The following is a 48,519-nucleotide window of genomic DNA, read 5'->3' as shown; positions in this document are numbered from 1 at the left end:
CCCGTGTTTGCTTGCTAAGCTACGAAAACTTAATCCGCCCAACTCGCGGTCATGCCTTATCAATAACTCTTTTATACTGTTCATCGTTTACTTTTTTGTGTAAACCTATTTCAGGACAAGACACGCTGACAGAATTTTGTCACCATGTGTTTAGAGCTAAGGGATTGTCCAGGCGCTGGTAATAACAAATTTACCGTTTACTTTTTTTAGAGAAAAGAAATGTTGTTGTCCTTCCCAGTCTTTTGATTGTTTTATGGACACATAAGAGAAGTCATAATGGCAATGATTGTTTTCTGAAGTGACGCTCAAAATATCGAGGATGTTCTCTTTATTGACGATTTTTTGAAGTTTGGGATCCAAAAATATTTTGTATTGAGACTGATAAAAAAGCTTCTTGGTAACTTTTAAATAAAGGCCATTTGTCTTATTAACGGTCTTAATTTCACAGTAATCGCAGGTAAAAGGAAACTTGATCAATGTTGAAAGCTCCGCTTTGTTTTTTGCATTTATCGCAAGAGTGAATTTTTTCCAAAACTCATTCAATAAGAATTTATCGGAATTACTGATTTTAGTCTTATCGCAATCTACATGTTGACCGATTGTGATTTTGCAGTTTAATAACAGAATTAACGAAAGCAGGGTAAAGAGATAACGCATGTAAGCTGACAAGGTTAATTAAATCATATTGCACTTAAATGTATTCATAAATCACGCAAAGTCAAAATTAACGCAAGCCTATGATTGATGACCATCTAAGATATCGGGCATTATTTTTTAAGGTCCTAAATTCTAGTTTAGACCAAATGCGTTAGCGATAGCAGCGGATACCGGCCATGAGCCTAATGCCTGCAGGCGTATGAGCGGATAGCGCGGGCCGCAGGCAACGCCCATTTTACTCACCCCGTCCCGATAGCTATCCAGATGCGCTGTCGACCCTCTCTTCGCTACGCGGAAAGAGGGTAAGCTACACTAATGCAATATGGAAAATACCCCTCTTTGCGAAGCAGAGAGGGGTAGGGGGTGAGTAAAAAAAGTACCATTTAATGACATGCGTTTAAACACAATTTAAATTAAAGTAGTAAATTTGCGTGCTCATCCCCAATCATGAGCGATCAGATTAAACATGAATGCGGTGTGGCATTTATCCGCTTACTAAAGCCACTCTCTTATTATCAGAAAAAGTACGGCACTGCGCTGTACGGATTAAACAAGCTTTACCTCTTAATGGAAAAACAGCACAACCGCGGGCAAGACGGTGCGGGCGTTGCTACCATTAAACTGGATATAGAGCCTGGTAAACGCTATATAAGCCGACACCGATCGATGGCATCAAACGCTGTGGCCGACATCTTTGAATACATACAGAAGAAGTTTGCCGATATACAGAAGGAGATGCCTGAAAAAATGGCTGATACCGAATGGCTCAAAGAGCACGTAAGCTTTACCGGCGAAGTGTTATTGGGCCATTTGCGTTATGGTACACACGGTAAAAACAGTATTGAGAGCTGCCACCCTTTTCTGCGCCAGAACAACTGGATGACCCGTAACCTGGTTATTGCCGGTAACTTTAACATGACCAATGTTGACGAGCTGCTGCAACAACTTTACGAGCTTGGCCAGCACCCGAAAGAGAAGGCTGATACCGTTACCGTTTTGGAAAAGATAGGCCATTTTTTGGACACCGAGAACCAGGGCTTGTTCGATCAGTACAAACGCGAGGGCATGAATGATAACCGCGAGATCAGTAAAATGATAGCGAATGATCTTGACGTTGCCAAAATATTAACAAAGTCTGCCAAAAACTGGGATGGTGGTTATACCATTGTGGGTATCATGGGCCATGGGGATGCATTTGTAATGCGCGACCCGGCAGGTATCCGCCCGGCATATTATTTCCAGAATGATGAGATCGTAGTTGCGGCTTCAGAACGCCCTGCTTTACAAACTGCTTTCAATATCCCGGTTGAGGCAATTAAGGAAATCAAACCCGGCCATGCGCTGATCGTTAAAAAGAACGGTGTAGTAACCGAAGACCAGTTTAGCGAACCTAAAGAGAAAAAGTCATGTTCGTTTGAGCGTATCTATTTCTCGCGCGGCAGCGATAGTTCAATTTACCGCGAGCGTAAGCAACTGGGCCGTTTGCTATGTCCGCAGATATTGGATGTAGTGAATAATGATGTAAAAAATACGGTATTCTCATATATCCCCAACACTGCCGAAGTAGCGTTCTACGGGATGGTTGAAGGCATACACAAATACATAAAAAAATATCAGCGCGACAGGCTCCTGAATAGGGACGATAAAATTAGCGAAGAAGAGTTAACAGAGGTTTTGGCACTTGCACCACGTGTAGAAAAGATAGCCATTAAGGATGTTAAGCTTCGCACCTTTATTACCCAGGATGCCGACCGCAGCGAAATGGTTGCACACGTTTATGATACCACCTACGGTTTAATAAAACGTGATGCAGATACGCTGGTTGTACTTGACGATTCTATTGTACGGGGTACCACTTTAAAGCAAAGTATCCTGAAGATATTAGACCGCCTTGGCCCTAAAAAGGTAGTGGTGGTTTCATCTGCACCACAGATCCGTTACCCGGATTGTTATGGTATAGATATGTCGCGCATGGGCGAGTTCGTTGCCTTTGAAGCGGCTATCAGCCTGTTAAAAGAACAGGGCAAGGAAGATGTTATCATTGATGTTTACAACAAGTGTAAAGCAAGCGGTGACCTGCCTAAAGAAGACGTAGAAAATTACGTGAAGGCTATTTACGCACCCTTTGCCGATCAGGAAATATCAGACCGCATTGCCAGGATCATTACCCCGGCAAATATAAAAGCCGAAGTGCATGTGCTTTACCAAACTTTAGATAACCTGCACAAAGCCTGTCCTGATCACCTGGGCGACTGGTACTTTAGCGGCGATTACCCAACCCCTGGTGGTAACAAGGTAGTTAACCGTGCCTTTGTTAACTGGATGGAAGGTAACAACCAGAGAGCTTACATGTAATGCCTCCTATCCCCCTAAAGGGGAATAAATATACGATCCCTCTTCGCGTTTGCGGAGAGGGATTTTTTGTTTCCGTTGGTCATGGTGAACGTGTCGAACCACTCATCGCTCTGACAGATCTTAGACAAGCTCAGACTGACTCTACATTATCACAAAATCATAAAATAAACGCCAACCAACACGCCGCATTCACCATTGCTTAACTATTTTTGCTGGCTGATGACTAAGGTTGCCGATATCGCTTCGTTTAAACAGAAAGCCCTGCAATGGGCTGCGGGTTTTGATACCTGCTGCTATATGGATAGCCACCAGTTTAGTGATGCGTATGGCAAATTTGATACTTTGATCGCTGTCGGGGCTAAAGCGCACCTGAAAGCGAGTGCTGGTGATTCCTTTGCGCAGTTGGAAGCTTTTAAAGCCGCTAATCCCGGCTGGCTGATGGGCTTTTTTGGCTATGACCTTAAAAATGAAATAGAAGCGCTCAACTCAAATAATCCGGATCATCTGAACTTTCCTGACCTGTTTTTTTTCGTTCCGGAGATAATCATCTTAATTAAGGGTGACGAGGTTACGGTTGAAGGCGGAGATGTGGCTGAGCTGTTTGTGTCCGGAACGAGATTCGAACTCGTACATACCAAACATCAGCAATCCATTAATTTCAAACCACGCTTTTCCAAAAACGAATATATAGAATCGGTAGAGCAGATAAAGCAGCATATTGCGCGCGGTGATATTTACGTAACTAATTTTTGCCAGGAGTTTTACTCCCAAGAAGCTGTAATTGATCCCCTGGCTGTTTATGATAAATTGAAAGCAGTTTCGCCAACGCCATTTTCAACCTTTTTTAAATGGGGCGATAATTATGTGATGTGTGCGTCGCCGGAGCGGTTTTTAGCCAAACGCGGCAACAAACTGATATCACAACCCATCAAGGGTACTGCCCGGCGTGATGAGGATGCGCTGGTTGACCAAAGCCTGATAGAAGAACTCCGCAATCACCCCAAGGAGTTACAGGAAAACGTAATGATTGTGGATCTGGTCCGTAACGATCTTACCCGTTCGGCCAAAGAAGGAACCGTCAAGGCCGAAGAGCTTTATGGAATACAAAGCTTTGCACAGGTACATCAAATGGTATCAACCGTAATATGCGAAAAGCGGGACGATGTAAGCGATATTCAGGCTATTAAAAACACCTTCCCGATGGGCAGCATGACGGGTGCCCCTAAAGTGAGCGCCATGCAATTGATGGAACGTTATGAACGCAGCAAGCGCGGCGTTTATTCCGGCGCTATTGGTTATTTTAGTCCCGACGGGAATTTTGATTTTAACGTAGTGATACGCACGTTGCTATATAACGCTGCCGGGCAATACTTATCTTTCCATGTAGGCAGTGCAATAACCTACCACGCCGATGCTGAAAAGGAATACGACGAGTGCATGTTAAAAGCAAAAGCAATATTTGAGGTGCTTGGGAATCGTTAGATCAATCGAGTTATGTTGTTGAACCACTCGTCACTTGATAGTCTTCGACAAGCTCTGACTCACATTTCATGTTACCATCAATCTGGCAACACCGGCGCAAAAAACAACTTATCTGCTACTTTTACAGCAACCTCTGAGCCGTTGGCCCAAAAAGCGGAGAACGGCTCCGCGTTTAGATATGGCACAAATGCTTCGCCGTATAATTCTTTGATGTTAGCTTCAAAAACAAAATCGCGCACTTCTGCTACCTGCCACCGGATGTGTTCAACCTGGTACTGCATGGTTTTGGTATAGCTTAGCTTATTGTAACCCCAATAGTGCTCAAAAATAAATTCTTCCGCACTGCCGGGTAATATGGGCTTTAAACTGTTGCGCACTGTAGCACCTATTTTATTCCATTGCCCGTTTAGTTTCCACTCGTAAAGAAAGTTGGTGTGATCCGGCCCGGCCTTGGTAACTGAATGCCGCATAGGCAATGCGCGGTAATGTTCTTTATAAAGATTGTTAGCGATAATTACGATCATGTTTTTAGGAACAATTTCGCTCACGAAAACCGTCCCGCGCTTCCATTGCTTGCCATCATAATGCCGCACGTAAAAACGCAGGTTAACCTCCTCAAAGTTTACATGCCAGGGCCATTTAATGCCCAATACACGTGTTTCTTTAAACATAAAACCTACCATGCTCACCAGGCATTTGCCTTCCCAAAGGTCTATCTCGGTGTAAGCAGGTAGGTAAGGTTTTAAAATGGCAGGATCAACCTCATAATTCAGCATAATGAGGTTTCGCCATTCAGCAGTAAGAAAACGTGAATCAGATGCCATATCAGTTATTAACCTGTTTAATGGATTAGTGTTTTAAAAGCCTCTCGCTAAACTCTTATCCGAAGGAGAGCGGTTGATCGGGACTTTCTCATTAGTACAAATGAAGGTTGGGATATTAAACACAAAGGCCGCAAAGTTCATACTTCGCGGCCTTGTTATTTGATATATTAAATATTATAAATTATGGTTTGTAATATTTCATAGCTTCCGGAATTAACCGTTGTATATTGGCAATACGGGTAGCATCAGAAGGGTGGGTGCTCAAAAACTCGGGTTGTGCGCCACCTTTGCTTTGGGCTGCCATACGTTGCCAAAAAGCTACAGCTTCATTAGGGTTGTAACCCGCCATAGCCATAAAGGTAAGGCCGAGGCGATCGGCTTCAGACTCTTGTGCGCGTGAGTATTTCAATAAAGCTAATTGTCCGCCAACACCATACAAGGTATTGATGGCTGTTTGTGTGGTTGATGATTGATTACCTGTTGCTGCACCAACTACTGCACCGCCGGTTTGTAAGGCTAACTGCTGCGATAAACGCTCAGCAGAGTGGCGTGCAATGGCGTGGCCTATCTCGTGGCCCATAACTACCGCTAAACCTGCATCGGTGCGGGTTACAGGTAATATACCGCTGTAAACGGCCACTTTACCGCCGGGCATACACCAGGCATTAACTTCGGGGCTTTGTATCAGGTTAAATTCCCAAGCAAACTGGTATTTATCGGCATAACCGTTCTGCTGCAAATAGCGCTCAATGGCGTTGGCCAACCTGCCGCCTATAGCTTTTACTCTTTGGGCATCAGAGCCGGAGCTAACTACTTTGGTTTTGGGATCAGACAATAATTGCCTGTAACTGGCTGCGGCTGCAGGGTTTACCTCGCTATCGCTTACCAGGCTTAATTGTGAACGACCTGTTAACGGAACTGTTGAACAAGCGTAGAGGCCTACAGCTGTGATGGCTGCGGCGAGTGTGAGTTTTAGATTTTTCATAGGGTGTCAGGCTGTTTTTTTCTTAAATAAGTTAACTTTTGACTCTTTACCCTTTAATAAGCGCTCAATATTCTTTTGATGTGTTACTAATACCAGTATAAATATGCACATACCATATATTATGACCGATTTTACATACACCGGAAAAATAAATGTTACACCGATGGGATAGATAAAACCTGCCAATATAGATGATAACGACACATAACGTGTTATTAGCAATGTTACAATAAATACGGATACGCAGAGTAAAGCGGCCGGCAGGTTAATAGCCAATATCATTCCAAAAAGTGTTGCGATACCTTTGCCGCCTCTAAAACCGGCAAACACCGGGAACAAATGGCCCATAACTGCTGCTACGCCCAGCGCAAGCTGCAGATTGGTAAATGCAACGGAATGAAAAGCACCTGTTGTACCAACGCCAACAATGTAGGCAAGGTTAGTGGCCGTCCAGCCTTTTAGTATATCTAACAGCATTACCGGGATCCCGGCTTTTTTCCCCAGCACCCTAAAAGTATTGGTAGCACCGGCGTTACCGCTGCCATATTCCCTTACATCGATATTGTAAAAGGCCTGGCCTATCCAAACTGCTGTTGGTATAGAACCGAATAGATAAGCAAGAATAAGCGCCGAAATCGAGTAGATTGATAGCATCTGCCTACAATAATATTAATTTGCCCTTAATAACTGCAATATAGTTATTATAATGTTACTGATGTTTCTTAAAACTGCCCTTAAAAAGATTACTACAGCGAAATTTAAACAGCTTTAAGACTCAGATCTAAACTTTTTACAGAATGTGTTAACGCGCCAACCGATATGTAATCCACACCGCAATCTGCATAATCACGGATATTGTCAATAGTGATACCGCCTGATGCTTCTGTGATGTATCGCCCGTTGATCATGCTGATGGCCTGGCGAAGGGTATCAAAATCAAAGTTATCCAGCATTATTCGGTTTACATTGCCGGTTTGCAGCACTTGTTCTAATTCGTCAAGGTTACGCACCTCAATCTCAATAGCAAGCTTACGGCCGGTCTGCTGCAGGTACCTGTTGGCATTCTCTATAGCCTGGCGTATACCGCCGGAATAATCCACGTGGTTGTCTTTGATCAGGATCATATCGTACAAGCCAATGCGATGGTTTACACCGCCACCTATGCGCACAGCCCATTTCTCCAAATAACGCAAGCCAGGAGTAGTTTTGCGCGTATCCAGTACTTTGGCATTGGTGCCTTCCAAAAGCTTCACAATGTCGTGGGTACGAGTGGCAATACCGCTCATACGCTGCATGCAGTTAAGCACCAGTCGCTCGGCTTTTAAAATGCTTTGGGCATCGCCCTCAACTTCTAACGCGACGTCTTTTGGTTTTACCTCGGCACCATCTCTTAAAAAAATATTCAGTTTAAGGTTAGCGTCCACCTCGCGGAAAATCTCTTCGGCAAGTTCAACACCGGCCAGTATACCGGTATCCTTTACTAATAACTTAGCTTTACCCTGTGTACCTGCCTCAATGGTAGCAAGTGACGTATGGTCGCCATCGCCAACATCTTCGCTTAAGGCATTTACAATAAATTTGTGTATAATTTCCTTGTCCAAACTTTTTACTTTTTAGCGTTTCAAAAGTAAAAACAATCAGCAATTAATTAGGTTTTTTCGGCTTCAATACGCATCTCAATGATTTCCATCACTTTAGCGTTCTCTTTAAGCGTGTAAGCTATGCGGTATTTGCCTTTATCGGTACTAAGTATAAGCACGGCATAGTTATAATTGGCGTTTGACACAAGCTTGTGCACCAGTTTAATAGTATGGGCCTTGTTGTCTTTAAAGAACTTATCCAGCATGATCTCCGCCTGCGCCTTTGAGTAAACACCCGCTTCGTTTGCGATGGTGACATCAACACTGCCAGCAAAATAAGTGGCTATTTCATGGGCGTTACCCTGTTTAATCAATTCGGCTATTTTTTCAATGGGGCCTGCCTTCACTGCTGCGGGCAGCAGGAACAAGAGGGTAAGTAATGGCAGGTTTCGTAATTTCATTTGATCTATTTAGACATTGAAAACACTAAAAGGTTGCACCGCCAATAAAAAAGGTGATGTTTAAGTTTAATGTTTAAACGTTGCTTTTATATTTGCATTGTGGAAGATAATAAAAAAGTTGTATTAATTATACTTGATGGCTGGGGTTACGGTCGTAACGATGCCTCAAACGCCATAGTAGCCGCAAACACGCCGTTCTTTGATCAGGCGCTTGTTAAATATCCAAACTCTAAGTTAGAAGCATCGGGCCTGGCAGTAGGTTTGCCGGAAGGGCAGATGGGTAACTCTGAAGTAGGCCACATGAACCTGGGTGCAGGCCGTGTTGTTTACCAGGAGCTTGGCCGTATCAACAAAGCGGTGCTGGACAACGAGTTTGTGCAGAACGAGACCATCCTTAACGCTTTCAAATATGCGCAGGAAAATGATAAAGACCTGCACTTTATAGGCCTGGTGAGTGATGGCGGTGTACATGCGCACATCAATCACTTAAAAGGTTTGACTGATGCTACCAAAGCGTTGAACCTGGAACGGGTGTTTATCCACGCCTTTTTGGATGGCCGTGATACCGACCCTAACTCCGGATTAAAGTTTATTACCGACCTGGAGCACCATATTGCCGATTCGCCTGCACGGTTGGCATCGGCAGTTGGAAGATATTATGCAATGGACCGCGATAATCGCTGGGAGCGAGTTAAACTGGCCTATGACCTGATGGTTAAAGGCGAGGGCGCACCAACCAACGATATTTTAGCTTCGATAGAAAAATCTTACGCCGAAGGTGTTACTGACGAGTTTATCAAACCTATTGTAAAGGTTGATGAGGATGGCGAGCCTGTAGCTGTTATCAAAGACGGCGACGTGGTGATCTGCTTTAACTTCCGTACCGATAGGGGCAGGGAGATATCACAGGCACTTACACAAAGGGAGTTCCCGGAGTATGATATGAAGCCGCTGGATATCCAATACGTTACCATGACCTCGTACGATGAGACGTTTAAAAACGTACAGGTGGTTTTCCGTAAGGATGACCTAAGCAAAACATTAGGTGAGGTATTAGAAAGTGCAGGCAAAAAGCAGATCCGCATTGCCGAAACAGAGAAATATCCGCACGTAACGTTCTTCTTCTCAGGAGGGCGTGAAAAGGAATTTGAGGGTGAGAAGCGTTTATTAGTGCCATCGCCTAAAGTGGCAACTTATGATCTGCAGCCCGAGATGAGTGCAGAGGGTATACGTGATGCCATCATCCCCGAACTGGAGCAAGGCTGGCCTGATTTTGTATGCTTAAACTTCGCCAATACAGATATGGTGGGCCACACAGGTGTTTTTGAAGCCGTGGTAAAAGCTGCCGAAACAGCCGATGCCTGCGCACAGGCCGTAGTTGAAGCGGGTTTAAAAACCGGTTATTCGTTCATCATCATTGCCGACCATGGTAATGCCGATTATATGATAAACGAAGATGGTTCGCCTAACACGGCACATACCACCAACCTGGTACCATGTATAGTGATAGATAACGATGTAAAGCAGGTAAAAGATGGTAAGTTAGGCGATATAGCCCCAACCGTACTTACGCTTTTAGGCGTACCTATCCCTGCAGAAATGACCGGTAATGTATTGGTATAAAGCCGTCAGAAAAACGATATTAAATACAAGCGTGCTGCTGCTTTTGGGCAGTGGCTACGCCTGTAACAAGCCGGAAATTAAAGAGACCGGTGCCGAGCTTAAATACTTTGATATTAAAGGCTATTTTAACCAGGAAGCCACCCGGCTTGTGAAACTTGACCCCGAAGTAACTAAGTCTGTTTCGCACAATGGCACAAGCGAAAGCAAAAAAGTGCACGTTAAATCCTGGCAGCAGGAACTTAATCTTTTTGCAGAAAGCGATATCAACAAACCCGCATGGCGCAATAGCTATACAATAAAAAATGATGCTGATAGCACGGTTTATACTGCTAAAGACCCTGAATTAAAAACGCGCCAGATCGTAATAAAAAAGCAGGGCGATAAAATAACGGCGGTTACCATTGTTAACAATACGCACAATTTTCTTTACAACACCTCAGAAAGGCTCGTTTACCTGCCCGGTCAATATTATTCAATCGATAAAAAGCAGCAGGTTAAAGTAATGGGCGCTAATGATTACCGGGTAAAGGGTGATTTTTAGTGATGGCCAACGGCGGTTGCCAATTTCTCTTTAGACAGCTCTATCAGCGTAGCGATATCTGCCCGATTAGGGTTGTCATTTATCACTTTTTCCAGGTCCGCTATAGAGGCTTTTAAAGAATTGATGGCTCTCGGCTTGTCATAGCTGTGGGTATTTGGCTGCAGCTTAAATTCAGCATACTCGCGGTAAGCAATACCACGTGTTTGCAGGCATTTGCCTTTTTCGGAGGGATCTATGGCAATGGCCTTGGTAAGGTCAAAGATGGCACCTAACAAATATTTTTCACGCTCGGCCGGAGACAGGTAGGTATCCTTACCCATGTAACCTTTGGCACGTGCCCGGTAGTAATATGCCGATGCATCCGTAGGGTTAATGAAAATTACCTTGTCGTACGATGTGATAGATTTGCGGTAGTTTTGGCTGTGATAATAGGAGTAACCCAGCATCCAATAGGCATTGGCGTTGGTAGAATCTATCATACAGCCCTTTTCAAGCTGTTTTACAGCGGCTTTAAAGTTGCCATCCAAAAACGCCTGCTGCCCCATTTTAACATAGGCGTTTTGCGCCGATGACTCGATGGATGTAAATAGGATTAAAGAGATGACAGCAGTTAGCCTCATTTAGTTTACGCGTATAAGCCAATAACTAACAATAAAACATTTTAGTATGTGTGCTAATTAAATTTTGATCATTTATTTGTTCACACAATTTTCCTGAACTTAAAAGCATCTAAAAGCAAGTATAGTATTTTTAAAATAATCCCGACAAGTGTTGTTTTAAATGTTATTTCTTAGTTAATTACGTTAATATATAAGCAAGCCTGCTGCAACCAATTGGCCGATTATGGATTTTTTAAAAGCAATAGTAGACAACTTTAAGGGTTTTTGGAACCTGAGCGGATTGCTGGACATTGTAAGCTCCGGTAATTACAGCAAATTTTTAACCTATGATGGGATGCTGTCACTACTTGGTCCAGTTATCCCATTCCTGCTTTTATTCGAAATCATTCGCGCTGCTTTTTACAAGCGTTTTAAGGTTATCAATTACAAGGTATCTTTCTGGACCTATGTGCTTAATGCCTTTGTAGGCCGCGTGATATCATTTGGGTTGGTTGGCCTCTGTATTAAATGGCTTTTGCCGCTAGCTCTTTTTAAAACTACGTTTACCTGGTACTGGTTTATTTACAGCTACATTATTTGGGAGTTTGCCCATTTCTGGTATCACTTTCTTGCACATAAGATCCGTTTGTTCTGGTGCCTGCATTCCACTCACCATGCGCCAGAGGATATGAACCTGGCCGTAAGTTATGCCCACTTTTTCCTGGAAGCGCCTTATGCCGATTTTATCCGTACCTCTATTGCGATCTTATTGGGCGTAAACCCTGCGGTGTTATTCGTTATCATGTTTATAGATGGTTTCTGGGGAACGCTGATACACGTGGGCGAGAATATTGTTAAAGATGGCCGTTTAGGTTTCCTCAATAAAATCATCCTTACACCTTCGCATCACCGGGTACACCATGCCCGCAACGTGGTTTACATGGATACTAATTTTTGTAACCTGCTCAACATCTGGGACAGAGCTTTTGGCACTTATCACGAAGAGGATATCACGATCCCGATTGAATATGGCATAAGCAGGCCGATGATAAAAAACAGTTTTTTGGATGCGTATTTTGGAGAGATCATCGCGTTAGCAAAAGATGTTTACCGCGCTCCAGGCATCAAAAACAAGATGATGTATATCATTATGCCACCAGGGTGGAGCCACACCGGCGACCATAAAATGACCCATGTGGTTCGCAAGAAGTATTTCGAAGACCTGGCAAAACACAAAGCAGATCCAAAAGAAACCGCGCCTCAAAACAGCCCGATGATAAGCACCTAATGCTAAATCACTGACTTTTTTTCATTCCCAGCAATAAAACTGTAGGGCTGATCATTATCGTATGTTTATGTAAGTAGCTGTAAGTAAGCGATGTAGTATGCATGGCTCATAACTGTTATTAAAAAAAGCATACTGGCACAGCTCTTGAAACCTTATATTTGCAAGTTAAGTTCACAGTATAATTAACGTTTGTATCTTGCGCAATGGCCTTAAACTGCCATAATGACGTTAATTTATACTTATACACACGAAAGGTGATTAATGAGTTACGACCCGTTTGATTTTAAAAATACAATGCCCTCCATTAATGAAGATTCCGAATTTTTTCCGCTGATGTCATCAGAGGATGAAGAGGAAATGAATAATGAGCAGGTACCTGATATTGTTTCTATACTCCCTTTGCGTAATACGGTGCTTTTCCCGGGTGTAGTCATCCCCATAACCGTAGGCCGGGATAAATCCATCAAATTGATACGCGATGCTAACAAGGGTAATCGCTTAATTGGGGTTGTTGCACAGCAGGATGTAAATATTGAGGACCCAAATTTTGAGCAATTGCACAAAGTGGGTACCGTAGCGTTGATCATCAAGATGCTGCAAATGCCTGATGGTAACACTACCGTTATATTACAGGGTAAAAAGCGCTTTAGGCTGGGCGAAGAGATACAGAGCGAGCCCTACATAAAAGCTTCGATAGAGCCCATAAAAGAGGTAAAACCAAAAGAAGATAAAGAGTTTAAGGCCCTTGCTGCATCTATCAAGGATATGGCTATGAGCATTATACAGCTATCGCCAAACATCCCAAGCGAAGCTGGTATTGCTATCAGGAACATCGAGAGCACCTCGTTCCTGATCAACTTTATTGCCTCTAACATGAACGCCGAGGTTACTGCAAAGCAGACATTGCTTGAAACGCAGAACCTGCGCGACCGTATGAACATGGTACTGGAGCACTTAACGCTTGATCTGCAAATGCTTGAGCTGAAGAACCAGATACAGACCAAAGTACGGGTAGACCTTGATAAACAGCAGCGCGACTATTTTCTTAATCAGCAGCTGAAAACGATACAGGAGGAGCTGGGCGGATCAACACCCGATCTGGAGGTGGATAACCTGCGCAAGCGTGCGGCTAAAAAGAAGTGGAGCATAGAAGTAAAAACGCACTTCACCAAAGAACTGGAGAAACTTGGTCGTACCAACCCGGCAGCAGCCGATTATTCGGTACAGATCAATTACCTGGAATTACTGCTCGATCTGCCATGGAATGAGTTCACCAAAGACAATTTTGATCTTAAGCGCGCTCAAAAGATATTAGACAAAGACCATTTTGGTTTGGATAAGGTAAAGCGCCGTATTATCGAATACCTAGCCGTATTAAAGCTTAAGCATAATATGAAAGCGCCTATCCTTTGTTTGGTTGGCCCTCCGGGTGTTGGTAAAACTTCACTGGGAAAATCAATTGCAAAGGCATTAGGCCGTAAATATGTGCGCATGGCCCTGGGTGGCGTACGTGATGAAGCCGAGATACGTGGTCACCGCAAAACCTATATTGGTGCTATGCCCGGCCGTGTGATACAATCTCTAAAAAAAGCTGGTGCAGCCAACCCGGTTTTTATCTTAGATGAGATAGATAAAGTAAGCAACGATTTCCGTGGCGACCCTTCTTCTGCATTATTGGAGGTGTTAGATCCGGAGCAGAACAGCACTTTTTATGATAACTATGTAGAGATGGACTTTGATCTGTCTAACATCATGTTCATTGCTACGGCAAATTCGCTTAGCAGCATACAACCTGCATTGTTAGATCGTATGGAGATCATAGAGGTTAATGGTTATACCATTGAAGAAAAAACCGAGATAGCCAAACGACACCTTGTACCTAAGCAACGCGAAGCACATGGCCTTACCGCCAAAGATGTGAACATCAAAAATGATGTGCTGGAGAAGATCATAGAGGATTATACCCGCGAATCGGGCGTGCGTTCTTTAGAGAAAAAGATAGGTTCGGTAGTACGTGGCGTTGCCAAAAGCATAGCCATGGAAGAAGGTTACAATACGCAGGTGAGCAAAAAAGATGTTGAAAAGATATTAGGTGCGCCAATATTTGATAAGGATCTTTACGAGAATAACGAAGTTGCCGGTGTGGTAACGGGCCTGGCATGGACATCTGTAGGCGGCGATATTCTGTTTATTGAAGCAAGCTTAAGTCCCGGCAATGGTAAGCTAACCTTAACCGGTAGTTTGGGTGATGTGATGAAAGAATCTGTCACCATAGCACTGGGTTACCTCCGTGCCCACGCTGCAGAATTCGGTATCGAATACAAGTTATTTGAGCAGTGGGATGTACACGTGCACGTGCCTGCAGGTGCAACGCCTAAAGATGGCCCATCGGCAGGTATCACTATGCTAACGGCACTGGTTTCGGCCTTTACCCAACGCAAAGTAAAACCGCACCTTGCCATGACGGGTGAGATAACCCTGCGTGGCCGTGTATTGCCAGTAGGTGGTATTAAAGAGAAGATATTGGCAGCAAAGCGTGCTAATATTAAAGATATCATCCTTTGCAGATCAAACCAGAAAGACATCCTGGAGATAAAAGAAGATTACATCCGCGATCTGCAGTTCCATTACGTAACAGACATGGGTGATGTGATCAAACTTGCGCTGTTGAATGAAAAGGTTAAGAATGCCATAGACCTAACGGTGAAGGATAAAGCTTCAATGCCGCAGGCTACTACAATACAGTAAATAAAAGCCACCGGAAGGTGGCTTTTATATTTTCAACACTTACAATTACAGGATTTTTGTATTTTAGTACTCCTCTAATTGTATCATGAACCAAACCTTATTCAAAATAATTACAGCATTCATAGTTGTATTAATTTCACAAACTGTATACGCGCAAAGTATAAAAACCGATACATCATCAAAAGCCAAGGCTGATTCCGTTTACAAAAGCCTTTTTAACCAACGTGGTAAAACTTTGTACTTGGAACTTTTGGGTGCAGGTGTCTATTATTCTCTTAACTATGATATTCGGTTTGCCGGTAAACAAAACGGTGTAGGCGCACGTGCCGGCGTAGTATATTTTAAAAGCCAAGGAGAGGGCGAAACATTTGCAATACCACTGCTTATCAACTACCTGATAGGTAAACGTTCTCACTACTTGGAAATAGGTGCAGGTGGCTTATTTTTTTACCATAAAAACAGGTATGATAACGGATTTGACAGTAAACGATTCGCAAACGATGTCATAAAAAATCCCAATATCAATCCGGCAGATTATTATATTGAGCCAAACCCTTACGGAGTATATTTAACAGGATCAGCAGGTTACCGTTATCAGCCCCTAAAAGGTGGGGTTAGCTTTCGTTTAGGTACAAACATAATTTCAAATTTTTCTGAAAGAGCAGTGTTTTGGCCGTATTTGAGTATTGGCTACGCACTTAGAAATAAAGCGAAGCTGAATAATAAAACAAAGTGATATACTTACATTAGCGGTTATTATCCCAGTTGATTTAAATGAAGAAATTTATGCTTCTTGCTGTTGCCGGTTTGTTTGCTACGGCAGCATTGCATGCACAAACCCGCACTAAAGAGATAGGTTTTCAGTCAGATAACGACTCGTTCCTGGCACAGGGATCTGACCGGTATTACACCAATGGATTCTTCCTTTTTTATCGCAAAGCAGTTGATACAGCGCGTATCCAAAATAAAAATATTGCCAACAAGGTATTCGGTTTGGAACTTGGTCAAAAGATTTTCAACGCACAGTCAGGCCGTTTACCTTCGGCAGATTATATCGACAGGCCTGTTGCCGGTTATCTGTACCTTGGTGCATCAGCCAATATCCTGTACAAGAACGAAACCACCTTTAAGCTTACCGGTAGGGTAGGTGTTGTTGGTCCGGCTTCGGGCGGGTATGCCATTCAGAAATTCATTCATAACACATTTGGTTTTTATGAGCTAAACACCTGGCAGTACCAGATCCAGAATGATGTAGAGCTTAATTTAAATGCGGAAGCAAATAAATTACTTGCGAGAGCATCATGGGTAGATATCACCGCATCGGGATATGTAAACCTGGGTAATGGTTTTACCGGGGCAGGTGTTGGTCCGTTGCTAAGGTTAGGGAATTTTAACCAGCTTTTTCAATCAGTAAGCACCCAAAGCACGGCCAGCTATTACGGCGACAGTCGTTTATTGCATAAACACGAACTGTTTTTCTATTATAAGCCCATGGCCAACCTGGTTGCTTACGATGCAACCATCCAAGGCAGTTTGCTGAGAGACCATCCGGTTACAGGCACGCAGGAAATTACGCTTGATAAAAAGCCGTTTATCTTTAGCAACCAGTTTGGCGTTAGTTATGCCAGCAACCGCATAGTGCTTGACCTTGGCGTTGTGGTGCAAACCCGTGATACCAAACAGATGGTTCATTCAACGCATCAATGGGGCTCTATCGGGCTGATGTACAGGTTTAATTAATCACCGAACCCGCCTCGCCGATCTGCCTTCTTGGCTGATAATCTTTTTTTACTATCCACACGGGCCGCTTTAGCGGCCCTGCTCATTTTTGTAGGTTTCCTAACCTTAGGTTTATGTAAAGCCTGGCCAAGTATTGCGGCTAACCGCTCTAATGCTATCTCTTTGTTCAGGAACTGGCTGCGCTCTTCATCACAGATCACCTGTACCAAGCCATCTTTATTAAATCGGGCTTGCAGTTTTTCTGCCAGAACAGCCTTTTGCTCGTCGGTAAACAAAGCAGATTCTGCGATATTAAAAAGCAGCTCAATCTTAGTTGATACCTTATTTACGTTTTGGCCGCCTTTACCGCCGCTGCGCGATGTTTTGTATAGCACTTCGCGCTGCAGGTCTGCTTTGTTGAGGTTCATGGGGATAAATATAGCGATTGGTTGATTAGTGATTAGTTGTTTTGTGGAAAAGGAACTTTTGCAAACGCCAATTGCAAACTGCCCATCGTAAGCTATAAACTGCAAACTGAAAATCTTATCTTCGCAATTGATGAGCAAAAATATAGTTGTGGCCATTGATGGCTACTCGTCATGCGGGAAAAGTACTTTGGCTAAAGCCCTGGCTAAGAAACTTCACTACATCTATGTGGATAGCGGCGCTATGTACAGGGCGGTGGCGCTTTATTTTTTGCGAAACAACATCGATACTAAAAATTCAGAGCAGATTGAGGAAGCGTTGAAGAACATTCATCTTAATTTTCACTCACGCGATTATGAAACACATATCACGCTTAATGATGAGGAAGTATCTGAAGAGATCCGCCAGATGCCGGTATCTGAAAAGGTAAGCGAGGTGTCTGCTTTGAAGGCCGTACGCCGCGAAATGGTGAAACAACAGCAGCGCATGGGTAAATCAAAGAGCATTGTAATGGACGGGCGTGATATTGGTACAGCGGTATTTCCTAATGCTGATCTTAAAATATTCATGACCGCTGATCCTGCAGTCCGCGCCAAACGCCGTTATGACGAGATCCATCCTAAAAATCCAGATGTGACCTTGGCGGAGATCTATGAAAACATCGCTCACCGCGATTATCAGGACACTACACGTGCCGAAAGTCCCTTAGTACGTGCTCATGATGCTATCATTTTAGATAACACCGATCTTACGCCCGAGCAACAGTTAAAATTTGCACTGGATAGGGTAGAAGGCCTTCATCGTTGATTCGTCATTGAGTCATTTGCTGCGCTGTCATTGGGTCACTGAGTCCAAATGTGTCATTGCGAGCGATAGCGCGGCAATCTCAGAGAATAAGCACGCGTGGATCTGCCTATGAGGTTGCCGCGTCGCTGGCGCTCCTCGCAATGACATTGTATAAGGTGAAAACTACTCCCCTTTAAACTGCACTGCCTTTACACCAAATTTGTTAAGAAAATCAACGCCTTCATCGCTGGCGAGGCCTTTATACTGGGCGTATGATTTATCGTAGAAAACGTTTTTAATGCCTGCAGAGAATATCAGCCTTGCGCATGGTAAACATGGCGATAGGGTGGTGTATAGCGTAGCTCCTTCTAAATTAGCGCCATTTTTAACAGCATAAAGGATAGCATTTTCTTCGGCATGCAGTGCAAGAGAGCAACTGCCTTTAGAGTCGCGGGCGCAACCTTTATCGGGCCATTCCTCGTCGCAATTGTGGGTGCCTGCTGGGGGGCCGTTATACCCGATAGAAATGATCCGGGTATCCTTCGCTAAAACGGCACCGACCTGCGCCTTAACGCAATGTGAGCGTTGGGCCAGGTCGGTTGCCAGATTCATAAAAATATGTTCGAAACTGGGTTTATTCATAAGTTGATCAAAGAATGGAGATCAGAGATTAGTTAATGAAGCAAGGAAACCTAACCTCTGAGCAACTAATCTCTGATCACTAAAACTTAGTGTCCGCCGCCTGCTTCAAGGTTATCTACATCAATACCTTGCTTTTTAAGAATAGCACCTGCTTTAAAGGCAAAGAATGCTAAATAAGCAAAACCGATAACCGGGATAATGTATGATTTATGGATACCGATACCATCGGCCAAAATACCTTGTACCGGTGGGATGATAGACCCGCCAAGGATCATCATGATCAAAAATGCTGAACCCTGGCTGGTGTACTTGCCTAAGCCGGTTACCGACAAAGAGAAGATAGACGGCCACATGATTGAACAGCATAAGCCACCCGCAGTGAACGCGAATATGGCTACCATGCCCGAAGACACTAAACCTATCACCATAAAAATAGCGCCTAATATGCCAAATAAGGCAAGCGTACGTACCGGCTTTTGGTTACCGATAAGGAAGCCAATAACCAAGATAGCAACACAGATAGCGTAAGGATAAAGAATGCTTACATCAGTACCGCTTATCCTGTTTACAATTAGCACTACGCCAAAAGCAACAAAAGGAACTACTACAGTCAGGATGAACTTAGTTGTTTTAGAAAGGTTGAATGCTGCGATAGCCCCTGTCCAACGGCCGATCATTAAACTGCCCCAATATAAAGAGATGAAGGGTGCTACCTGGTCTGTTTTAAAGCTGCCAAATACTGGCGATTCTAATAACGAACCCATGTTACTTTGTATAGTTACCTCAACACCTACATAGGTGAAAATGGCAAGCATGCCGTAAACCAATTGCGGATATTGCATTGCGCCCCAACCGCCTTCTTTGCTTTTACCGGCAGCTGATGCTGAACCTACCAGCGTTGCAAGAATGATGAACAGCGCTGCATAAACAAACCATGATTTTTCTAAACCGGTTGCTTGCGCCAATGGTGTAGCAGCTAATATTAACAAGAACGCTACAAAGATTATTCCCAATGGTTTGTTAGCTTTATTGCTTGGCTCAATTTTCTCATCACTGGTTACGCTTGGTAATTTAGAGATCCAAAAGAATGCCGCTACCGCAATAAATAACCCGGCAAGTATCATGTACAGGGTATTCACAGATGATATCTTAACTTCTGAAGCCGGTATCTTTGCAGAGGCCGATCCGAATAAAACAAAACCTACAATTACCGGCCCCCATATGCTACCGAAGTTGTTTACACCACCGGCAAAGTTTAAGCGGTGTGTACCGGTCTCAGGGCTACCTAATGCTACCACAAACGGGTTTGCGGCAGTTTGCTGCAACGAGAAACCTAAGGCAATGATGAAGAAAGTAAGTAATATAAAGGCAAACGAACCTGAGTTAATGGCAGGGATCATGATCAATGCACCTACGGCTGAAATTAACAGACCATAAATGATACCGTTTTTGTAGCCTATCTTGTTCAGAATATCAACTTTTGTTGCTGCAGATGCAAAATACAATAGTAAAGAACCAATAAAATAACCACCATAAAAGGTGAAGTCGATCAATTGAGATTCAAATTGGCTTAGATTAAAATGCGCTTTACAAAATGGAATGAAAATACCGTTTGAGGCCGCTAAAAAGCCCCAGAAGAAGAACACAGTAATAATGGTATATAATGCCGAACCATTACTCTTGGAGTTGTCTTGTGCCATTGTCTATAATCAGGTTTGTTTAAAACTGGTTGAAATAAAGTCCTAAACATAAATATTTTTTCGGGGTCTGTAACCTAAAATTTTCAAAATCTAAATCCCAAAAGCTCTTTTGTTGTTAAACAGATTAATATTTGCATATTAGTGTCCTGATTTTTTTAAAAGTTCAGGGCAAATTAGGAACATAAACCTAAATAATGATAGACGCTATTATTTCGGGGATCGGTTTTGGATTAGTGCTCACGTTTCTTACAGGCCCTGTCTTTTTCGCTTTAATAAAAACCAGCATCGACAAGGGTTTCCATGCCGGTGTAGCGCTTGCCCTCGGTGTGGTATGCAGCGATATGGTTTTTGTTGGCGCCATTCTCTTCGGTTCGCAATACTTTGATGTTACGGCACACGATAAAACCTTAGCCGGTATCATCGGTAGCATCATCCTGTTTTCGATAGGTATTTACTACATCTTTAAAAAATCGGACGTTGACTACAAGAATCCCGTACCCACCAAAGTGAACAAGGCCGGTTACTTCTTCAAGGGTTTTTTGATGTGCATTTTCAACCCAACTATCCTTTTCCATTGGACGGTTGTTATCGGGGTTGCCAGTACCGCTTATCACGAGGGGGTTCATAATCGTTCATTAAAGATCGCTGTGATGTTCTTAACAGTTCTTATTGTGCAGTTTGGCCTGGATACCGTGAAGGCGTTTTATGCCAACAAGCTTCGCGAAAAGATATCACCCAAATTGGTGCACCGATTAAATGAGGTGGCCGGTGGGGCACTTATTATCGCCGCCCTGGTTCTTTTGGATAGATTGGTTACGCATATCTTCTTCTCGGCACATCCGGCGTAAAAGAGAGTCAAGAATTTAAGAGTCAAGAATCAAAACACGCGCACTGGTCGAAGTTTTCAACTTCGATGATAAAGTAGCAAGGATTCTCCTTGCCCGTTAAGCTAAAAGATTAATATATGTTAGGTCGAAGTTGGAAACTTCGACCAGTGATTGGTAGTTTAAAGTTGCTTGTCCGTTGATATTAACACGCTATCGCTCGCAATGACAAGTTTGATACATAGCCTTCAAACAAAAAGCCCCGCAAATGCGAGGCTTCCAATATTGTAGCAGAACTTAGTGCAACACCAGGGTCTGTTTCCTGTCTGGTCCTACCGAAAGGTACTTAACCGGAACTTCAAGTTCGGCTTCCAGGTAGTCGATGTAGGATTGCAATTTGGCAGGGATCTCGTTTAGCTCGGTTATACCTGTAAGATCTTCGTTCCAGCCATCAATCTCCTTTAAAACAGGCTCGGCCTCAACAGAGCAGATATCGTAAGGCATGTAATCGATGGTTTCGCCCTGGTAATTGTAGTGCGTACAAGCATATATCTTATCAAAACCGCTTAATACGTCAGCCTTGGTCATTACCAGCTGAGTAACGCCGTTTAGCATAATTGCATATTTAAGTGCGGGAAGATCTATCCAGCCGGTACGGCGTGGCCTGCCTGTAGTGGCGCCAAATTCATGACCTATCTTACGCAGCTCTTCGCCGGTTTCGTCATTCAGTTCGGTAGGGAATGGGCCTCCACCAACGCGGGTACAATACGCTTTAAAAATGCCGATAACATCGCCGATTTTATTTGGGGCGATACCCAGACCGGTACAAGCACCAGCGGTAGTTGTATTGGATGAGGTAACAAAAGGGTACGAGCCAAAGTCGATATCCAGCATAGTACCTTGAGCGCCTTCTGCCAATACTTTTTTACCTTCTTTTAGGTAGTTGTTAACCAATTGTTCAGAGTCAACCAGTTCAAATTTTTTGATCAGTTCAATAGCCTCAAAGAAAGCCGCTTCGCGCTCGCTAAAGTCGGCCACCTCGCCGTAAAGCGATTGCAGCATTGAAGTATGTTTATCAACCAGTTTCTGGTATTTCTCTTTAAAGTTTGGCAGCGTAATATCGCCGATACGTAAACCATTACGGCCGGTTTTATCCATATACGTTGGGCCAATACCTTTAAGGGTAGAGCCTATTTTGCCATCGCCCATTTTCTTTTCAGAAGCAGCATCAAGTAACTGGTGAGTCGGTAAAATCAAATGCGCCTTTTTACCTATTACCAGGTTGCCTTTGGCCAAAAGATCATGACCGGCATCTTTTAACTTATCTAATTCTTTTTTAAGGGTGATGGGGTCTATCACCACGCCGTTGCCAATAAGGTTAAGGGTGTTATCGAAAAATATGCCCGAAGGAATGGTGTTCAATACAAATTTTTTACCTTCAAACTCAAGTGTGTGGCCTGCATTTGGCCCACCCTGGAAACGGGCAATAAGGTCATAACCTTTACTTAGTACATCAACAATTTTGCCTTTACCTTCGTCGCCCCACTGGAGGCCCAATAATACGTCAACAGCCATTAATTAGTTATTAGAAAATAAGCTTTATAAGATTTTTTGAATTTAGTTACGATGCCCTGCGGTCACAAGTTCCGCCATCGCGAAGCTTGGTGCAATTGCCGTAAAGATTTAAAGAGTGGTGTTTGATATCAAACTTCAGAATGTCGCCCATCATGCTTTGTATCTGCTGGATACGAGGGTCGCAAAACTCAACCACCTTGCCACAATCGATACAAATAATATGGTCATGCTGCTTGTAGCCGTATGATTTTTCAAACTGGGCCATGTTTTTACCAAACTGATGTTTGGTAACCAGGTCGCACGATACCAGAAGTTCTAATGTATTGTAAACAGTAGCACGGCTAACGCGGTACTTCTTATTTTTCATGTGGATGTATAGCGATTCCACATCAAAATGATCGTTTCGTGAATAGATCTCTTCGAGTATGGCAAAACGCTCAGGGGTTTTCCTGAGGCTCTTGTTTTCAAGGTAAGCCTCAAAAATCTTTTTCACCAAAGCGATGGTTTCCTGTACAGGCATAATGTTAAATTAACAATGCAAAGGTATTATTATTTTTAAAAAGAGAGGCAATAATCAGGTGGTTAAAGAATTAGAATCAAGAATCAGGATAACAAGAATCAAGACGAATAGGTGATGTTTAATACCGAACTTATCTTGTTTCTTGCCTCTCGGTTTCTTTTATCTGTTTCTACGATGCTTTTTCCACTGCCGAATCAAACCTCACAACCTGGGTAATGCCTTTAACCTGGTTCAGCTTTCTGATCAGATTTTCCAGGTGGTCGGTATCGTTCACATAAACCATTATCGATCCCTCGAAGATGCCGTTATCGCTATCAACAGTAATGGAGCGGATATTCACCTTAAAATCTTGTGAGATAACTGTGGTCAATTTGTTGATCAAGCCAACATCATCAATACCGGTAATGCGCAGCCCTGTTAAAAAGGCCAGTTCTTGTTGATTGGTCCAGCGGGCTTTTACAATACGATAGCCGTAGTTAGCCATTAGTTTAGCAGCGTTAGGGCAATTGGTGCGGTGTATCTTAATGCCATCGCCAACGGTAATAAAACCAAACACATCATCGCCGGGGATAGGGTTACAACAGGCAGCCAACTTGTAATCTATCTTCTGCATGTCTTCACCAATCAGCAAAATATCGCTGTCTTTGGTTTTAATGCTCTTAACCAAGCTTTGCAGCTGATCGATCTCTATCTTATCCTGCGGCTTGTTCTCTATAACCTTTTCAGATGCCTGGTACTCACGAAGATCTTTGATATCGATAAGCCCTTTGGCAACATTGTAAAACAGGTCCTGGGTTGATTGCAGCTTAAAGTAGTAGCTTAGCTTTTGCAGGTTCTCTGAATTGTAAGTAAGCTTTATCGACTTCATCTTACGCTCCAGTATCTCCTTGCCGTCTTCGGCTATTTTGCGTTTTTCCTCCTTAAGGGCCGATTTTATCTTGGCTTTCGCCTTTGCAGTAACCACGAAGTTAAGCCAGTCTTCCTTAGGCGTTTGCTTGCCGGAGGTGATGATCTCTACCTGGTCGCCGTTCTGCAGCTTGTGGCTTAGTGGTACCAGTTTATGGTTAACCTTGGCGCCAATACAGCTTGCGCCAACATCTGTATGTATCTCAAATGCAAAATCGAGCGCGGTGGCATTTAAAGGCAACTGGATCAACGCACCCTTAGGAGTAAAGATGAATATTTCATCGCTGAACAAGTTCATCTTAAAGTCGTCCAGGAAGTCGAGCGCATTAGAGTCCGGATTTTTAAGCATATCACGCACTTTTTGCACCCAAAGGTCCAGCCCGCTATCTGTTGATGATTCTTTGTATTTCCAGTGCGCAGCAAAACCTTTTTCAGCAATCTCATTCATGCGCTTGGTACGTATCTGCACCTCAACCCATTGACCGCGAGGCCCCATCACGGTGGTATGCAGCGATTCGTAGCCATTTGCCTTCGGCGATGATATCCAGTCGCGCAACCTGTCCGGGTTAGGGCGATAAAGATCGGTTACGATAGAATAAGCCTTCCAGCACTCTGCCTTTTCATTCTCGGGGGCGCTATCCAGAATAATACGGATGGCAAAAAGGTCATACACCTCCTCGAACGGAATGGCCTTTTTCTTCATCTTATTCCAGATAGAATGGATGGACTTTGGCCTGCCGAAAACCTCTCCGTGCAGGTCCTGGCTTTCCAGCACTTTCTGAACCGGTTTAATAAAGTCTGAAATGAAACGCTCGCGTTCCGCCTTTTTCTCGTTCAGTTTATTTTTGATGAACTGGTAGGTCTCGCGCTCCATGTATTTCATGGATAGGTCTTCCAACTCAGATTTTATAGCGTACAAACCCAGGCGGTGGGCCAGCGGCGCATACAGGTAGACCGTTTCTGAGGATAGCTTTAATTGTTTATCCCTTGGCATAAACTCCATGGTACGCATGTTATGCAGGCGATCGGCAAGTTTTATCAGTATCACCCTCACATCATCGGCAAGGGTAAGCAGCATCTTGCGGAAGTTCTCGGCCTGTAAAGAGCTATTGGTATCAAAGACGCCGGATATTTTGGTAAGGCCGTCAATTATCTTGGCTACTTTTTTACCAAACTCCAGCTCTATATCTTCTAAAGTAACATCGGTGTCTTCAACAACATCATGCAACAAAGCACACACAATAGAAGTGGTACCCAGGCCTATTTCTTCAGCGGCTATTTGTGCAACCGCAATAGGATGGTATATGTAAGGCTCGCCACTTTTGCGGCGCATGTCTTTATGGCTTTCCAAAGCCATTTCAAACGCCTTTCTTATCAGTCTTTTGTCGCCTTTTTGAAGGGTAGATTTGCTGGCGCGCAGCAATGCACGGTAGCGTTTTAATATCTCCTTCTTTTCGGCTTCAAGGTCTATCACTAAATCTTTCATTCTCTGGCGTGTACTGGCTTAAAATATCATAACCCTGCAACAATTATTTTTATTGCCGGTTAACATAAAATAACAAAATAAAATGCGTTAATTTTGTATGTTAGTAAAAATATGAAATTAATATTACCGCTATTGCTCATTTGTTTGGCCTTTGGCAGTGCAAAGGCGCAGGATGATAAACCTGCTGCCCCAATACACCTGGGCAAGAATGATACCGTTAAGGTATACATGACCAAACTTGACGGCGAACTGGTGCCCTGGATTGTGGCGCAGCCGGTAAATATTGTTGATACCCGTATTTTTGCCAGCGAGGCTGACAGGTTGGCTTACCGCAGGTTAAAGTATAATGTAATGAAGGTGTTGCCTTATGCACGTTTTGCTGCACAACGCTACATTCAGCTGCAGCGCGACCTGGCCCTTACTGCTGATAAGAAAAAGCAGAAGGAGTTGATGAAAGCCTGTGAAAGTGATGTAAAGAACCTTTTTAACAAAGACATAAAAAACCTTACCATAAGCCAGGGCGAAGTGCTTATAAAATTGGTAAGCCGCGAAACGGGTACCACCAGCTTTGCGTTAGCTAAAGAGTTAAAGGGTGGTTTTAACGCATTCCTGTTTCAATCAGTTGCCCGCATATTTGGGCATAATCTTAAAGAGACTTATAACGCCTCTGAGGAGCGCGATATTGAAGCTATCCTGAACAGTGTGGGATACGTTTCTAACTACAATTAAATGGATAGTAAAAGCATCTACCAGTTTACCGTTGAGAAAATTGACGGTGACGTTGTCAATCTTTCGCACTATAAAAACAAGGTACTTCTGATCGTTAATACCGCTTCTCAGTGTGGGTTTACGCCGCAACTGCAGGATATAGTTGACCTGAAAAAAGAATTTGCCGATCAGGATTTTGAGATACTGGCATTCCCGTCAAATGATTTTGGCCAGCAGGAACCACTCGAGGGCGCTGCCATTGAAGCATTTTGCCATAATTACGGTAACAATTTCCCTTTGTTTGAAAAGATAAGGGTGCGCGGCCCGCATGCGCATCCGCTTTACCAGTTCCTTGCAGACAAAAAATCGAACGGAAAGGTAAAGGCAAAACCCCGCTGGAATTTTCATAAATATCTTGTAGATAGGGAAGGCCACGTGGTCGATTTCTTCTTTCCCTTTACCAAACCCACAGCATCTAAAATAAAAAAGAGCATCAAGCGCCTGCTGGCTGCCGATGCTGATAATACAAGTTCTTCTGCCAAATGAAATTAGACATTTTAGTTTTACCCGTACACCCTGATGATGCCGAGTTGGGATGCGCCGGAACGATCTTAAAGCACGTTAAATTAGGTTACAAAGTTGGGATAGCCGACCTTACCCGTGGCGAATTAGGCACACGTGGATCTGCTGAGATACGTGATAAAGAAGCTGCAAAAGCTGCCGAAATATTGGGCCTCGCCGTTAGAGAAAACCTGGCTTTGCCCGATGGCTTTTTTGAGAATACTAAAGAATACCAGCTTAAAGTGATCGCGATGATACGCAAGTATCAGCCGGATATCCTGATCACCAACGCTTACCATGACCGCCATCCTGATCACGGCCGCGCCAATGAACTGGTAGAAGCTTCTGCTTTTTTGGCCGGCCTGCGCCGTATTGAAACGTTTGATGATAAGGGCCAGCCCCAGGAAGCGTGGCGACCAAACCAGGTGCTCCATTTTATACAAGACAGGTATATTAAGCCGGATATCATAGTTGATGTATCGGAGTTTTGGGACAAAAAGATAGAAAGCGTTTATGCCTACAGCTCACAATTCCACAGTGAGGAGTACAGCGAGGATGAACCGCAGACCTACATATCTTCGCCCGAGTTCATCGACCAGATAAACGGCCGTGGCCGCGAGTTCGGCAAAAGCATTAATGCCAAATACGGCGAAGGCTTTACCTCGAGGAAGATATTAGGGGTGGATGATCTGTTTGACTTGTTATAGAGAGCATAGATTGGAGATCGGAGATTAGTTTTTTCTTTTTTCTGGCGCCCATGTATCAGATGTGCTTTTCCATTGAAGTTTTTTGAATATGGAAAATTATTTAGCTACGATAAAACAAATCAATTGGCTTGACAAGGAAGCTTTAGAAGCTGAGGTTTTGTTTGAGATAAGGGGAGAAGCCTTTTGGGCATTTTCTTATCCTTGTGAATTTTCTGCAGGCGAGACCACCCTCGTATCCTTAAGCTTTTTGGAGGAAGATATTTCAGAAACCACTTTTTGGCATGAGAACAACGCTCAGAAGAAGGTTGTCATTCGTTCCGAAAGAGATAATCTAAGGTATTATTGCTACGGTCGATTGGTCGGTATCAATCCTGTCACTACAGATTGCGGTGTCTTAACATTTTCTAACGGAGATTGGATAAACGATGCAAGCGTTATAGGGCAGTACGTTTACTTTGTGATATCGAGATTAGATGTTTTGAAAGCGTAAAAGCTGTTTTAATAAACCCCTTCCTACACCTTCCCGAGGGAAGGAATCGCACTTGCCTTAGCTTTTAGCTTGTTTTCAATTCCCTCCTCGGGGAGGGGTGTGAAGGATAGAGTGGTGGCAGGGAGGGGTTCTCGAGGGTGTACTATTAAAAATCAAAAATGCCGCTCATTTCAGCGGCATTTTTTAGGCAATAACGTATTCAAAACGGTTACTGTCGTGGTTGCGCTCCCGGCGCAGTTTGTTTTCCTTTGAAAGCTTTAAAAGAATTCCGGACAATTCCGACGTTTTGAAGTCAGAATTAAACTTTTCGCGGCAGTATTCTGCAATGGCTGATATAGAATGCGGTGTCCGGAAATAATCACTGCTGAGCAATTGGTTAAGAACCTTTGTTGCACCCGGTTTTTTCCGGCTGTTGGTGCCATCATTTTCGTCATGATCGGCTGCGGCACGCCTGGCGCGTTTATTGAAAACTTCAGACCCTTCCGCTTCACCTTTCTCCGCCTCTATCATTTCGTCCAAAAGCCTTTCTACCACTTTTACCTGTACCGCTTCAGAATGGAAAGAGTTGACAACTTCGGCAAGTTCCGTTAGTTGTTTTTTTAATTTTTCAATATACCTGTTCATTGTAAATCTCGCTTCAATATATTACGATGTAAAAAGATGGAAAATAACAGCAGTTATTAGATATATTATTATAACGATACGCGCTGATTATATTATCCAAACAATACAAAAAAAGCGCCTTTAGAGTACTTAAAGGCGCTTGTAGCAATATTATTACAAAATGTTTATAATGCAGGCAATATCTTTTCCATCACATCTAATCCGGCGTCAATATCTGCTTTCTCAATGATCAATGCCGGCCTAAAACGTATGGTTTTATCACCACAACCTAAGAACATGACCTGGTGCGCTAAACCATGATCCATAAAGCGGTTGCGGGTATCGCTGTCGGCAAAATCAAAGGCGGTTAGTAAGCCCTTGCCACGCACGTTGCTTATCAAGCCATGTTTGGCCCCTATCTCATGTAAACGCTGTTGCAGGTAAGCGCCTGTATCGGCAGCTTTATCGCAAAGTTTATCCTCTTCGATAATTTCCATGATCTTAGCAGCCCTAACCATATCTACCAGGTTGCCGCCCCAGGTAGAGTTAATGCGCGATGAAGTATTAAATACGTTATGTTCTACCTCGTCAACACGCCTGCCGGCTAAAATACCGCATACCTGCATCTTTTTACCAAATGCAATAATATCAGGGCGTGCCTTTTCGCCAAAGTGCTGGTGGAGCCAAAACTTACCGCTTAAACCAACGCCGGTTTGCACCTCATCATAAATTAGCAGCGCTTCGTTTTCATCAGCTAAAACACGCAATTGCTCTAAAAACTCGCGGCGTACATGTTTATCACCACCTTCAGATTGTACCGGCTCAATGATGATGGCACAGATGTCATCCTTATTATCAGCGAAGGCTTGTTTTATTTGTGCAATAGATCGCTTCTCTCTATCTATCAGATCCTGTAGATTACCATCTGTTAACGGAAAACGGATCTCTGGTACCGATACCCGGGGCCAGTTAAATTTGGCGAACCATTTGGTTTTCACCGGCTGCGTATTGGTTAAGCTCAGCGTATAACCTGAACGACCGTGGAAGGCGTGCTCAAAGTGCAAAACTTGATGGCCTTTTTCTTCGGTGTAGCCCTTGGCAAAGTTCTTTTGCACTTTCCAGTCCATAGCTGTTTTTAAGGCATTCTCAATAGCAAGCGAACCACCTGCGATAAAAAAGGCATGCGGCAGGTAATCAGGGATACCGACACGATCAAAAGTATCAACAAACTGTGCGTATTGTTCGGTGTAGATATCTGAGTTGGATGGGTTTGTTAACGCCGCCAACATTAGGTTTTTTTTAAAACCCTCGTCGTTTATCATTTTAGGGTGATTGTAACCCAATGGAACCGAAGCGAAACAGGTAAAAAAATCTAACAGCGTACGATTATTTTTTGCGTCGTAGATCTGCACGCCCTCGCTACGTTCCATATCAAACGTAAGGTCAAAACCATCGGCTAATATATGTTTGCTCAAAGTATCATGAACTGTTTGCGGAGTTACTTTCATCTGATGCATTGCAGGTATTTTGGTTTATTCCAAATATAGTGAAATGCCCTCAGAAACGGTAGTTTTGGGGTTTTTGAACCGAAACCTTAAAAAGTAACTTTAAATGAGCTAAACCTATTTTTTATACCGATGTAAAGAGTGGTATGAAAATATTTTAGAAAAAAATGTGCAAAGGTGTCTTTTCAACTTGCTATTTCGGGCAGGGTAGCTCCTACGGAGCAAAAAAGCTTCAGCAAGGTTTTCTCTAAAGCGGTAGCCCCTACGAGACAGATTATCAAGCTAAGAAAAGTAGTACCGAAAATAGAATGCTGAATTATGAGAAAATAAGTTTTCCATGTTCTGCAAAGTAGGATAAGATCGCAAGGAATTGTGATAAGCGACAATGTCCCGTAGGAACAACCGCTTTGTAGATTACAAACATAAGGTGTGACTTTGCTCCTTGGGAGCTACCCCTAAATGCATTTGCTCATCAATTGATGAATCTATATTAAATCGCTTGTGCAGTTGACTCACCCCGAAATCTCCGCCGCGGCGGATTGTCTACCGCCTCCTCAATGCGCGAAAAGAGGGTAAAGAAGTAGCTATTTTTCCTACTCTCTTTGCTGCTTGCAGCAGAGAGGGCGGTTGAGTGAGCAATGACCAGGTGAGTCGACTATTGCGTTTGATAGCTTATCGCAGGTCAACCAACTCCGCTTTTGGATAGGCTTTTTTGTCAAATGTAAAAGTGCTTTCACTCACTTTCACGTTAGGTGTAAAGCTTCGCAGTGTGTAAGTGTACTTGCTACCATTCTTATCAAATATCTGTGCGCTGTAAAGCTGGTTTTTAGCTTTATCTATCATAAGCCTTACTTTAAAATAGCTCGATTTTTCGCTGGTAGGCGTAAGGTCTACCACTTGGTAGGTTTTGCCACCGGCTTTTTGCAAACCGGTGTATATGTATTTATACCCGTTCTCATAAATGGTGAAAAGCTTACCCGGATTAAAGCCTTCTTCGCTATTATCGGCGTTGCTTAACTGTACCTCGTTAGCATCCTTTAGATAAGTCCACTGGCTTTTGCCATCGCTGATGATCTCCTGGTTGATCTTTTTTGTACCCGGCTCATAAATGGTGACCTTGTATTTATTGGTTTTGGAGCGCGAAATGAGCGTGCCAGTTTGTGTTTCTTTAATATTAGCTTGCTGATTGTCTACTAACAAAGTAAAATCAGTTTTAACAGCATCATAAGTGCGATACTGTTTGCTGAGTTTATTTAATATGGTTTTTGCCTCGGTATCTTTTTGGGCAAAAACGGTAGTAACGGTAGCTGTAAATAATATGATGTAGGCGAAAAGCTTTTTCATGTATGGTTTTAATTTATAAGCACACTGATAACCATTATGCTTTGTAATGGTTTAGAGTGTTGGCAGATAAATAAGTTTAATCCCGAGGTTTCTGAAGCTCTTCAAGGTGGCGCTCCAAGCTGTATTCGTCGGGGAATAATACATCGCGGGCCTTGCTGCCCTCAAATGGCCCAACAATGCCCGCTGCCTCCAACTGATCGATGATACGGCCTGCGCGGTTATACCCCAACTTCATTTTACGCTGAATGAGTGATGTTGAACCTTGCTGATGGAGTACGATCAAACGCGCTGCATCTTCAAACATCGAGTCGCGATCATCCGGGTCAAACTCTTTAGGGCCGCTTCCGGCTTCGCCATCGCCAACATATTCAGGCAATAACATGGCGGTAGGGTAACCACGTTGGTTGCCGATGAAGTCTGATATTTTTTCTACCTCCGGCGTATCCACAAAGGCACACTGCAAGCGTATCAGGTCGCTGCCGGTTGATAAAAGCATATCACCACGACCGATCAACTGATCTGCGCCGCCTGCATCAAGAATGGTACGTGAATCTATTTTTGATAATACCCTGAATGCCAAACGCGCCGGGAAGTTAGCCTTAATGGTACCCGTAATAACGTTAACCGAAGGCCTTTGTGTAGCAATAACCAAGTGAATACCAACAGCACGCGCCAGCTGCGCCAGGCGGGCAATAGGCTGTTCAACCTCTTTACCGGCGGTCATCATCAGGTCGGCAAACTCATCTATCACCAGTACGATGAATGGCAGGTAGCGGTGTTTTTCAGGATCGCTTATTTTACGGTTTACGTATTTGGCATTATACTCTTTAAGGTTACGCACCTGTGCATCTTTAAGCAGGTCGTAACGCTGGTCCATCTCAATACAAAGCGAGTTAAGCGTGTTCACTACCTTCTTGGTGTCGGTGATGATTGCATCACCATCATCAGGTAGTTTAGCCAGGAAATGCCTCTCAATTTTGCGGAAAAGGGTTAATTCCACCTTTTTAGGATCAACCAAAACAAACTTCAGCTCAGCAGGGTGGCGTTTGTAAAGCAGCGATACCAATATGGCATTGATACCAACCGATTTACCCTGGCCGGTAGCACCCGCAACCAGTAAGTGAGGCATTTTAGCCAGGTCGGCGATGAATACTTCATTAGAGATGGTTTTACCCAAAGCAATAGGCAGGTCCATGGTGTTACTCTGCCATTTCTCGGTAGCTAACACCGAACGCATAGAAACCATTTCAGGGTGTTGGTTAGGTACTTCAATACCAATAGTACCCTTACCAGGCATCGGCGCGATGATACGGATACCCAAGGCAGCAAGGCTAAGGGCGATATCATCCTCAAGATTTTTGATCTTGGAGATACGTACACCCGGTGCAGGGATAATTTCGTAAAGCGTAACCGTTGGGCCAATGGTAGCTTTTATCTTATCTATTTCAATGTTGTAATGGTTAAGGGTCTCAACAATTTTATTCTTGTTGGCCTCTAATTCATCAGCATCTACAGAGATCTTGGCGGTGCCGTAGTTCTCCAGCAGATCAAGCGTAGGCAGTTTGTAGGATGCAAGGTCCAGTTTGTGGTCAAATATGCCAAAAGTATCAACCAGTCCTTTTGCTTTATCATCGTCGCTTGTTTCAATGCTCATCACCGGGGTAGGGCGTTCAACATTAACCGTTAGCGGTATCTCTGTCTCCTCCTCAACTTCCTGCTCTGCTGTAGGCTCGGGCGTTAACGTAACAGGTTCATGTTTTACGTTTACCGGCGTTGGCATTACCTGTTGCTGCCTTACAGGTTCAACAACGGCACTTGCGGCAGCCTCTGCGGCGAGCATGTCCTTTACACGGTTATTGGCGCCGTTACGCGGCCACTCCACAGGGATAGAAATTTCTTCGTTCTCCAATTCAACCGGCTCAGGTGCTATTAAAGGGGCAATATCGTCGTTAAGTCGCTTTTTACGGGCGGGTAATTTGAAATCAATATTATAGGCTATTACCAGCACAGCCAGCGCCAGGAAGATAAGCAAGAAACCTGTGCCGGATTGACCTATTTGAGCTGCAAGCAAACGGTTTGTCCAGAAACCGAAGTTGCCTTCAGCAAAGTGTGGATAATCTGATACAAAAGCATGAACAAAACCAATGGCCACCGAAAGAAATACGATGCTAAATAGCGTATAAGCCAGCATTTTACTTACCGAGAATAACCTGATCTTGAATAGTAGCCGGTAACCTATAATGAAAAATATGAACACAAAAAGGAATGATGCAACTCCAAACCACTCGAAAATGAACTGGTTTGAAAGCAACGCGCCGAATTTACCCAGCCAGTTATCAACCATAGGGTTGGCAACACCGTTCTCCAAAAGTTCTTTAGTGGTCTTGAAAAGATTGCTCCAGCCGCCATTGGCTTTAGACACATAACTTTGGTCTTGCTGCCAGGTAAACAGGTATGATGTAAAAGCAATAAGAAAGAAAACCGATAAAATGAGTGAAAATAAACCCAGTATCTTGATAAGGCGGCCATCGCGCAGGTCGAACATTGGCTGACGCTCGGTTTGGGCCTGTCTTATCTGCCGTTCGCGCTGCGGTTTTCTGCCGCCGCCCTCGCGTGGTTGATTCTCCTCTTTAAAGCTGTTAGATCGAAATTGATTTCCTTTGACCGGCATCCTTCACTCGTGGTTTTTGCAAATATAAAGTTATTAGATAAAACGGATATTTTTAATTTTTTGAGCAGGCAGAACAAAGAATAACGATGGGATTTTGAAGGAAAGATAATTCACCGCTTACAGATTGATAATTCCTAAAAAGTGTAACAAAATTTTGATGTTGTTGTCCAACTGCAAAACCTGTCATGATGAGAAAACTCTTATTAGTTGTCATAATATGTGGCGCTATGGTAAAAACCAACGCACAAACCGTTAACAAGCCCCGTTTAGATAGTCTGTTAGATTTATTAGCCACCAATAACAGGAGCATGGGCAGCCTGGCTATTATGCAAAATGGCCGGTTGGTATATCAAAAAAGTATTGGCTATGCTGACATCGATAGCCCTTCAACAATCCCGGCGACTGCTGAAACTAAATATCGCATTGGATCTATCAGCAAGATGTTTACCGGTGTAATGGTAATGCAACTGGTAGAAGAAGGCAAACTGTCTGTAACCTCAACCTTAGATAAATTTTATCCCGCCATTCCGAACGCCGCTAAGATCACCATCGGGATGATGATGAACCACCACAGCGGATTGCATAATTTCACCAACGATCCGCAATATTTCAGCTACATGCTAAGCCCGCAAACGCACCAGCAAATGTTAGCCCGAATAACCGCCATGAAGCCGGATTTTGAGCCGGGCACCAAAGGCCAATACAGCAACACCAACTTTCTACTGTTAAGCTACATCATAGAGAAAATAAGCGGTAAAAGTTATCCGGAGCTGGTGAAGCAACGCATAATCAATAAGATCGGCTTGAAGGACACTTATTACGGCGATAAAATAAACACCGCTAAAAATGAGGCGTTACCATATGCCTATAGCGGTAAATGGACCAAATTCTCTGAAACAGATATGAGCATACCAACCGGTGCAGGATCAATGGTATCAACACCGGCAGATCTGGATAAATTTATTGTGGCCTTGTTTGATGGCAAGTTAATTAAGCCGGCCAGCCTGGAGTTGATGAAAACGTCTACCGATAATTACGGTTCAGCGATGTTTGCTACACAGTTTAAAGGCCGCAAAGTTTATGGGCATGGCGGCGCTATAGATGCGTACCGGTCTGAACTGGCGTATTTCCCAGAACAAAAATTTGCTGTAAGCTACATATCAAATGGTGGTAGTTTTGATCCATCACGCGTAATGCAGGCTGTTTATAACATTAGCTTTAACGAGCCGTTTGAGATGCCAAATTTTACGGCAGTCAAAGGTTTGGATGATTACATTGGCGTATACAGCAGTAAGCAAATACCGTTAAAGATCAACATCACTAAAGATGGTTCTAATTTGATTGCTCAAGCAACCGGACAATCGGCATTTCCGCTTGATGCCACGAAAACCGAAGGTGTTTTCGAATTTGATAAAGCGGGTATCGTTATGGAATTTAGGGCTGCCAAAGGAGAATTTACGCTTAAACAGGGCGGTAAAGAATATTTGTTTACCAAGGAGTAATAGATCTTAGTTTCGAATGCCTCATTGCGAGGAACGAAGCAATCTCCCGGCTTTAAAAAAGGCGGTGGACTACTTTGTACCTCACAACGGCGCGTTATCTTATTCAAACTGCAATTCCCACTTATCCTCGCCGCCATCAACAATGCGGAAAATAGTTTTTTCTACCGATGCATTTGTGTCTGATGATACGATACGCACGGTCTCGTGGTCATGAAATTCTCCTTCAGTTTTCGGGATCATGATAGCGCCAAGCGTTTCAGGATTACCGGGTATGGTTATGGTTCTCATGGTTGTAAGTATTTATGAAGGATAACAGTGAGAACTCGAAATGGTTTATATCTTTAAAGGTGTCTTTGCGAGCGTAGCGTCAAACTTATAGTACTTATTGTATTGCCATTCCTAATGAAATACAAAAACTAAAAAATCATAACTGTGATGCATTAGCCTACACATATAAGGCATCATTTTGATCAGTTTACGATCTCCATCTGCAAACTTTACTTTGATTGTTTATTATCTAAAATATGTAAAACATCAGTAACCCACACACATTTTTACGCTTTACAGGTTTACAGTAATACATTAATTAGCTATGGCATTTATTGATTACTATAAGGTACTCGGCGTAGCAAAAACTGCTACCGACAAGGAAATTAAAAGCGCCTATCGTAAAATGGCGCGTAAGTACCATCCCGACGTAAACCCTAACGACGCTGAGGCCGAAAAGCAGTTTAAACAAGTGAATGAAGCCAACGAGGTTTTGAGCGACCCGGAGAAGCGCAAAAAGTACGACAAGTACGGCGAAAACTGGCAGCATGGCGAAGCTTACGAACAAGCCCAAAAGCAGCAGCAGCAAAACCGGGGCTACACCTATGAAGGCGGCGGCGCGCAGGATTTTGGAAGCTTTGATTTTGGCGGTGGTGGCGGTGGAGATTTTTCTGATTTCTTTAGTTCGATGTTTGGCGGCGGAGGCGGCAAAAGCAGGCAATCCGCACGTTACCGCGGGCAGGACCTGAATGCTGAATTACAGCTTAGCCTGCGCGATGTGCTGGAATCAAAGAAGCAAACGCTTACGGTCAACGGCAAAAACATCCGTTTAACCATCCCTGCAGGGATAGAGAACGGACAAACCATTAAGATAGCAGGCCATGGTGGCCCCGGTTCAAATGGTTCGCCGGCGGGCGATCTTTATATAACTTTCTCAATACCCGAAGATGCAGAGTTCAAACGTACCGGTAACGATCTGCATAAAAATATAACGCTTGATCTTTACACTGCCATTTTAGGTGGCGAGATAACCGCCGATACGCTAACAGGTAAAGTTAAATTAAAAGTTGCGCCGGGAACTCAAAGCGGAACCAAAGTAAAGTTGAAAGGTAAAGGAATGCCGGTTTATAAAAAGGATGGTCAATCGGGAGATCTGTACCTTACTTACAACGTGCAGTTACCTACCAAACTAACAGCAGAACAAAAGGACTTATTTGAAAAACTGGCTAAACTATAATAACCATGAAAACAGAGCAAGTAATAAGTGTTGACGATTTTTGCGTCTACCATAACGTTGAATACACCTTTATTGATTACCTGGCTGATGCTGGTTTGGTAAAAGTTACCAGGGTAAACAAAGCCAAGTGCATCCCGCTTGATGAAATACAAAAACTTGAACGCATGGTACGCCTGCACACACAGCTTGAAATTAACGAAGCGGGCGTAGCTACCATAAATAATTTGCTACACAAGTTAGAAGATATGCGACAGGAAATGAGTGCTTTACGCAGCAGATTACGGTTGTATGAACACTGATATTCTGAAAAAGAGTATACTTTTTTAAACCATGCCCCGTTTTTAAGGTCATATCAACAAATGATAAAATAATTGTAACTAAAAACTACTGTTATGAAAACCTTAAGAATTTCAATTATAGCACTTGTATTAGCCTCCAGCGCACAATTTGCAAAAGCACAAGTGAGCATCGGTATCGGCGTTAATTTACCGGTGCGCCACGTATATTATGAACCAGCTCCGGTGTATTATGATCCGGCACCTGTTTATGCGCCAGCACCCGCGCCGGTATATTATAATCGCCCGGTTGTAGTAGGTGGTTATTACCGCCCGGCTTATTACGGCCGTCGTTACTACCGCCGCCCGGTTGTTGTTGATCGTGTAGTATACAGAGACAACTATTTTCACGGCCGCGGCCACCATTTTGGCCGCAGATGGTAATCTCATCTTTATAGATCGAAAGCGCCTTTTCTGGATAGAAAAGGCGCTTTTGGGTTTTAAATGTCATGCGAGGAGGAACGACGCGGCAATCTCTTCGCGTTCGTCTGCCAACGATGAGATTGCCGCGAGTCCGATGTGCATCCGAAATCTCGCAACGACGCTATCGTTTATATTTAATCGCCAACTCCCTCATCACTTCTTCAAAAAGCCATTCAACGCCTGCTGGGTAAACTCGGAGAGAACCAACTCCCCGCTGATAGCTGCGCGTTCGGCAAGCAGTTGGTCCCAATTCTCGGTACCCTCCCAAAGTATTTGCTTTAAGCCTGCAAGCGCACCCGGGTTATAGGATGCCAGCTTACGGCTCAGCGATAATACAGCTTCGTTGAGTGATGGTATATCGTCATAAACTTCGTTAAACAAACCTTTTTCTAAGGCCCAGTGTGCTGTCTGGAAATCGCTTGCGCGGATGGTAAGCTGTGAAAATGCAGCTAACCCTACCTTGCGGATAACAACCGGCGATATTACAAATGGGCCGATACCTATTGCCAGTTCGCTTAATTTAATGGATGCGCTTTCTGTTGCCAGGCAGTAGTCCGCAGCCGCCGCTAATCCCACGCCGCCGCCAACGGCTTTACCCTGTACACGTGCTATAATGATTTTGCCGCAAGTGCGGCAGGCATTGATAACATTGGCAAATCCGGAGAAGAAAGATGCACCCGTATTTTTATCTTTTATATCAAATAGTTCGTCAAAACTTGCACCTGCACAAAACGTGCGTTCGCCACCGCTTTGCAGCACAATAACCCGCACGGAAGCGTTACGGCCGGCTTGTTCTACAGCATCAGCCAATTGCTTAAGTAAATAGGATGGAAGCGAATTTTGCGACGGATGAAAGAAACTGATGGTAGCTATACCTTCATCGGTAACATTAAAGCTCACTGTACCGTTATCATTAGTGTTCATGTTTCTTATTTGGTAGATATGTGCCAATATAGCATTTGCCGCACGCAAAAGACAACTCTTATGTTTAAATAAGAAATGCAGTAGACATAATAGTTAACTTAAAAATTATTCTTTATAGTTTTAAAACAACCATGGATTGTAAAAACCAACTTTAAAAGTTATTATTGTGTTTTAAGCAGTATCTCTCTTTGAATTTTCCCTTCCCGGACATTTAACTGCGCAAACTGTGATGGATTACAACTACCTGAATTTGCCTGCGAACGAAAATATTTTCCGTACGCTTATAGAAGAATCGCCATCTCCCGTGGGGCTGTATGTAGGTCCGGAGCTTGTTATTCAACTGGTAAATAAGTCTATACTAAAAGTTTGGGGCAAAGATGAATCGGTTTTAGGCAAAACTTTTCTGCAAGCGCTTCCTGAAATGGAAAACCAGCCTTTTGTGGGCATCCTGAAAAATGTTTTTGCAACGGGTATACCTTACGAAGCTAATGCAGAGAAAGTATTTCTGTTTATTGACGGCGAGCTAAAAACATTTTATTTCAACTTTAACTATCAGCCTTTAAAAGATGAGCAAGGTAAGGTTTGGGGCATATTAAATACAGCATCAGACGTTACGGAGTTGGTGCTTACACGCCAGAAACTGGCAGATACCGAAGAGCGCATCCAATTTGCCTTAGATTCGGCAGGTTTTGGTACATGGGACTTTGATCCGCAAAATAATACCGTAAAGTGGGATGACAGGTGTAAGCAGCTGTTTGGCTTTTCAAAAGATGACGAGATCAATTACAACGATCTGTTAAAACACATTCATCCGGACGACCAGGCTTTGGTTGACGAAGCTGTTCAACAAGCGCTAAAACCAGATGGCGAAGGAAGGTACGATATCGAATTCAGAACAATTGGTGCCGAAGATAAAATTACGCGCTGGCTGCGTTGTAAGGGTAAAGCTTATTTTAATGAGAATGGTAACTGCATCCGTTTCGCAGGTACGGCGCTTGATATCGGATCGGAAATTAACGAGCGGGATGAGCAGCGACGCCTTATTACGTTGATAGACAATACTTCAGATTTTATCAGTCTCTCAGAGCCATCTGGCAACGTCACTTATGTTAACGCCTCTGGGAAGACAATGCTGGGGTTAAGTAAAGGTAATAAGGTTGCACACAACTCGCAGTTTTTAATGCCTGATGATGCGAGGCGTTTAAATGAAGAAATAAATCCCAAGCTTTTAGAAGGCGGTAAATGGAGCGGGCGTGTAACCTTCAGGCATTTTGTTACCGGCGAGGCTATCCCGGTGCAAGTTACCTCCATCATGATATTTGATACGTATGGTGCACCTCGCGGGCGTGCAACAATAGCACGTGATCTGAGGCGCGAACTGGCCGATAAAGAGGCGTTAATACAAAGTGAACAATTGCTGCAAAAGTTAACCAGTGCATCGCCTACTGCCCTGTGGATCGCTGATGCCGAAGGATTAATAACCTATGTTAACAAAACCTGGGCAGATTGGACGGGCCAATCTATTGAAGAAACCCTGGGCACCGGTTGGCTAAATGCTATTGTAGAAGAAGATAGGGGGCGTGCGGCACGCAAATTTATACACGACCTTAACAAGCAGCGGGTATATGATATAGATTTTAGAATGCAGCGCAATGATGGCGAGATCCGCTGGTTTATTGCCATCGGGAACCCACAGTACGATGCTGATGGCAAATTCACAGGCTACGTTGGTTCGTGTACAGATGTTACGGAGAAAACCAAAATAGATATAGCGCTCCAGGAAAAGAACAATGAACTGAATGACCAAATAAGCCAGTTTGCTTTTGTTACCGATTTTATGCCCGCCCAGCTGTGGACGTTTGATACCGGCGGCATGCTCGATTATGTGAACCGCCAAACCGAACATTACTTCGGCTTACCTGTTGAGGAGATCTTTGGTAATAAATGGCTGCAGTTGGTGCATCCGGAAGATAGGGAGCGTTGCAGCACCCAATGGCTGCAAGCTTTGGCAACTAATGAACTATTTGAGTGTGAGTTTCGCTTATTGAACAGCACAGGTGAGTATCGCTGGCACTTGTCGCGTGCGCTGCCTTTTACAGATGACGGCGCGATAGTGAAATGGTTTGGTACCAATACCGATATTGATGAGCAAAAGCAGTTGGCCCGCCAAAAGGATGATTTTCTTGGGATAGCCAGTCACGAATTAAAAACACCGGTAACCAGCGTAAAGGCTTATGCACAAGTGCTTGGCGCAATGCTAACCCAGGAGGGTGAGGATAAAAAGGCGGGCATGGTGATGAAGATGGATGCCCAGTTGAACCGCCTAACCAATTTAATAGGTGACCTGCTGGATGTTACCAAAATTAACTCCGGGAAGATACTGTTCAACAAAACATGGTTTGATGTTAATGCCGTTGTACAGGACGTTGTGCAGGATATACAGCACACCACTAACCGGCATATTTTGGTGATGGATTTTGAGGAAGCCGGGCAGGTTTATTCTGATAAAGAACGAATTGGCCAAGTACTAACCAACCTGATAACCAACGCTATTAAGTATTCGCCGCATGCCAACAGGGTAGTTATCGGTACCCGACGCGAAGAAGATAGTGTAATTGTAACTGTACAAGATTTTGGTATTGGAATACCGAAAGAGAAGCTTGAAAAGGTTTTTGAACAGTTTTACCGTGTAGGCGGAAGTAACCAGCACACATTCCCCGGATTGGGGCTGGGATTGTACATTTCCAACGAAATTATTCGCCGCGAAGGAGGAAAAATGTGGGTTGAAAGCGAAGAAGAAAAAGGGTCTGTTTTTTGCTTCTCACTTCCTGTTATCAAAGATGTGGTAACCGAAAACTAAATAATTTGATCACAGTTAAACCAGCCTTCACTTTTTAGATCAAAAAAGTGAGGGGACTGAAAATGAGCGAGAGACCGAAACGAATTATGATAGCCGATGACGATCCGGGGATCGTAGATGCTGTTCAGATGCTTCTTGAGTTTGAGGGTTACGAAGTTAGTAGTACCGTTGATGGCTCAACAGTGCTTAATATACGCGAAGAACTACCCGATCTGTTTCTGCTTGATATATGGATGAGCGGCGATGACGGGCGAGACATTTGCCGTAAACTTAAATCGTTGCCTTCAACCAAAAATATCCCGGTAATTATGATATCTGCCAGTAAAGACATTGAGCAAAGTGCCCTTGATGCCGGTGCCGATGACTTTATAGCGAAACCTTTTGAAATGGACAATTTGCTGTACAAGATAGGCAGCTTTGTAAATCTTTAATTATCATTTTGATCTTGTTGGGTTTGTACGGGCTTATCTAAAGCACGCCCGGGTTCGTAATGCAAACCGGGAGTTAGCCAGTACAACAAAATAACCCTTGAATACCGGTAGTTAAACGGCGAAAGTATAAATATCACACCCAGTAACACACACACATACAACCATGGCGAGTTTGAGCCGGTAAGGGTATGCAGGCCAACTGCAAAGGTAACCATCTCTGCAACGTTTAAAGCGTAGCTAACAAACATGGCCACATACCAGTAACCGGGTTCGCGCTCGTAATACAGGTTGCAATGTGAGCAACGGTCATGCATTTTTTGCCCGCTAAAGCTATAAGTAGGTGAGGCAAATATGTCGCCACGGCGGCAACGCGGGCATTTGGCTTTTATCAGGCCTACCATCATTGGTACATACCCGTTGGGTTCTTTATCGTTGATTTTCATTGTGCTACGGGGTTTTTTCTAAAGTCTTCGGGGTTAAAGCCGGTATATTTTTTAAAAAATTTGCTGAAGTAAGAATTATCAGCAAAGTTGAGTTTGCCGGCTATCTCGTTTATGTTCATGCTGTGGTTCACCAACAGGCGTTTAGCTTCTAATATCACCCGGTTTCTTATCAGTTCACCTGCAGAAATTCCGATCATATCGTTACATAGCGCATTCAGGTGATTGGGCGTAATGTATAAGAGTGCAGCATAATCTTTGGGTAGCCGCAGGGTTGTAAAGTTTTTATCAACCAGTTTTCTAAATCCCTGCAGCAGTGTATAATTGTAATTAGGTGCGCCAGTGTGTTCTTCTTTTAAACCCTCGCGCGCAACCGTAATAAATAACTGCAGCATCAATGCCCTTACCATATCAAGATCAGGGCGGTTGGTCCTATCTGCTTCTGCCAGCAATTTCTCAAATAAAGCTGCAAGCTCTTTGCCGGTTGTGTTGCTCAGATTTATCACCTCGTCATCAACATTGCCGCTAAAAAACGTAAAGCCTTCGAGATAATCAGGCCGAAGTAAGAACGACTGAAACAGCTCCGGCGAAAAATTGATGATATAACCATCAACCTCACCCTCAAAGTCCCATCGGTGTACTTGTCCGGGTGCCATAAAATAGATCTGATAGGGCTTAATTTCAAAGTACTTAAAATCGATAGAATGTTTGCCCCCGCCTTTTGTAAAAAGTACTACGTGATAAAATGTGTGTTTATGCGGCAGAGTTAAGTTTTGATGTTTAACAAGGTAAGGCGCAAAACGGCTTATCAACAAATCATTATGCTGATGATCAGCCAACGAATAAATGTCATAAATCGGGAACGCCTTATTCATACCACAAAGATATTGAACTATTACCTAAGGCAATGGTATTGATTGCTGTTGTTGTGGTACTATTTACTGATAATTGAATAATGCCATAGTTTTCAATTACATTTATTAAGACAAAGTAATCAAAGATTAAGTTAGTAAAGATGCTTCTTTACGCATCTGGCCTTTGCTTTACAAGGGAGCAAAACCACGGACGGCAAATCTTACCGCTACTTCGTTCGCTCATCGCTCCCCTTCAGGCAGGTATTGTTAATCCTTTGTCCAATGCTCAATGCCACCATTATTCTGCCTGCTTCTGCCCGAAGCTTCTTTGCTAACCAGGAGAACAAAAAGGAAGCACATGCATAACGCAACCGAACAAAAGCTGCATAGCGGAACGTGCGGATAGCACAAGCAGTGCTAAAGCAGAAACTTTGTAGCGCGTTACCGTAGCAGCGAGTTTTTTCTTTGGTTACTTTCTTTTTTGCGGAAAAAAAGAAAGTAACTTCCACCAACGATCAATGATCAACCACCTTTCCTAACGAAGAATTGATTAAAAATTTACTGTCCGTACAAAAGTCCACCATTCCAAAAAACTTCTTACTTTCACGTCCATGCAAAAACCCGATAGCCTAATTTTTGATATGGACGGCACCTTATGGGATGCTGTTGACACTTATGCATATTCATGGAATCTTGTTTTTAACGAGATGGGGATCGATAAGACCATCACCCGTGATGTTTTGGCCGGCATGGTGGGTATGGAAGGCAAGAAAGTGATAGAGATACTGATGCCCGAATTTGACCATGATAAGCGCGTTGCTATTTACAGCACTGTTAATGACAGGCGCCACAATCTCATTCGCGAGAAAGGCGGCATTTTGTACCCCGGCGTGCGCGAGGGTTTAAAGCAACTGGCAGAACATTACCCTTTATTTATACTCAGCAATTGCGCAAAAGGCATCATTCGCCAGTTTATTGATTGGGCCGGCATTGATGATCTGATAAAAGATGAGCTTGCCCACGGCGTAAACTTTATGCCAAAAAACCATAACATCAAATTGCTGATGGATAAGCACGGTTTACAAAATCCGGTTTATGTTGGTGATACTGCCGGCGATGGTGAACAGAGCCGTTTGGCAGGAATACCCTTCGTGTTTGTGAGCTACGGTTTCGGCACAACGGACGATTACGACCTGAAATTTGATGATTTTACCTCGTTGGTTCAATATTTTGTAAACTTATAATGCTGCTGTGTGTTAGGCTGTAAACACATAACACATGAACAGGAAACGCATTATCACCATTATTACTTTAGTGCTTATAGTAGTACTTGGTGGCATATTTTATTACAGGTACTATTTTGTATTTGGCGAAGGTACCAAAGCAGGCACCATGAACTATTTTGTGAAAAAAGGCTATCTTTTTAAAACCTACGAAGGCAGGTTGATACAAAGCGGTATCCGTTCGCAAACACAGGGCAACATTTCATCAAACGAGTTTATGTTCTCTGTTACCGATGAAAAGGTAGCCGATAAGTTGAATAGGAGCGCCGGTGCGATGTTAGAACTGCATTACAAGGAATATTTGCATACCCTGCCATGGAGGGGCGTAAGTACATTTGTTGTGGATAGCGTAATGTCTGCCACGCCGGTAACACCTACGGCACCATAAAACATATGGTTATCAAACAAGAAAGCCCGTGCAATTTGCACGGGCTTTCTTGTTGTATTCGATTTCCTTAAGCTTCCTGTTTCGCTGAATCGCGCAGGGCTTTTATGGCATCATGGGCTATTTTAAGTCCACTCATGTGGTTGTTTAGCAGGCTAACCACTTTATCATCTTCCCATATCAGTTCTTTATCATCCAACGCCTTACGATAAGCACTCTTGGCCACGTCTTCCCCGTATTCGCAATCAGCCAGTACAGAGTGGCTGTCTTTTTTTGTAAATGCAGATTTAACGTCCATCCAGGTATGGTAAAATTTGCCTGAAAGTGTTGTACCGTCGGCAGGTGATCCACCCAGCGTATGAATGTAATCGTTAAGCTCATTAACATAGCCTTTGCTTTGGTCAATGTAGCCTTCAAAAACAGTTTTTAAGCCGCTGTCGTCTGTGCCTTCCAAAGCTTTTTGATAGCCCGCAATACGATCGTTGTTTATTTTTATCAGGTCATTAAGCGCTGATATCTGGTGTTCTATGTGTTGTAATGTTCCCATGGTATTTTGTAATTGTTACAATACCAACATGGGGCTTGGGTTAAATGTTTTAATTTTGCAGAAAATAAGCGGAGGGCGTTGCGACTAAAATTTTCGTTACCGCTAGTTGTAAATCGGTGTATATCAACTAAATAATTCCTGCTCGTCGGTATAATAGGTTTTTCGGCTGCCTGCATCGATCTTTATTTCCGCCCCTTTAGGGCTGGTCTTCTTTTTTGAATTGTGGATAAGCATAAAATCTCGCACTTCGCCGGCAATAATATCCGGATCGTGTTTGATGATCTGTTTTTGCGCATCAGTAAGTACCGAATGTATTGACTTGATCAATGCCTTTATCTTATCATCAGGTATTTTATTAGCTACCGAAAATGGCGATATCCCCGCATCCCATAATATCTCATCAGCATAGGCATTGCCAATGCCGCGAATGATCTTTTGATCCAATAGAAAGGTTTTGATATTGGTTTTCTTTTTAGCCAGAATATTTTTAAAATAATCCGCATCGGCATCTTTTGATAAAGCATCTGGTGCCTGTTTTTCTTCCGGATCGAGCGTGAGGTTGGCAGCCTTTTGGAAGTCGGTTAAAACAAGTCCGTCTGCGTCTTCAAAAAGCAGTTCTGCAATGCTGTATTTTTGGTCACTTTTCCCGGTAAAGAAAAATAGCTTACCATGCAGCATCAGGTGCATAGCAAGGATTGTTTGCTTATCGAATTCAAAATAAAGCTCTTTGCCCTCACGATAAACAGATGTAAGTTTTTTACCTGCTAAAGCGTCCTGTAATTCCTGCTTGCTAACGTTTAGCTTAGCGGTGTGCATGGTTACCTGTTTAAGGGTTTTACCTTTTAGTTTCTTTTGCAGGTTGTGGCTAAATACTTCAAGATCGGGTAGCTCCGGCATTTTGGTTTTTTTTACTATTTGGTGGTGGTATAAAAATAAAACACGGCAATCTATCAAATGTTGTCAACCAAAGGTGGTTATTAAACGTATCTCTTTGTATAAATCACCTTAAAAAAATAACATGCCTCATATTAAAGCCGTTTCTGGCGTCAATTTACCCTTTAAAGTTCCCCAGCAAGACGTAAAGGGACAGGCCCGCGCCTTATTTGCCGGCAATGTTGAACACGCCGACCGCTTGTTACAGGCCTTTGACAACACCGGTATCATTACCCGCAATTTTGTGAAGCCGATTGAATGGTATGGCGAAAGCAATACTTTTGAACAGCGCAACAACGATTATATTGATATTGCGTTGCAATATTCCATACAGGCAACAGAACAAGCCCTTAAGGAAGCAGGTGTAAATAAAGACCAGCTAACGGATATCATTTTTGTATCCACAACCGGCCTTGCCACTCCAAGCATCGATGCCCTCATCATTAACAAGATGCGTTTGCCCGAGCATATTAACCGTTTGCCCGTATGGGGTTTAGGCTGTGCAGGAGGGGTTGCGGGTGTCGCCAGGGCCGCTGCTATTGCCAAAGCCAACCCCGATGCCGCGGTGTTATTGGTAGCAGTTGAACTTTGTTCGCTAACGCTTATTAAAAATGATTACAGTAAAAGCAATTTTATAGGCTCGAGCCTGTTTTCTGATGGTATTGCCGCTTGCATTATAACTGGCGATAATCATGGCAATGGAAATAAACAGTTGACTGTGAAAGCCAACAGCAGTAAATTGTATTATGATGCGCTTGATGTAATGGGTTGGGATTTTAGGGACGATGGCTTTAAGGTTGTTTTTTCTAAAGATATCCCTACCATAATCAACAAATACATTAAAGATGATATAGATCAGTTTTTGAAAAAACAGGGCGTGCAATTAAGTGACATCAGCAACTTTATTTTCCATCCAGGAGGGCGCAAAGTGTTGGAAGCCTACATGGGCGCACTTCATATTGATGATGCACAGCTTGCTAATACCCGCGATGTTATGACAGAAAATGGCAATATGAGCAGCGTAACCGTTCTGTATGTGTTAGAGCGCTTTTTAAAGCAAGGTTTTGTTGATGGCTTAGGGCTGATGCTGGCAATGGGGCCTGGTTTTAGCAGCGAAATGCTTTTATTGGATATGAAAAACTAAGCGGAAATGACTTTCTACATCTTTATTGCATTTTTGATATGCCAGCGGCTTTCAGAATTGTATGTATCATCACGTAACGAGAAATGGTTGCTGCAACATGGTGCTGTTGAATACGGCCGAGATCATTACCCTTATATGGTTATTATGCATACGCTGTTTATCATCAGCCTGATAGTGGAATATAACCTGCGTCATGAAGTTTTTGCAAATTATTACCTCATCGCATTATTTGTGTTGCTTTGTTGCTTAAAGGCCATAGTGATAGCCAATTTAGGCACTTATTGGAATACCCGAATTTACCGAGTGCCTGGCACACCCCCTGTGGCAACAGGGATCTACAAGTATATTAAGCATCCCAACTACATTATTGTGATTATTGAGATAGCGGTTATACCGCTTGCCTTTAATTTGTATTACACCTGTTTCATATTCAGCTTGCTTAACGCAGCAATGCTTACCGTAAGGATAAGAAAGGAAAATGAAGCATTGGCATCTTAATGCTTTCAAGAAGTAGGGTCAGTCTGATTTCTATGACAAAAGCAAACTGATTTGATAGGGTTGCTGTTTTTTAATGACGGCAAATATTCTGTGAACGATCTTGTTCCTGACAGCGTTCAATGCGCTCATTCGGTTCTTGC

Annotated in this window: 47 protein-coding genes; 24 read left to right on the top strand and 23 right to left on the bottom strand. The window is 43.3% G+C overall.

The genetic code is table 11. The features are described 5' to 3' along the window. Positions 1–156: 156 nt before the first annotated feature. Positions 157–657: a hypothetical protein gene (locus FPZ42_RS18790; protein WP_186458832.1), complete on the bottom strand. Its 501-nt coding sequence runs from the start codon at positions 655–657 to the stop codon at positions 157–159. 447 nt (positions 658–1,104) lie between these two features. Between FPZ42_RS18790 and FPZ42_RS18785 the strand changes: the two genes are divergently transcribed. Together FPZ42_RS18785 and FPZ42_RS18780 are read left to right on the top strand one after the other, a co-directional pair. Then, positions 1,105–3,012 carry an amidophosphoribosyltransferase gene (locus FPZ42_RS18785; protein WP_146273411.1) on the top strand — a complete coding sequence of 636 codons (1,908 nt, stop codon included), beginning with the start codon at positions 1,105–1,107 and terminating at the stop codon, positions 3,010–3,012. A 219-nt stretch (positions 3,013–3,231) separates the two neighbouring features. After that, on the top strand, positions 3,232–4,494 hold the full coding sequence (locus FPZ42_RS18780; protein WP_146273410.1) for an anthranilate synthase component I family protein: 1,263 nt from the start codon (positions 3,232–3,234) through the stop codon (positions 4,492–4,494). Positions 4,495–4,571: 77 nt separating this feature from the next. Here FPZ42_RS18780 and FPZ42_RS18775 read toward each other — a convergent pair whose 3' ends face one another. The 5 genes from FPZ42_RS18775 to FPZ42_RS18755 form a co-directional block, all read right to left on the bottom strand. Further along, on the bottom strand, positions 4,572–5,318 hold the full coding sequence (locus FPZ42_RS18775) for a YqjF family protein (RefSeq protein ID WP_146273409.1): 747 nt from the start codon (positions 5,316–5,318) through the stop codon (positions 4,572–4,574). Between the two features lie 181 nt (positions 5,319–5,499). Beyond that, positions 5,500–6,303: a M48 family metallopeptidase gene (locus FPZ42_RS18770; RefSeq protein WP_146273408.1), complete on the bottom strand. Its 804-nt coding sequence runs from the start codon at positions 6,301–6,303 to the stop codon at positions 5,500–5,502. Positions 6,304–6,309: 6 nt separating this feature from the next. Continuing rightward, a complete protein-coding gene (plsY, locus tag FPZ42_RS18765) occupies positions 6,310–6,957 on the bottom strand; it encodes a glycerol-3-phosphate 1-O-acyltransferase PlsY (protein ID WP_146273407.1) in 648 nt (215 codons plus the stop codon). 104 nt (positions 6,958–7,061) lie between these two features. Then, a complete protein-coding gene (gene nadC, locus FPZ42_RS18760) occupies positions 7,062–7,904 on the bottom strand; it encodes a carboxylating nicotinate-nucleotide diphosphorylase (protein WP_146273406.1) in 843 nt (280 codons plus the stop codon). Between the two features lie 47 nt (positions 7,905–7,951). After that, the gene (locus FPZ42_RS18755) at positions 7,952–8,344 is read right to left on the bottom strand and encodes a DUF4783 domain-containing protein (protein WP_146273405.1); all 393 of its coding nucleotides are present in this window, start codon (positions 8,342–8,344) and stop codon (positions 7,952–7,954) included. 69 nt (positions 8,345–8,413) lie between these two features. Here FPZ42_RS18755 and gpmI point away from each other — a divergent pair, with 69 nt between their 5' ends. Next, positions 8,414–9,967, top strand: a complete 1,554-nt coding sequence (gene gpmI / locus FPZ42_RS18750) for a 2,3-bisphosphoglycerate-independent phosphoglycerate mutase (RefSeq protein ID WP_146273404.1) — start codon at positions 8,414–8,416, stop codon at positions 9,965–9,967. Further along, positions 9,954–10,508, top strand: a complete 555-nt coding sequence (locus FPZ42_RS18745) for a hypothetical protein (protein ID WP_146273403.1) — start codon at positions 9,954–9,956, stop codon at positions 10,506–10,508. The genes gpmI and FPZ42_RS18745 overlap by 14 nt, the downstream gene beginning before the upstream one ends. Here FPZ42_RS18745 and FPZ42_RS18740 read toward each other — a convergent pair. Next, on the bottom strand, positions 10,505–11,128 hold the full coding sequence (locus FPZ42_RS18740; RefSeq protein WP_146273402.1) for a tetratricopeptide repeat protein: 624 nt from the start codon (positions 11,126–11,128) through the stop codon (positions 10,505–10,507). The genes FPZ42_RS18745 and FPZ42_RS18740 overlap by 4 nt on opposite strands. 223 nt (positions 11,129–11,351) lie before the next feature. Here FPZ42_RS18740 and FPZ42_RS18735 point away from each other — a divergent pair, with 223 nt between their 5' ends. From FPZ42_RS18735 to FPZ42_RS18720, 4 genes are all read left to right on the top strand, one after another. Next, positions 11,352–12,395 carry a sterol desaturase family protein gene (locus FPZ42_RS18735; RefSeq protein WP_146273401.1) on the top strand — a complete coding sequence of 348 codons (1,044 nt, stop codon included), beginning with the start codon at positions 11,352–11,354 and terminating at the stop codon, positions 12,393–12,395. A 294-nt stretch (positions 12,396–12,689) separates the two neighbouring features. Further along, positions 12,690–15,143 carry an endopeptidase La gene (gene lon / locus FPZ42_RS18730; protein WP_261382348.1) on the top strand — a complete coding sequence of 818 codons (2,454 nt, stop codon included), beginning with the start codon at positions 12,690–12,692 and terminating at the stop codon, positions 15,141–15,143. Between the two features lie 85 nt (positions 15,144–15,228). Next, positions 15,229–15,879, top strand: a complete 651-nt coding sequence (locus FPZ42_RS18725; RefSeq protein WP_146273399.1) for a hypothetical protein — start codon at positions 15,229–15,231, stop codon at positions 15,877–15,879. Between the two features lie 38 nt (positions 15,880–15,917). Continuing rightward, positions 15,918–16,883: a lipid A deacylase LpxR family protein gene (locus FPZ42_RS18720; protein ID WP_146273398.1), complete on the top strand. Its 966-nt coding sequence runs from the start codon at positions 15,918–15,920 to the stop codon at positions 16,881–16,883. Here the strand turns inward: FPZ42_RS18720 and arfB are convergent. Beyond that, on the bottom strand, positions 16,880–17,446 hold the full coding sequence (arfB, locus tag FPZ42_RS18715) for an alternative ribosome rescue aminoacyl-tRNA hydrolase ArfB (RefSeq protein WP_261382347.1): 567 nt from the start codon (positions 17,444–17,446) through the stop codon (positions 16,880–16,882). The genes FPZ42_RS18720 and arfB overlap by 4 nt on opposite strands. On the opposite strand from arfB, the gene cmk reads away from it, so the two are divergent. After that, positions 17,421–18,095: a (d)CMP kinase gene (gene cmk, locus FPZ42_RS18710; protein ID WP_146273397.1), complete on the top strand. Its 675-nt coding sequence runs from the start codon at positions 17,421–17,423 to the stop codon at positions 18,093–18,095. The two genes, arfB and cmk, sit on opposite strands and share 26 nt — an antisense overlap. A 162-nt stretch (positions 18,096–18,257) precedes the next feature. Here cmk and FPZ42_RS18705 read toward each other — a convergent pair whose 3' ends face one another. Further along, positions 18,258–18,716 carry a deoxycytidylate deaminase gene (locus FPZ42_RS18705; protein WP_146273396.1) on the bottom strand — a complete coding sequence of 153 codons (459 nt, stop codon included), beginning with the start codon at positions 18,714–18,716 and terminating at the stop codon, positions 18,258–18,260. A gap of 86 nt (positions 18,717–18,802) precedes the next feature. After that, positions 18,803–20,416, bottom strand: coding sequence for a sugar MFS transporter (locus FPZ42_RS18700; RefSeq protein ID WP_146273395.1), 1,614 nt, complete (start codon positions 20,414–20,416; stop codon positions 18,803–18,805). 194 nt (positions 20,417–20,610) lie between these two features. On the opposite strand from FPZ42_RS18700, the gene FPZ42_RS18695 reads away from it, so the two are divergent. Beyond that, entirely contained in the window at positions 20,611–21,264 is a 654-nt protein-coding gene (locus tag FPZ42_RS18695) for a LysE family translocator (RefSeq protein ID WP_146273394.1), read from the top strand. Positions 21,265–21,537: 273 nt separating this feature from the next. On the opposite strand, the gene FPZ42_RS18690 is transcribed toward FPZ42_RS18695, so the two are convergent. The 3 genes from FPZ42_RS18690 to FPZ42_RS18680 all read right to left on the bottom strand — a co-directional run bounded on the left by FPZ42_RS18690 (position 21,538) and on the right by FPZ42_RS18680 (position 25,727). After that, positions 21,538–22,815 carry an adenylosuccinate synthase gene (locus FPZ42_RS18690; protein ID WP_146273393.1) on the bottom strand — a complete coding sequence of 426 codons (1,278 nt, stop codon included), beginning with the start codon at positions 22,813–22,815 and terminating at the stop codon, positions 21,538–21,540. Between the two features lie 46 nt (positions 22,816–22,861). Then, complete coding sequence (locus tag FPZ42_RS18685; protein ID WP_146273392.1) at positions 22,862–23,335, bottom strand: Fur family transcriptional regulator; 474 nt, start codon at positions 23,333–23,335, stop codon at positions 22,862–22,864. A 169-nt stretch (positions 23,336–23,504) separates the two neighbouring features. Beyond that, complete coding sequence (locus tag FPZ42_RS18680; protein ID WP_146273391.1) at positions 23,505–25,727, bottom strand: RelA/SpoT family protein; 2,223 nt, start codon at positions 25,725–25,727, stop codon at positions 23,505–23,507. A 111-nt stretch (positions 25,728–25,838) separates the two neighbouring features. On the opposite strand from FPZ42_RS18680, the gene FPZ42_RS18675 reads away from it, so the two are divergent. The 4 genes from FPZ42_RS18675 (at position 25,839) to FPZ42_RS18660 (ending at position 28,193) form a co-directional block, all read left to right on the top strand. Then, entirely contained in the window at positions 25,839–26,456 is a 618-nt protein-coding gene (locus FPZ42_RS18675) for a DUF4294 domain-containing protein (protein ID WP_146273390.1), read from the top strand. Beyond that, a complete protein-coding gene (locus FPZ42_RS18670) occupies positions 26,457–26,981 on the top strand; it encodes a glutathione peroxidase (RefSeq protein ID WP_146273389.1) in 525 nt (174 codons plus the stop codon). Further along, complete coding sequence (bshB1, locus tag FPZ42_RS18665) at positions 26,978–27,703, top strand: bacillithiol biosynthesis deacetylase BshB1 (protein WP_146273388.1); 726 nt, start codon at positions 26,978–26,980, stop codon at positions 27,701–27,703. The genes FPZ42_RS18670 and bshB1 overlap by 4 nt, the downstream gene beginning before the upstream one ends. A gap of 88 nt (positions 27,704–27,791) precedes the next feature. Further along, positions 27,792–28,193 (top strand): hypothetical protein, encoded by a 402-nt coding sequence (locus FPZ42_RS18660; RefSeq protein ID WP_146273387.1) that lies wholly within the window; start codon positions 27,792–27,794, stop codon positions 28,191–28,193. Between the two features lie 183 nt (positions 28,194–28,376). On the opposite strand, the gene FPZ42_RS18655 is transcribed toward FPZ42_RS18660, so the two are convergent. The 4 genes from FPZ42_RS18655 to FPZ42_RS18640 form a co-directional block, all read right to left on the bottom strand. Continuing rightward, the gene (locus FPZ42_RS18655) at positions 28,377–28,817 is read right to left on the bottom strand and encodes a hypothetical protein (protein ID WP_146273386.1); all 441 of its coding nucleotides are present in this window, start codon (positions 28,815–28,817) and stop codon (positions 28,377–28,379) included. A gap of 164 nt (positions 28,818–28,981) precedes the next feature. Further along, the gene (gene lat / locus FPZ42_RS18650) at positions 28,982–30,313 is read right to left on the bottom strand and encodes an L-lysine 6-transaminase (RefSeq protein ID WP_146273385.1); all 1,332 of its coding nucleotides are present in this window, start codon (positions 30,311–30,313) and stop codon (positions 28,982–28,984) included. Between the two features lie 660 nt (positions 30,314–30,973). After that, positions 30,974–31,645, bottom strand: coding sequence for a LolA family protein (locus tag FPZ42_RS18645; protein ID WP_146273384.1), 672 nt, complete (start codon positions 31,643–31,645; stop codon positions 30,974–30,976). 76 nt (positions 31,646–31,721) lie between these two features. Beyond that, positions 31,722–34,316, bottom strand: coding sequence for an FtsK/SpoIIIE family DNA translocase (locus FPZ42_RS18640; protein WP_146273383.1), 2,595 nt, complete (start codon positions 34,314–34,316; stop codon positions 31,722–31,724). A 188-nt stretch (positions 34,317–34,504) separates the two neighbouring features. Here FPZ42_RS18640 and FPZ42_RS18635 point away from each other — a divergent pair, with 188 nt between their 5' ends. Next, complete coding sequence (locus FPZ42_RS18635; RefSeq protein ID WP_186458831.1) at positions 34,505–35,818, top strand: serine hydrolase domain-containing protein; 1,314 nt, start codon at positions 34,505–34,507, stop codon at positions 35,816–35,818. 99 nt (positions 35,819–35,917) lie between these two features. Here FPZ42_RS18635 and FPZ42_RS18630 read toward each other — a convergent pair whose 3' ends face one another. Continuing rightward, positions 35,918–36,106, bottom strand: coding sequence for a hypothetical protein (locus tag FPZ42_RS18630; RefSeq protein WP_146273381.1), 189 nt, complete (start codon positions 36,104–36,106; stop codon positions 35,918–35,920). Positions 36,107–36,410: 304 nt separating this feature from the next. On the opposite strand from FPZ42_RS18630, the gene FPZ42_RS18625 reads away from it, so the two are divergent. The 3 genes from FPZ42_RS18625 (at position 36,411) to FPZ42_RS18615 (ending at position 38,041) form a co-directional block, all read left to right on the top strand. Further along, positions 36,411–37,322 (top strand): DnaJ C-terminal domain-containing protein, encoded by a 912-nt coding sequence (locus tag FPZ42_RS18625; RefSeq protein WP_146273380.1) that lies wholly within the window; start codon positions 36,411–36,413, stop codon positions 37,320–37,322. Between the two features lie 5 nt (positions 37,323–37,327). Further along, positions 37,328–37,621: a chaperone modulator CbpM gene (locus FPZ42_RS18620; RefSeq protein ID WP_146273379.1), complete on the top strand. Its 294-nt coding sequence runs from the start codon at positions 37,328–37,330 to the stop codon at positions 37,619–37,621. A 93-nt stretch (positions 37,622–37,714) separates the two neighbouring features. Next, positions 37,715–38,041: a hypothetical protein gene (locus FPZ42_RS18615; protein WP_186458830.1), complete on the top strand. Its 327-nt coding sequence runs from the start codon at positions 37,715–37,717 to the stop codon at positions 38,039–38,041. Positions 38,042–38,233: 192 nt separating this feature from the next. On the opposite strand, the gene FPZ42_RS18610 is transcribed toward FPZ42_RS18615, so the two are convergent. Further along, the gene (locus tag FPZ42_RS18610; protein ID WP_146273378.1) at positions 38,234–39,004 is read right to left on the bottom strand and encodes an enoyl-CoA hydratase/isomerase family protein; all 771 of its coding nucleotides are present in this window, start codon (positions 39,002–39,004) and stop codon (positions 38,234–38,236) included. 229 nt (positions 39,005–39,233) lie between these two features. On the opposite strand from FPZ42_RS18610, the gene FPZ42_RS18605 reads away from it, so the two are divergent. Then, the gene (locus tag FPZ42_RS18605; protein ID WP_146273377.1) at positions 39,234–41,864 is read left to right on the top strand and encodes a PAS domain S-box protein; all 2,631 of its coding nucleotides are present in this window, start codon (positions 39,234–39,236) and stop codon (positions 41,862–41,864) included. 62 nt (positions 41,865–41,926) lie between these two features. Then, positions 41,927–42,295 (top strand): response regulator, encoded by a 369-nt coding sequence (locus FPZ42_RS18600; protein WP_146273376.1) that lies wholly within the window; start codon positions 41,927–41,929, stop codon positions 42,293–42,295. On the opposite strand, the gene FPZ42_RS18595 is transcribed toward FPZ42_RS18600, so the two are convergent. Continuing rightward, on the bottom strand, positions 42,292–42,738 hold the full coding sequence (locus FPZ42_RS18595; protein ID WP_261382345.1) for a DUF983 domain-containing protein: 447 nt from the start codon (positions 42,736–42,738) through the stop codon (positions 42,292–42,294). The genes FPZ42_RS18600 and FPZ42_RS18595 overlap by 4 nt on opposite strands. After that, the gene (locus FPZ42_RS18590) at positions 42,735–43,610 is read right to left on the bottom strand and encodes a helix-turn-helix domain-containing protein (protein ID WP_146273375.1); all 876 of its coding nucleotides are present in this window, start codon (positions 43,608–43,610) and stop codon (positions 42,735–42,737) included. The genes FPZ42_RS18595 and FPZ42_RS18590 overlap by 4 nt, the downstream gene beginning before the upstream one ends. Positions 43,611–44,200: 590 nt before the next feature. Here FPZ42_RS18590 and FPZ42_RS18585 point away from each other — a divergent pair. Both FPZ42_RS18585 and FPZ42_RS18580 read left to right on the top strand, forming a co-directional pair. Beyond that, entirely contained in the window at positions 44,201–44,833 is a 633-nt protein-coding gene (locus tag FPZ42_RS18585) for an HAD family hydrolase (RefSeq protein WP_146273374.1), read from the top strand. Between the two features lie 34 nt (positions 44,834–44,867). Further along, positions 44,868–45,260 carry a hypothetical protein gene (locus tag FPZ42_RS18580; protein ID WP_146273373.1) on the top strand — a complete coding sequence of 131 codons (393 nt, stop codon included), beginning with the start codon at positions 44,868–44,870 and terminating at the stop codon, positions 45,258–45,260. Positions 45,261–45,327: 67 nt separating this feature from the next. Here FPZ42_RS18580 and FPZ42_RS18575 read toward each other — a convergent pair whose 3' ends face one another. Both FPZ42_RS18575 and FPZ42_RS18570 read right to left on the bottom strand, forming a co-directional pair. Continuing rightward, positions 45,328–45,804, bottom strand: a complete 477-nt coding sequence (locus FPZ42_RS18575) for a ferritin-like domain-containing protein (protein WP_146273372.1) — start codon at positions 45,802–45,804, stop codon at positions 45,328–45,330. 123 nt (positions 45,805–45,927) lie between these two features. After that, positions 45,928–46,701: an Fpg/Nei family DNA glycosylase gene (locus tag FPZ42_RS18570; protein WP_146273371.1), complete on the bottom strand. Its 774-nt coding sequence runs from the start codon at positions 46,699–46,701 to the stop codon at positions 45,928–45,930. A 121-nt stretch (positions 46,702–46,822) separates the two neighbouring features. Between FPZ42_RS18570 and FPZ42_RS18565 the strand changes: the two genes are divergently transcribed. Further along, positions 46,823–47,881, top strand: coding sequence for a type III polyketide synthase (locus FPZ42_RS18565; RefSeq protein WP_146273370.1), 1,059 nt, complete (start codon positions 46,823–46,825; stop codon positions 47,879–47,881). A gap of 6 nt (positions 47,882–47,887) precedes the next feature. Then, positions 47,888–48,379 carry an isoprenylcysteine carboxyl methyltransferase family protein gene (locus FPZ42_RS18560; RefSeq protein ID WP_146273369.1) on the top strand — a complete coding sequence of 164 codons (492 nt, stop codon included), beginning with the start codon at positions 47,888–47,890 and terminating at the stop codon, positions 48,377–48,379. Positions 48,380–48,519: the final 140 nt, after the last annotated feature.

This window comes from Mucilaginibacter achroorhodeus (assembly GCF_007846095.1).
Taxonomy (GTDB): Bacteria; Bacteroidota; Bacteroidia; order Sphingobacteriales; family Sphingobacteriaceae; genus Mucilaginibacter; species Mucilaginibacter achroorhodeus.
Note: the sequence above shows the minus strand (reverse complement) of the source record. Positions and strands in the feature narration are given on the sequence as shown.

Bases quoted from the DNA above. Each gene is read 5' to 3' on its own strand.
- FPZ42_RS18790 (WP_186458832.1), bottom strand. From the start codon at position 657: ATGCGTTATCTCTTTACCCTGCTTTCGTTAATTCTGTTATTAAACTGC.
- FPZ42_RS18785 (WP_146273411.1), top strand. From the start codon at position 1,105: ATGAGCGATCAGATTAAACATGAATGCGGTGTGGCATTTATCCGCTTA.
- FPZ42_RS18780 (WP_146273410.1), top strand. From the start codon at position 3,232: ATGACTAAGGTTGCCGATATCGCTTCGTTTAAACAGAAAGCCCTGCAA.
- FPZ42_RS18775 (WP_146273409.1), bottom strand. From the start codon at position 5,318: ATGGCATCTGATTCACGTTTTCTTACTGCTGAATGGCGAAACCTCATT.
- FPZ42_RS18770 (WP_146273408.1), bottom strand. From the start codon at position 6,303: ATGAAAAATCTAAAACTCACACTCGCCGCAGCCATCACAGCTGTAGGC.
- plsY (WP_146273407.1), bottom strand. From the start codon at position 6,957: ATGCTATCAATCTACTCGATTTCGGCGCTTATTCTTGCTTATCTATTC.
- FPZ42_RS18755 (WP_146273405.1), bottom strand. From the start codon at position 8,344: ATGAAATTACGAAACCTGCCATTACTTACCCTCTTGTTCCTGCTGCCC.
- gpmI (WP_146273404.1), top strand. From the start codon at position 8,414: ATGTTTAAACGTTGCTTTTATATTTGCATTGTGGAAGATAATAAAAAA.
- FPZ42_RS18745 (WP_146273403.1), top strand. From the start codon at position 9,954: ATGTATTGGTATAAAGCCGTCAGAAAAACGATATTAAATACAAGCGTG.
- FPZ42_RS18740 (WP_146273402.1), bottom strand. From the start codon at position 11,128: ATGAGGCTAACTGCTGTCATCTCTTTAATCCTATTTACATCCATCGAG.
- FPZ42_RS18735 (WP_146273401.1), top strand. From the start codon at position 11,352: ATGGATTTTTTAAAAGCAATAGTAGACAACTTTAAGGGTTTTTGGAAC.
- lon (WP_261382348.1), top strand. From the start codon at position 12,690: ATGCCCTCCATTAATGAAGATTCCGAATTTTTTCCGCTGATGTCATCA.
- FPZ42_RS18725 (WP_146273399.1), top strand. From the start codon at position 15,229: ATGAACCAAACCTTATTCAAAATAATTACAGCATTCATAGTTGTATTA.
- FPZ42_RS18720 (WP_146273398.1), top strand. From the start codon at position 15,918: ATGAAGAAATTTATGCTTCTTGCTGTTGCCGGTTTGTTTGCTACGGCA.
- cmk (WP_146273397.1), top strand. From the start codon at position 17,421: ATGAGCAAAAATATAGTTGTGGCCATTGATGGCTACTCGTCATGCGGG.
- arfB (WP_261382347.1), bottom strand. From the start codon at position 17,446: ATGGCCACAACTATATTTTTGCTCATCAATTGCGAAGATAAGATTTTC.
- FPZ42_RS18705 (WP_146273396.1), bottom strand. From the start codon at position 18,716: ATGAATAAACCCAGTTTCGAACATATTTTTATGAATCTGGCAACCGAC.
- FPZ42_RS18700 (WP_146273395.1), bottom strand. From the start codon at position 20,416: ATGGCACAAGACAACTCCAAGAGTAATGGTTCGGCATTATATACCATT.
- FPZ42_RS18695 (WP_146273394.1), top strand. From the start codon at position 20,611: ATGATAGACGCTATTATTTCGGGGATCGGTTTTGGATTAGTGCTCACG.
- FPZ42_RS18690 (WP_146273393.1), bottom strand. From the start codon at position 22,815: ATGGCTGTTGACGTATTATTGGGCCTCCAGTGGGGCGACGAAGGTAAA.
- FPZ42_RS18685 (WP_146273392.1), bottom strand. From the start codon at position 23,335: ATGCCTGTACAGGAAACCATCGCTTTGGTGAAAAAGATTTTTGAGGCT.
- FPZ42_RS18680 (WP_146273391.1), bottom strand. From the start codon at position 25,727: ATGAAAGATTTAGTGATAGACCTTGAAGCCGAAAAGAAGGAGATATTA.
- FPZ42_RS18675 (WP_146273390.1), top strand. From the start codon at position 25,839: ATGAAATTAATATTACCGCTATTGCTCATTTGTTTGGCCTTTGGCAGT.
- FPZ42_RS18670 (WP_146273389.1), top strand. From the start codon at position 26,457: ATGGATAGTAAAAGCATCTACCAGTTTACCGTTGAGAAAATTGACGGT.
- bshB1 (WP_146273388.1), top strand. From the start codon at position 26,978: ATGAAATTAGACATTTTAGTTTTACCCGTACACCCTGATGATGCCGAG.
- FPZ42_RS18660 (WP_146273387.1), top strand. From the start codon at position 27,792: ATGGAAAATTATTTAGCTACGATAAAACAAATCAATTGGCTTGACAAG.
- FPZ42_RS18655 (WP_146273386.1), bottom strand. From the start codon at position 28,817: ATGAACAGGTATATTGAAAAATTAAAAAAACAACTAACGGAACTTGCC.
- lat (WP_146273385.1), bottom strand. From the start codon at position 30,313: ATGCATCAGATGAAAGTAACTCCGCAAACAGTTCATGATACTTTGAGC.
- FPZ42_RS18645 (WP_146273384.1), bottom strand. From the start codon at position 31,645: ATGAAAAAGCTTTTCGCCTACATCATATTATTTACAGCTACCGTTACT.
- FPZ42_RS18640 (WP_146273383.1), bottom strand. From the start codon at position 34,316: ATGCCGGTCAAAGGAAATCAATTTCGATCTAACAGCTTTAAAGAGGAG.
- FPZ42_RS18635 (WP_186458831.1), top strand. From the start codon at position 34,505: ATGAGAAAACTCTTATTAGTTGTCATAATATGTGGCGCTATGGTAAAA.
- FPZ42_RS18630 (WP_146273381.1), bottom strand. From the start codon at position 36,106: ATGAGAACCATAACCATACCCGGTAATCCTGAAACGCTTGGCGCTATC.
- FPZ42_RS18625 (WP_146273380.1), top strand. From the start codon at position 36,411: ATGGCATTTATTGATTACTATAAGGTACTCGGCGTAGCAAAAACTGCT.
- FPZ42_RS18620 (WP_146273379.1), top strand. From the start codon at position 37,328: ATGAAAACAGAGCAAGTAATAAGTGTTGACGATTTTTGCGTCTACCAT.
- FPZ42_RS18615 (WP_186458830.1), top strand. From the start codon at position 37,715: ATGAAAACCTTAAGAATTTCAATTATAGCACTTGTATTAGCCTCCAGC.
- FPZ42_RS18610 (WP_146273378.1), bottom strand. From the start codon at position 39,004: ATGAACACTAATGATAACGGTACAGTGAGCTTTAATGTTACCGATGAA.
- FPZ42_RS18605 (WP_146273377.1), top strand. From the start codon at position 39,234: ATGGATTACAACTACCTGAATTTGCCTGCGAACGAAAATATTTTCCGT.
- FPZ42_RS18600 (WP_146273376.1), top strand. From the start codon at position 41,927: ATGAGCGAGAGACCGAAACGAATTATGATAGCCGATGACGATCCGGGG.
- FPZ42_RS18595 (WP_261382345.1), bottom strand. From the start codon at position 42,738: ATGAAAATCAACGATAAAGAACCCAACGGGTATGTACCAATGATGGTA.
- FPZ42_RS18590 (WP_146273375.1), bottom strand. From the start codon at position 43,610: ATGAATAAGGCGTTCCCGATTTATGACATTTATTCGTTGGCTGATCAT.
- FPZ42_RS18585 (WP_146273374.1), top strand. From the start codon at position 44,201: ATGCAAAAACCCGATAGCCTAATTTTTGATATGGACGGCACCTTATGG.
- FPZ42_RS18580 (WP_146273373.1), top strand. From the start codon at position 44,868: ATGAACAGGAAACGCATTATCACCATTATTACTTTAGTGCTTATAGTA.
- FPZ42_RS18575 (WP_146273372.1), bottom strand. From the start codon at position 45,804: ATGGGAACATTACAACACATAGAACACCAGATATCAGCGCTTAATGAC.
- FPZ42_RS18570 (WP_146273371.1), bottom strand. From the start codon at position 46,701: ATGCCGGAGCTACCCGATCTTGAAGTATTTAGCCACAACCTGCAAAAG.
- FPZ42_RS18565 (WP_146273370.1), top strand. From the start codon at position 46,823: ATGCCTCATATTAAAGCCGTTTCTGGCGTCAATTTACCCTTTAAAGTT.
- FPZ42_RS18560 (WP_146273369.1), top strand. From the start codon at position 47,888: ATGACTTTCTACATCTTTATTGCATTTTTGATATGCCAGCGGCTTTCA.